Raw genomic sequence first — 54448 nt, forward strand, 5'->3', positions numbered from 1 at the left:
GCTCTGCGCGCCGGATGCGAGCGGAGCGAGCAGGCCTGCAAGCAACAGGACTGCGACAACAGACTGCTTCATGGTGTGTTCCCTCAGAAGGTGACGTACGCGGTGGAAGCGTGGCGGTGGCCAGGTGACGGTCGCCTGAGCGCCCGGCGGGGGCGCTCACTCTTGTGCAGGCGGCGTGAAGGCCATGTGCTCGGGCCAAGCGGGCGGCCCGCGCCAGCAAGTCTGATGACCCGGCATCGCAGACCCTGCGACGCCCCGCAGGCACACTATCGGCAGGGAAGTACGGGCGGAGGCGGGGAAGGGACATGGACAAATTCATCTATCTGATCGCGGGTGCGGCGCTGACATGGCTGTTCTATTTCGTCCAGCGCCGGGTTGAGCGTCGGGGCGCGGTCGAGGCCATCGAGCGCAACCAGAAGCTGCTGGACCTCAAGCAGGGCCTGGACAGCGCCAACACCAACCTGGACGACCTGCGCCAGTTCGAGCATCGCCTGATCGGCAAGGCCGAGACCGCCGCGCGCATCGCCGACAACTACTTCACCAAGGCCGAGGAGGTCGCCCGCCAGAGCGACGATGCCGCCGTGACCCAGTCCGACATGAACGCGCAGGCGGCCGGCGAGTTGCAGCGGGCCGAGGCACGCCTGGCCACGGTGGTCGCGCATTTGCGACGCCAGCTCGACGGCGAATCGCTGGCGGTGTTCGACGAAGCCCACCGCAGCTGGCTCGCCTTCCGCGACCGCTACGCGCGCTTCGTCTCGCAGTCGTACTCGGGCGGATCGATCCGGCCGCTGATCCATGCGGTGACGCTGGAGAGCGTCACCGAACTGTGGATCAACGAGCTGGAAACACAGTTGGCGGACGAATCGGTGTAGCCATGCAGATCACCCCACACGACGTCCTCGCCTTCTGGCAGCAATCCGGCTACGAGCGCTGGTTCGCACGCGATGAGGAATTCGACGCGCGCTGCCGCGAGGAGTGGCTGCCGGCGCACCACCGCGCCGCACGCCGCGAACTGGAGGACTGGATGGAAACGCCGGAGGGCGCGCTGGCGCTGGCGATCCTGCTCGACCAGATCCCGCGCAACGTGTTCCGCGGCAGCGGCCATGCCTACGCCACCGATCCGCTGGCGCGCCACTATGCCGCACGCGCGATCGAGCGCGGCTTCGACCCTCAGGTCGATCCGGCGCTGCGGGTTTTCTTCTACATGCCGTTCGAGCATTCCGAAGCGATCGCCGACCAGGAGCGGTCGGTCGAACTGGCGTCATCGATCGGCGGCGAATCGGGCCAGAACTACCTCGACTACGCCCGCCGCCATCGCGACGTGATCGCGCGCTTCGGCCGCTTCCCGCACCGCAATCGCGAGCTGGGCCGCATCAGTACGGCGGAAGAGCAGGCCTACCTGGATGCAGGTGGCGGCTTCGCCTGAACCACCGGGGGTAGGAGCGAGCTTGCTCGCGATGGCGCGCCGCACATGTCGGACACGGCCATCGCGAGCAAGCTCGCTCCTACCCCGGCAGCAGGAACATCAGTACTTCGACACGCTCGCGTCGATGTCCGCCCACGCGTCGATACCGCCGACGACGTTGTAGACCTCGCGGAATCCCAGGTCGCGGAAATGCTCCGCCGCCTGCTGGCTGCGACCGCCGTGGTGGCACAGGAACGCCAGCGCGGTGTCCTTGGGCAGCGCCTCGAGTGCATCCAGGCCGTTGTCGAAGCTGTCGAAGGCGACCGCGACGCTGGCCAGCTGGCGCTCCGGCGCCGGGCGCACGTCGACCAGGCGCAGCGTGCCTGCGGCCACGCGTGCGGCCACGTCTGCCGGTGCGATCGACTGCACTGCCGGCGGCGCATGCGGGTTCTGCACGACCAGGCCGCGACCGCGCTCGTCGTCGACCCAGTCGATGGTGATGCCGTCGGCGCGACGTGCCTGCAGCCAGTCGGTCTGCACGCGCACGCCGTCGACTTCGACTGCGACCGCATTGGCATCCACCGGCGCCAGCTGCAGGCGCGCGTTGTGGCGCGCGTCGATGTCCAGCTGGACCGCGTAGCCGTCACCAGCATTGGCGATGGCGCCGCGCAGCATCTCGACCGCGGCGGGGGTGATGGTCAGTCGCGGCGGGCTGCGATCGGGCACCGGCAGGCCGAGCACGCCGTGCAGCTCGCCGCTGCCGGCCAGCTGCTCGACGATGTCGCTGCCGCCGATCAGTTCGCCGTCGATGTAGAGCTGCGGAATCGTCGGCCAGTTGCCGTACTGCTTGATGCCCTCGCGGATTTCCGCGTCCGACAGCACGTCGACGTGGGCATAGCCCTGCGGCAGCAGTGCATTCAGCACGCCGACGGCCTTGGCCGAGAAGCCGCACTGCGGTGCCTGCGGCGCGCCCTTCATGAACAGGACGACGCGGTTGGACTGCAGCAGGGTTTCGATGCGCGAACGCAGTGCGGGGTCGAGGGACATTGGGGGGCCTGGCCTTGAAGGGATGTGGTGCATGTGGGGGCGGCGGGAGCGAGAGGCAAGTGCGCGCCTACGCCAGGGCGATGGTCGCTACCATTCAGCGATGACCTCCTTCCATCGCCCGCCCCGCCATCCCCACGCCTGGGCGTGGCTGTTCGCTGCCTCGCAGCTGGCGGTGATCGTGATCTGGTGGCGTTGGGGCTGGCAGTTCGGGCTGGCGGCCGTGCTTGTCAGCCACCTGACCCTGGTCTGGGCGACGCTGCGGCCGCAGTCGCGCCTGCTCAGTCCGGTGCTGACGCGGCTGCCAACGGCCGAGCCGGTGGTCTGGCTGACCATCGACGACGGCCCCTCCGATGACACCCGGGCGATGCTCGACCTGCTCGATGCCCGCAACGCACGGGCGACCTTCTTCCTGGTCGGCGACCGCGCGCAGGCCCGGCCGGAGCTGGTCGGCGAAATCGCCCGTCGCGGCCACGGCATCGGCCAGCACAGCCACACCCACCCGCAGGCGCGCTTCTGGGCGCTGCCGCCGATGGCGATGCGGGCGCAGATCGACGACGCCCAGGCGGCGCTGACGCAGTTGGCCGGCGCACCGCCGCGCTGGTTTCGCGCGGTGGTCGGCATGGCCAACCCGTTCGTTGCCGCGGCCCTCAAGCGGCACGGACTGGCGCGCGTGGCGTGGTCGGCGCGGGGTTTCGACGCGGTGATGCAGGAGCCGGCCGGCGTTGCCGCACGCATCGAACGCGATCTCGCACCCGGCGCGATCGTGCTGCTGCATGAAGGTGCGCGCCATGGACGCAATGTCGAAACGCTGGCGGCGGTGCTCGACCGGCTCGACCATCACGGCTACCGCACCGTGCTGCCGGAACAGCTGGAATCGCAGCGTTCGCCGTAGGAGCGAGCTTGCTCGCGATTGCTGCGACGGTTCGCGAGCAAGCTCGCTCCTACAACACCGATCAGCCGGCGATGATCAGCCAGTTGTTGAACGGCGTGCGACCGCGCAGCGAGGTGAATGTGGCCTCCAATCCGGCATCGGCCAGGCGCGCGCGCACGGCATCGGCATCGGGATAGTTCAACGGCGCGGCATTCATCCAGCCCACGACCTTGGCGAAGACATCGACGAAGCGCGTGACATGGGCGCGATGGCTGCCATCGGCCAGTCCGGTGCGGATCACCAGCTTCGCGCCGGGCGTGAGCATCGCGATGGCCTGGTCGATGGCGTGCATCTGCGCGGCGACCGGCACGAACTGCAGCACGTCGAGCACGGCCACGCTGCCACGATGCGCGGGCATGCCCTGCGCAAGGTCGGCGGTCTCGAACGCCACATCGCCCAGGTCGCAACGCGCCGCGGCCTTGCGTGCGCGCAGAATCTTGTCGACGTCGTTGTCGTAGCCGCGGTAGGGCATGCGCTGGCCATCGGCGCGCAATGCATGCGCGAGCAGGCCCAGTCCGCAGCCCATGTCGAGCAGCGGCGCCTGCGTGCCGCGCAGCGCCTCGCAGACACCGGGGTAGAGCGGATCGGTGCCGAACTTGCTCCAGGCGTAGTAATAGTCGCGGCGACCGTACCAGTGCTCGCGTGGCAGGAAGGCCGACGCCAGCGCGCGTGCCTGCTTGCCCGGCAGCGGTGCCGTCGCAGCGTGCGTGGTCGCGCCGGCGGAACCGCTCATCGCGACAGCAGCTCGCGCGCGGCCGGCAATGCCAGCGTGGTCCATTGCGTGTACATCGCCGCCGACGGGTGCAGGCCATCGTCGGCCAGCATCAGCGTCTCGCCGCCGCGCTCGCGCGACACAGGCGTGATGTCGACGAAGGCCACGCCATGCGCTTCGCACACCACCTGCGCGGCAGCGTTGAACGAGTCGAGTTCGGCGGCAATGGCGGCCGGCGTGGCCTGGGTGGTCTTCACGAACGGGGTCACGCCCCAGTCCGGGATCGACAGCACCAGCACGCGGTCGGCGCGTCCGCGGGCAAAGGCGATCGCACGCTTGAGCAGGGTCTCGAATTCGCTGCGGTACTCGACCGCGCTGCGTCCGCGGTACTGGTTGTTGACGCCGATCAGGAGGCTGACGAAGTCCCATTCGCCCAGCGGTTCGGCGCCATCGATGCCCCACGCCAGCTCGTCGGTGGTCCAGCCGGTGGTGGCGATGATGCGGGGGTCGGCCAGGGCGATGCCGCCCTCGCGCAACGCATGCGCCAGCTGGCGCGGCCAGCGCCCGTCCTCGGGCACGCCTTCACCGATGGTGTAGCTGTCGCCCAGCGCGAGGTACGAAAGGGCGTTGGCGGGGACACTGGCCATGGGATCAGGCCACGGCCGCCTGCGCCTGCCCGGCTTCGCTGCCCGCGTAGCGGTCGAGCAGGCGCTCGATGCGGCGGAACACTTCGCGCAGGTCGTCGGGCTGCGGCAACAGGGTGACGCGGAAATGGTTGCGGTACGGCACGTTGAAACTGGAACCGGGCACCACCAGCACGTCCTCGGTCTCGAGCAGCTCCAGCGCGAAGCGGTGGTCGTCGAAGCCCTGCGCCGCTGCACCAGTGACTGCCGGGAACGCGTACAGCGCACCGGCCGGTTCGACCAATTGCAGATGGCGGCTTGTCGCGACACTTTCGATGACGGCACGGCGCGCTTCGAACAGGCGCCCGCCCGGCGCGCATAGCGGCGCGATGGTGTCCTCGCCATGCAGCGCCGCCTCGATGGCGAACTGACCGGGCACGTTGGCGCACAGGCGCAACGCGCCGAGCAGGTCCATGGCGTGGTGCAGGTTGCCGCTGGCGACCGGGTCGCCCGACAGCACCGCCCAGCCCACGCGCCAGCCGCAGGCGCGGTGGACCTTGCTCAGGCCGCCGAACGACAGGCACGGCAGGTCGCCGGCGATCGGCGCGATCGGGGTGAACTGGTTGCCGTCATAGAGGATGGAGTCGTAGATCTCGTCGCACATCAGCAGCAGCTTGTGGCGCGCGGCGATGGCGACGATCTTCTCGATCAGCTCGCGCGGATACGCGGCGCCGGTCGGGTTGTTGGGATTGATCAGCACGATCGCGCGGGTGCGGCTGGACACCAGCGAGGCGATCTCGTCCGGGTCGGGCAGGAAGCCGTTCTCGGGCAGGCAGCGGTAGTAGACCGGACGGCCGTCGTTGAGGATGGTCGCCGCCGACCACAGCGGGTAGTCGGGCGAGGGCAGCAGCACTTCGTCGCCCGGATTCAGCAAGGCGCGAAGCGACAGGTCGATCAGCTCGCTGACCCCGTTGCCGACGAACACGCGCTCCGGGCTGGCATTGGGCGTGCCGCGCTGCTTGTGGAAGCTGGCGATCGCCTCGCGCGCGGCGGGCAGGCCCTGCTGGTGGGTATAGGGGTCGGTGTCGCTGATGTGGTCGGCGATCGCGCGCTGCAGGTGCTCCGGCGCCCTGAAACCGAATGCGCCCGGATTGCCGATGTTGAGCTTGATCAGCTTGCGCCCCTGGCCCTCGAGTTCGCGGGCTCGCCGGGCCAGTTCGCCGCGGATTTCGTAGCGGACTTCGGACAGGCGTTCGCGGGTCTTCACGGGGGACTGGGACATTGCTGCAGGCAAGATGGGGGTCGGAAAGCCAGACTAGCCGAAACTGGCGCGAACGGCAGCGGAAATGGCCCATATATGGCGGATGTGGTCGCAACTTCGACGGTGTGAGCGGTAACCGCCCGCTGCGCTCGGGATGACCAGGTTCCATACCGATTGGCCGCATGCGCCGGGGATGACGGCTAGAATCCCGGGCATGCACCCACTCGCCGCAATGTCTTGATCCCCGGATTCGACGCCCTGCAGGCCATCGGCTGGCCTTTGAAGGCCAGTTCGCCGGTTCCTGTGGGCATTTCGCCACTCGACCAGACCTGGCTCGACCTGATGGCCGAGCATCCCAAGGCGCGGCCGGCACGGGTCGTCGAGCAGCACCGAAGCGGCTACATCGTCTCCGACGGTCCCGATCACGGCTTCCCGGTCGAGTCCCTGCCCGAATGGCAGCGCCCACCCGGTTACCGCAAGGGCACGGTCACCATCGACCAGCGCCCGGGCGTGGGCGACTGGCTGCTGGTGGAGGGCCGCAAGGCGGTGGCGCTGCTGCCACGGCGCAGCGCGATCAAGCGCGGCGCCGCCGGCGAGCACTACCAGCAACAGCTGATCGCGGCCAACGTCGACACCGTGTTCGTGGTCTGCGGTCTGGATGCCGACTTCAACCCGCGCCGGATCGAGCGCTACCTGCTGCTGGTGCGCGGTGGTGGCGTCGAGCCCGTGGTCGTGTTGACCAAGGCCGATCAGGCCGAAGCGGCCGATGCCGAAGTGCTTCCCGGCGCGATGGCGGCGCTGGTCGAGCTGGCCGCGCAGGGCGTCGCCGTGCGCGCGGTCAACGCCCGTGACGCCGAAAGTGTCGCCGCCCTGGATCCGTGGCTGCAGCCAGGCTGCACCGCGGTGCTGGTCGGCAGCTCCGGTGCCGGCAAGTCGACCCTGACCAACACCCTGCTCGGCAGCGAGCGGATGAAGACCGGCGAAGTGCGCGAAAACGATTCGCGCGGCCGCCACACCACCACCCATCGCGCGCTGATTCCGTTGCCGACCGGCGCCTGCCTGATCGACACGCCTGGCATGCGCGAGCTCAAGCCAACGGGCGAGGAAGACGTCGCCGAGAACTTCAGCGACGTCGAAGCACTGGCCGAGAAGTGCCGCTTCCGCGACTGCAAGCACGCGCGCGAACCCGGCTGTGCGGTCCGCGAGGCGATCGAGGCCGGCAAGCTCGACCCGCAACGCTTTGCCAATTACCTCAAGCTCAGCGACGAAGTCGCCGGCGCCGCCAACCGGCTGGCGCACCGGCGTGCGCAGAAAGCCGAGGAGAAGGTGGCGAACAAGTCGCTCAGCAAGCGGCTTGACGAGAAGTATGGGAAGCACTGACGCCAGCACTGCGCCTGTTCCGTCATTCCCGCGGAGGCGGGAACCCAGCGTCGTCGTCCCTTGTTCGATCAACTTGCAAGTCACTGGGTCCCCGCCTTCGCGGGGATGACGCAACCTGCATGACCGACTTCACGCCCGAAATCGCCCATCACGCAGCGCTCGACGCGCGCATGGTCGCCGCGGCGAAGGATGTGCGGTTGCTGGCCCTGGTCAGCTGGCCAGCAGGCCAGGAGGCCGCCTTCCTGGCGGACTTCGCACGCGGCGTGGTCAAGCTGCCGCAAATCGAGTACCCGAGCCTGGATTTCAGCGCCACGCGCGCCGAGATGGAGGCGATCGCGGCCGCGGCCGACCCGCATCATCCGCTGGGCCAATACCTGATCGATTCGGCGCGCAGCTGGTCGCGGGCCGCGGCACTGTGCGAGTCGCTCGGCACGGCGGCGGTCTGCGAGCACTCGATCGAGCTGTTCGGCCGGCCCGACGAGCCGCTGCCGGGCGACGGCCCGACCACGCGTGAAGCGGCGCAGCACTTCATCTCGATCGCCGACGAGCTCGACCACGAGCTGATGTCGCCGGCCGAGCACGTCACCATCTCTGCCACCGCGTTGCAGTTGCAGTTGCAGCGCGAACTGGACGACTACTTCGACGGACGCGTCATCTCGGTCGAACTCGACCCCGATCTGATCGCCAAGGCTGCCGCCGGCGCCACCCGCATCCGCCTGCGCCATGGCGCCGCCTTCAGCGACTACGACCGCCACCAGTTGCTGCAGCACGAAGCGTTCGTGCATTCGCTGACCGCGCTCAACGGTCGCGAACAACCAGTGCTGCCAAGCCTGGCCCTGTCATCACCGCGCATCACCGCCACCCAGGAAGGCCTGGCGACGTTTGCCGAGCAGATCACCGGCAGCATCGACATCGGCCGCATGAAGCGCATCAGCCTGCGAATCGAAGCGGTGGCGATGGCGCTGTCCGGCGCCGACTTCATCGAAGTGTTTCGCTACTTCCTCGCGGCCGGGCAAACGCCGGAGGACAGCTTTGCCTCGGCGCAGCGTGTGTTCCGCGGCGTTCCAACCACGGGCGGCCATGCCTTCACCAAGGACACCGTGTACCTGCGCGGCCTGGTCGGCGTGCACACGTTCTTCCGGTGGGCACTGCGCGACGGAAAGCTGCAGCTGTGCCGCTGGTTGTTCGCCGGCAAGATGACCCTGACCGACGTGCAGCGCTTCGAGCCGCTGTTCGCCGACGGCGTGATCAAGCCGGCGCGCTGGTTGCCGCATTGGGTGGCGCGTGCCAATGGGCTGGCGGGGATGTTGGCCTTCTCGCTGTTTGCCAACCGGATCCGGCTGGACAAGATCGTGGTGGACGGGAAAGCACCAGAGCTCTGAAGCGTCCCCTCTCCCTCACCGCCTCCGCCAGGCGGCCCGCCACACCGGCAACGCCAGCATCAGCGCCACCAATCCCCAGGTCGCCATCGTGATCGGGCTCGACCACAGGATCTGCAGCTCCCCGTTCGAGATCGACAGCGCCCGCCGCAGGTTCTGCTCCATCAATCCGCCGAGGATGAAGCCCAGCAACACCGGCGACAGCGGGAAGTCGAGCTTGCGCAGGATGTAGCCCAGCACGCCGATCGTCACCATCAGCACCAGGTCGAAGGTCGTCGCATGCACCGCGTACACGCCGATCGACGTGATGATCGCGATCGCCGGCACCAGCGCCCAGTTCGGTACGGCCAGGATGCGGGTGAACACGCGCACCATCGGCACGTTGAGGATGATCAGCATGACGTTGGCGACGAACAGTGACGCGATCAGGCCCCACACCACCTGCGGTTGCTCCTGGAACAGCAACGGACCGGGCGTGATGTTGTAGAGACTCAACGCGCCGATCATCACCGCCGTCGTGCCCGACCCCGGCACGCCGAGTGTCAGCATCGGCACCATCGCGCCACAGGCAGCGCCGCCGATCGCCGTTTCCGGCGCCGCCAGCCCGCGCAGGTCGCCCTGGCCGAACTTGCCGCTGCTGCCGGCCAGGCGTTTCTCGGACATGTACGCCACCGCGCTGGCCAGCGTCGCGCCGGCACCGGGCAACACGCCCATGAAAAAGCCGAGCACGCCGCAACGCAGGTTGACCCAGAACACCGACGCCGCTTCGCGGGCGTTGAACAGCATCCGCCCGGTGGCCTCGACCATGCGGTGGCCGCTGTGGGTCTTCTCCAGCAACAAAAGGATCTCGCTGATGGAGAACAGTCCCAGCACCAGCACCACGAACTGGATGCCGTCGGCGACGTGCAGGCTGTCGAAGGTGAAGCGGTACACGCCGCTGTTGGCATCGATGCCCACGCTCGACAGGAACAGGCCCAGCAGTGCCGCCAGCAACGTCTTCAGCGGCCGCTCGTTGGCCAGGCCGCTGAGGGCGACGATCGCCAGCACCATCAGCACGAAGTACTCGGCCGGCCCGAAAGCGATCGCCCATCGCGCCAGCAGCGGCGCGAACAGCACCATGCCGCAGGTGGCGATGAAGGCACCGATGAACGAACTCCACGCCGACAGCGACAACGCCACGCCAGCCAGGCCCTGGCGCGCCATCGGGTAGCCGTCGAGCGTGGTCATCACCGTCGATGCCTCGCCTGGGATGTTGAGCAGGATCGAGGAGATGCGGCCACCGTACTCGCAGCCCAGGTAGACCGCGGCCAGCAGGATCAGCGCCGACTCCGGCGGCATGCCCAGCGCATAGGCCACCGGAATCAGCAGGGCCACGCCGTTGATGGGGCCGATGCCGGGCAGCAGGCCTACGACGGTGCCGATCAATGTGCCGAGCAGCGCGGTGATCAGGTTGTAGGGAGTCAAGGCCACGCCGAAGCCCTGGCCCAGATGGTTGAGAGTTTCCATGGGGTGTCGTCGTGGCCCGTCAGAAAGGAAGTTGCTCGAGCACGCCCAGCGGCAGCGGCACTTCAAGCAGGCGGTCGAACAGCAGGTACAGGCCCACGCTCAGCAGCGAGCAGGTGATCACGCTGGGCACGGGGCGACCGTCGTACAGCAGGGCGATGAAACTGCCGGCCAGCGCGCTGGCGAGGATGAAGCCGAGCGGTTCGAACAGCCCGGCGTAGGCCAGCAGCAGCGCGATGCACAGCGCCGCCTTGCGCAGCAGCGCGCCCTCCATCCGCGCACCGTCCTCGCCCGGGTCCAGCGACGGCGGTCGCACGATCAGCCACGCCAGGCCTGCCGCCATCAGGCCCAGGCAAAGCAGCGGATACGCGCGCGGACCGACCGGTTCGTACGAGTACTGCGCCTGGTAGTTCCAGCCAATCAGGGCGAAGGCGATGCAGGCCAGCAGCCACGCACCGGCGAACAGCCGCTGCACCAGCGCGCCATGTCGAGTCGTCATGGAAACTCCTGTGCCCGCTGTCAGGGCTTGGCCAGGCCGAACTCGCGCGCGAGCTGGCGGTAGCGACCCACTTCCTGTTTCACGTAGGCATCCAGCTTCGGCCCGGTCAGTGCCAGCGGGAACAGCTCACGCTGCTCGCGCAACTGCGCGAACTCCTTCGAGGCCAGCAGCTTGTCGAACGCCGATTTCCAGTAGGCGTAGTCCTGCGCGCTGACCCTGGGGCCGACGTAGAAGCCGCGGGCGACCTGCCAGACGACGTCGTAGCCCTGCTCCTTCGCCGTCGGGATCGCGGTCATGCCGGGCCGATTGAGGCGCTTGTCCGACAGCACCGCGAGGATGCGCATCTTGCCGGCCTTCACCTGCGGCATCGAGTCGGCGATGTCGGTGCTGCCGACCTGGATGTGCCCGCCCAGCAGCGCGGTGGTGATGTCGCCACCGCCTTCGAGCGCAACGTAGCGCAACTGCTTGGGGCTGATGCCGGCGGCCTTGGCCAGCATCGCGGTCTGCATCCAGTCCTGGCTGCCGACGGAGCCGCCGGAGCCGATGACGACCTTGCCTGGATTCTTCTTCAGCGCGGCCATGAGGTCGCCGAGAGTCCTGTAGGGCGAGTCGGTGCGCACCGCGATGGCGCCGTAACTGGTGCCCACTGCCGCCAGCCATCGCACCGCGTTCTCGTCGTAGCGACCGAACTTGCCCTGGGCGATGTTGAGCAGCGAACCACTGGAGAAGGCGGTGATGACATTGGCGTCGGCCGGGCGCTGCGCAACGATGGTGTTGTAGGCGACCGCGCCGACGCCGCCGGGCATGTAGGTCACGCGCATCGGTCGCGACAGCGCCCTGGAATCGACCAGCGCCGCCTGCGCCAGCTTGCAGGTCAGGTCGAAGCCGCCGCCGGGCGAGGCCGGGGCGATGCACTCGGGACGGGACGGTTCGGCGGCGGCTGGCCCTGCCAGCAACAGCGACAGCACGGCGACGGCGGAAAGCAGCGAGCGGAGCAGGGGCATGGTCGGTCTCGGTTGACGCCAATGGCGATGGCCAGCGCAAGCCGGCCGGGAAGGAGAGGCGGGGATCAGAAGTCGTACTGGAAGCGGCCGGTCACCGCCTTGGTGCGATCGAGCGTCTGCGCGCGCAGGTGGTCGTAGTTCTCGCTGGCGGTCCAGTCGAGCAGGAAGCGAAGGTTCGAACGCAGGTGCCAGTTGACGCCGACGGTGGTCGCGTCCATCTCGATGTCGCTGAAATCACCGCTGCCGTTGCGGTTCTGACGGCCGCGGATCGTGTCGTATCGCAACGCCAGCTGCCATGCACCGTGGCGGCTGTTCGGCTTGACCCGGCCCAGGCGGCCGCCGGCCTTGTCGTACGGCACGGATTCGCCGGTCAGCCACCAGCCGATCAGCCCATAGGCCGAATCGACGCGACCGCTCTGGGCCCCGTCTTCATAGCGCGCATTGCCAACCTCGGCCTGCACGTGCAGCGGGCCGCGCACCGTGGCGAACTCCAGCGAGCTCTTGGTCACGTCGGTGTCGCGGCCGCTGCCGAAGTTGATCAGCGTGGCGCGGCTTTCATCGGAGAGATGGCCCGCGGGGCGCGGACGGATCCGCAGTGCCGGTGCGCCGTCACGGCCGGGATGGTCGTAGTACTCGCGCGCGGCTGACAGGCCCAGGTGCACGACGTCGCCGTCATCGATCCGCGGCGTCCACGTGCCGCGCCCACCGAAGGCCCGGCCTTTCACCTGCCAGGCGTCGATGCTCTCCAGGCTGTAGACGTTGGCGGCCGCGGTGTACGCGCTACCCGATTGCAGCCAGGCGGCGCCCAGTCGATACAGCGGCGCATGCGTCTGGGCAAACAGGCTGCGCTCGAGGAAAGTCCCGTAGTTGGAGCTGATGCGGTCGTCGAGGGTGAAATGCTGCTTGAACTGGCCGACGGTCAGCTTGCCTGCGCCGAATGCCTTGCTTACGTACACGTCCTTGGCTTCGATCGCGCTGGCGTCAAAGTCGTCCTGCAAGTTGGCGAAGTCGGCCTCGACCTTGTAGCCCAGCCCGTAGAACTTGCCAGACAGGTCCACCCAGAGCCTTCGGATCTCACTGCCATCTGGATTGGGATTGCCACGATTGTCGTTATGGAACTCGGCGAAATCCCAGTGCAGGCGTCCACCCAACTCGCCGGTAACATTGCCGTCGCCTGCATTCGCAATGGGCGCGACCAAAATCAGCAATAACAACGTGGGCAGTCTACCCGTGCATGGACGGTTGCGATCCTTTCGCATGGAACGGTTTCTCCTGGTGTCAGCTGCGATTCCGCGCTCGGAATGCGTTGGCGTGACGCAGGCTAGGCATGCGAACCTGTCATTGACCTGTCACGGCGAGCGCCGAAGACGACAGCAGCAGCGTGCAAGGAGGCCCTGTTCAATGCGCATTCTTCTGGTCGAGGACCAGGCCGATCTGGCCAGCATGATCGTCGGCCGCTTGCGCCGCGATGGACACGCGCTCGACTGGCAGCGCGACGGCGCTTGCGCGGCGCGCGTGCTGCGCTACCAGCGTTTCGACCTGATCGTGCTCGACATCGGCTTGCCGCGTGTCAACGGGCTGGAACTACTCGCGGGCCTGCGCGAGCGCAACGATGCGACACCCGTGCTGGTGCTCACCGCCAGTGATGGCGTCGAAGATCGCATCAAGGCACTCGATGCCGGTGCCGATGACCTGCTCGGCAAGCCGTTCGACCTGCGTGAACTCGACGCGCGCTGCCGCGTGCTGCTGCGCCGCAGCCGCGGGCGGGCGTCGGATCGGCTCAGCATCGGTGGGCTGGAATTCGACAACGCCGCACGCAGGGTCACGCTCGACGGTGCGATCGTCGATCTGCCCAACCGCGAGTTCCGCCTGCTCGAGATCCTGATCGGTCGCGTCGGTCGCGTCGTCAGCAAGGGCGAGATCGGCAACGGCCTTTTCGGATTCGACGACGAGGCCGGGCCCAATGCGATCGAGCTCTACGTCGGGCGCCTCCGCCGCAAGCTGGCGGCGGCACGGCTGAGCATCGTCACCGTGCGCGGCGTCGGCTACCGGATCGAGCCCGGCAGCCGTGCGGCATCAGGTCAGCGCAGCGGCGACAGCGCGCCGTCCTTGCCGATCACGTAGTCGGCCGGCGCATCGCTGGGAACCAGCACCACGCGGTCGCCGATCGGCACGCCGTCGTGGCTCGGGATCTGATGGCTGAGGCGGAGGTATATCCAGTGCTGGCCCGGGTCCATTGCACGGATCCGCACGGTCTTGTTGCCGGAAGTGGCCACGGCGCGGGCCAGCGACGGCGAGAAGAGTGACTGCAGCTCGTCGATCTGCTGCGCCTTCTGGGCGTCAGGTCATGGCTGCTTGTTAGTCGGAACGGGTGCGCATAATCTCGCTGGCAATCAGCGGTTGCGCCCAACTACAGCCGGGTGCGTCAGGGGTGCTGCACTCGACTCGCTGATCCATCAACAGTTGGCCGCCAATGTCACGATCCTTCCTCCACACCTTTGCGGATGCGGCGCTTGCGCGTCCGGCTCTGTTCCTGACCGCTCTATGGGCCCTGCTATGTGCGCCGTGGCTCATGGGGATCCGCGTTCTGCCATACGACGCCGCACAGGAGTTCTATCCTGCGGTCGCATTCACCGTGCAGCAGCTGCGTAACCTTGAGGGCCCGTGGTGGAATCCATTGGTGTTCGGAGGCTACCCGCAGTTCGCCGATCCGCAAGCGATGACCTTCCAGCCCACGGTCATCCTGCCGATGCTGCTGTCTCCGTTGCCATCGATGACATGGTTCACGGTGATCGTCGTGTTGCACGTCCTGCTTGCCGGCCTGGGGGCGCTGACTGTGGCCCGCAGCTACCAGTTGCACCCGGCATCTCGCATGTTGTTCGCGCTGGTCGTGATGTTTGGCGGAGTCGCCGCTTCGCGCATGCAGCACGTTCCGATGATCGTGAGCTATGCCTTCCTGCCCTGGTTGTGGTGGAGCATGCGTCGGCTGTCGGCCCGACCCGAAGTCTCGACTGCCGCGTTCGCCGGCCTGTTTGGCGGCCTGTGCGCGTTGCAGATGACCCAGGTTACGTACCTCATCGGCTTGGCGGCGATCAGCTACGGGGTGTACTTGTTTACCCGGATCCCGCCTGCCGAGCGTCTGCGTTTCGCCGGCTACCTGTGCATGGCGGGCGTGCTGGCGGCGGTGATCTCCTTGCCGCAATGGGTGGCGACGCTTTCGTTCCTGCCGGATACGAACCGTGAGCATCTCGCATTGCAGGTTGCCAGGGCGGGCAGCCTGACCTGGCCTGCCTTTGGCACGCTGCTGGGGGCAGACCTGTTATGGGACCAGGGCAAGTACGTTGGCGTCGGTGACCTGACAACGGACTACCTCTATCTGGGGGTGGCACCCCTTGCCGTGTGGCTTGCGTGGGGCGGGTCGATTCTCCCGGAGTTCCGGCGCCAGGCGGGTGGGGCGATGGTCTGCATCGCCGTCGCGATCATCTACGCGCTCGGACTTCGGACGCCGGTGTACGCGTGGCTATATGAGTGGCTGCCCGGCGTCTCGATGTTTCGACGGCCGGTCGATGCGCTGTTTCTGTTTGTTCCGGCTGCCGCCCTGCTGTCGGCGTTGACGCTGGAATCGCGGCTGCGCACGGCGCCATGGCGCGCGAATCGGATCGGCTTTGTCATCCTCGCCGGACTCGTAGCCTATGTGGCCTGGCATGGCATGACTCAGCTCGAAGGCCTGCGCTCGCTGAAGTCGCTGGTCGGCACCGCCATTATTCTTGCCATGACGCTCTACGCGCTGCGCGCGGGACGCAGCATCGGTCCGCTCACGTCGGTGGCGTTGCTGCTCCTTCTGTGCGTCGACCTCGGGATCCACAACGTGCGTAACCGCTATTACGGCGGAAGCTCCGAGGTTCGCAAGCTCTACGATGCCGTGGACCTGCCGCTGGATGGTGTCTCCGCCAGCGCCCCAATCCTCAATCGCGTACATGGATTGGTTCGCACCGGCGTCATTCCCGAGCGGGCCGAGATCCTGGGAGTGGCCGCGATGATCAACACCGTCGGCGTGCATGGCGTCCCCATGACGGCCGGATACAATCCCATGGTGTCTTCGCCCTACGCTGCGGCGTTTGGTGGTGCCTCGAATGTGCAGCGCCCTTCTGATCGCATTTTCACGGAGCTGGCGCCGCGATATGACTCGCCGGCGTTCGACCTGCTCGGCCTTCGTGTCGTAGTTTCGCGCGATCCGCTGGAAGGTGCGCTCGCATCGGACGGCGTCCATTGGAAGCTGCGTCAGTCCGTACTTCCGCGTGTGCTCAACCCGGTCTCGGTGCGGGGGCATTCGGGCACGCTGCCTCCCGCAGGTGCATTCCAGGAAACAGATTTCCGCAAGGATGTCTGGCTGCCTGAATCCGAGCTCGCCGTTGCGTCATGCCCCCGTCATGACGGCGGCGTTGCGACCCTGGAGCCCATCTACTACGGGCCCAATCGTGTCGAGATTGCCTACCATGCCGAGCGCCCGGCCTGGATCGTCCTCAACGAGATCGACGCGCCGGGCTGGTGGGCCGAGGTCAATGGACAAGAAGTGCCCCTGCTACGGGCCAACGCCCTGTTCCGGGGCGTGTGCGTCCCGGTAGGGCCGGGCCACCTCACGTTCCACTTCAGTCCGCTGCGTATGGTGGAGCTGAGATGGCGTGCCAGGCCGGCGCCCAGGTCGCGCGATACGGTCGCTGCGGCCAGCGCAATCGGCACAGCCGACTGAGCGCAGTGGCGCAGTGGATGGCGAGCCGCCCACTGCGGCTCCTTCTGGCCACTTCGCAAGCCCGCGTCATGCGTGGCGCCCCCGCCATACCGTGCCGTTCCTCGGTTTCCGCCGGAAGCGGCTAGAATCTGCGGCCCGCCTGTGGTTTTCCCTCAGATGTCCGACAACTCGCCCGCAAACGACCTCAAGCAAGCCGCGCTGGACTATCACCGCCTGAGCCCGCCCGGCAAGATCAAGGTCAGCGCGACCAAGCCGATGGTCACCCAGCGTGACCTGGCCCTGGCGTATTCGCCGGGCGTGGCCTTCGCCTGCGAGGCGATCGTCGCCGACCCCAACTGCGCCAGCGAACTCACCGCGCGCGGCAACCTGGTGGCGGTGATCAGCAACGGCACCGCGGTGCTGGGCCTGGGCGACATCGGCCCGCTGGCCGGCAAGCCGGTGATGGAAGGCAAGGGCGTGCTGTTCCAGAAGTTCGCCGGCATCGACGTGTTCGACATCGAGATCGACGAGCGCGACCCGGACAAGCTGGTCGACATCATCGCCAGCCTGGAGCCGACCTTCGGCGGCATCAACCTGGAAGACATCAAGGCACCGGAGTGCTTCATCGTCGAGCGCAAGCTGCGCGAGCGGATGAAGATCCCGGTGTTCCACGACGACCAGCACGGCACCGCGATCATCGTCGGCGCCGCGGTGATCAACGCGCTGGAAGTGGTCGGCAAGGACATCGGCAACATCAGGATCGCCACCACCGGCGCCGGTGCGGCGGGCATCGCCTGCCTGGACATGCTGGTCGCGCTGGGCGTGAAGAAAGAGAACATCACCGCGTTCGACCGCGAGGGCGTGATCTACACCGGTCGCGACCACATGGACCCGGACAAGGCCCGCTATGCGCGCGACACGTCGCAGCGCACGCTGGCTGAAATAGTGGAGGGCGCCGACATTTTCCTGGGCCTGTCCGCCGGCGGCATCCTCAAGCCGGAGATGGTGGCCACGATGGCCGACAAGCCCATCATCCTGGCGCTGGCCAATCCCTACCCGGAGATCCTGCCGGAGGATGCCAGGAAGGTCCGCCCGGACTGCATCATCGCCACCGGCCGTTCGGACTACCCGAACCAGGTCAACAACGCGCTGTGCTTCCCCTACATTTTCCGTGGCGCGCTCGACGTCGGCGCGACCGGCATCAATGAGGCGATGAAGCTCGCCTGCGTGCGCGCCATCGCCAAGCTGGCGCGGATGGAATCGTCCGACCTGGGCAGCGCCTATGGCGGTGAGGTGCCGACCTTCGGTGCCGAATACCTGATCCCGCGCCCGTTCGACCCGCGCCTGCTGGTGGTGCTGGCCCCGGCCGTGGCCAAGGCCGCGATGGAGTCGGGCATCGCCAATCGTCCGATCGAGGACATGCGCGCCTACGAGGAAAAGCTCGGCACCTTCATCTACCGCACCGGCCTGGTGATGAAGCCGGTCTACGACCGCGCCCGCAGCGACCGCAAGCGCGTGGTCTACGCCGAAGGCGAGGAAGAGACCGTGCTGCGCGCCGTGCAGACGGTGATCGACGACGGCCTGGCTTACCCGATCCTGATCGGCCGTCCGGACGTGATCGACACGCGCATCCAGCGCCTGGGCCTGCGCATGCGCGCCGACGTCGATTTCGAACTGACCAACATCAACGACGACCCGCGCTTCAACGATTACTGGCAGACCTACCACGCGCTGACCGAGCGTCGTGGCGTCACGCCGGCGGCGGCGAAGAACCTGCTGCGCTCGCGCCCGACGCTGATCGCGGCGCTGATGGTCGAGCGCGGCGAAGCCGACGCGATGATCTGCGGCCTGGTCGGCCGCTTCCACAAGAAGCTGGGCTACATGCGCAGCATCTTCGACTTCGACCCGGGCGTGACCGGCACGGCGGCGATGACCGGCGTGATCAACGACCAGGGCGTGTGGTTCTTCCTCGACACGCACGTGCAGTGCGATCCGACCGCCGAGCAGATCGCCGAGGCGACCCTGCAGGCGAGCTTCCGCCTGAAGCTGTTCGGCATCGAGCCGAAGGTGGCGCTGCTGTCGCACTCCAACTTCGGCAGCCACGACAACGCCTCGGCGGCGAAGATGCGCAAGGTCTACCAGCTGATCAAGCAGCGCCTGCCGAAGCTGGAGATGGACGGCGAGATGCAGGCCGACACCGCGTGGGACGAGGAGCTGCGTCACCGCATCTTCCCGAACACGCTGCTCAAGGGCCGTGCCAACCTGTTCGTGATGCCGAACCTGGATGCGGCCAACATCACCTACAACATGGTGCGGGTGATGACCGAAGGCGTGGCGATCGGGCCGATCCTGATGGGCCTGGACAAGCCGGCGCACATCCTGACGCCGGCGTCGACGCCGCGCCGCGTGGTGAACATGACGGCGATCGCGGCGGTGGACGCGCAGATCCGCGCGTCGCTGGGGCAGGGCGGCTAAGGGCGCCCCTCTCCCTGGCCGCCTTCGCGGCCCGTCCCTCTCCCGCAAGGGGAGAGGGTTTGTGCACTTCCTTCTCCCCTTGTGGGAGAAGGTGCCCCGAAGGGGCGGAAGAGGGGGCGCTCTTGCTCCTAAAGATCCTCCTCCTCATCCCCCCGCAACACCTTCCGCTGCATCGCATCCAGATACGCATCGGCCTCCGCCGCCGACGAGAAGATCTCGTTCAGCGGCACCGCCTTCACCACGTCGAACACCTTCTGGATCTGCGGCTGCGGGTTGAGCACCAGCACCTTGCCCGAATGGCCTGCCAGCGCCTTGCGTGCGCGGAAGATCGAGCGGATCCCGGCCGAGCTGATGTACACCAGCTCGCTCAGGTCGAGCAGCAACGATTGCATGCCGGGCAACAGCGGCTCTAGTTGCCTGTCGAACTCGGCGTAGCTGTCCGTGTCGAGGCGGCCGCCGAGGGCGACGCGCTGCGAACCGTTGCTGGGCGGATCGATGTGGATCTGGAGTTCCATGGGCGACCTCGTGTGGGGGACTTGCCTTGCGACTTCAACTCAGCGGGTGCGCAATACCACATGCAGCACGTTGTAGGGTTCCTCGCGGACATAGCGCACGCTGCGCGCCAGTTCGCGCACCAGGTGCACGCCCAGGCCGCCGATCGGCCGGTCGAGGATGTCGGCGTCCAGTTCCGGTGGCTCCTGGTCGAGCGGGTCGAACGGCTTGCCGTTGTCGCGGAACTCGACATGCAGGCCGTCATCATCGCGGGCAATGTCGACCGCGATGCGGCGCGGCGTGGGCTCGCCGTCCACACCGTGTTCGATCGCGTTGCTGACCACTTCCTCGGCGATCAGGCGCATGTCGTCGCGCAGTTCCCTGGCGATGCCATGCTCGAGCAGCGACTGCTCGATCGAATCGAGCAACAGCCCCAGCTGCGTGCGTTCGCACGGGATCTGCAGGCGCAGTCGCATCAGGCATTCCCCCCGGTGGATGGATCGAAATTCAGTGCCAGCACGGTGATGTCGTCGGACTGTGCGGCGCCGTCGGCGAACCCGTGCGCGGCCGCCACCAGAACCTCGCACAGACCCCGGGCATCGGCACTGGCCGGCAACGCGGCCAGCAGGCGCTCGGTGCCGAAGGCGTTGTGTCCGCCGTCGAGCGCCTCGCTGATGCCGTCCGTGTAGGCCACCAACGCATCGCCGGGCTGCAGCCGGCCGCGCCAGAGCGGGTAGCTGTCGGCGATGTCGACGCCCAGCGGCGGGCCGGTCGGCACGTCGAGGTACTCGCGGCGGCCGTCGGCGTGCACCAGCACCGGGGCTTCGTGACCGGCGCTGGCCAGCACCACGTCGCCGGTGCCGGCATCGATCGCACCGCACAGCACGGTGGCGAACATGCAGGTGTCGTTGCCTTCGACCAGGCGCGCGGCGGCCACGCGCAGCGCCTTGTCCGGCGTGCCGCCGAGGCTGGTGGCGACTTCCAGTACGGTCATCGCCCGCGCCATGAACAACGCCGCCGGCACGCCCTTGTCGGACACATCGCCGATCACGAACCACAGCACGCGCTCGTCGCGGACGAAGAACGTATAGAAGTCGCCGCCGACGGCCTTGGCCGGCTCCAGCAATGCATGCGCCTGCAGGGTATGGCCATCGGCGTGCAGCGTCGGCGCCGGCGGCAGCATCGCCAGCTGGATGTCGCGCGCGATCGACAGCTCGCTCTCGAGCTTCTGCCGGCTGCGCGCCATGCGCTCGATTTCCGCCAGTTGCGACTTGATCGAGCTTCGCGCGCGGTCGTAGGCGCGTGCGAGCAGGCCGACTTCGTCGCGGCGGGTGGTGTGCGGCAAGGGCCAGTCGAACTCGCCGGCGGCGAAGTGGCCGGCCGATGAGGTCAACGCCAGCAGCGGCCGCGTGATCGGTCGCGCGATCAGCCACAGCACCAGCACCAGGACCAGCACCGCGAGCAGGCCACCGGCGATGACCGCCCGCGTCGTGCTGCGCAGTTGCTCCTGCGCGTACTGCTCGGAGACCGAAACCGCGACAGTCCACAGGCTGTCGGGCACCGGCTGCACCAGGCCGATGCGGCGCGTGCCGGTGGTCGGATCGAGGTAGGTGACATCGGCGCTGCGGCGCTCGCGCACGGCGTCGAGCAAGGGCTGCAGCATCCGGCCCTCGACCTGGCTGACTCGGTCGTCCAGTCGCACCTTCAGTTCCAGCGCCGGCGACGGGTGGACGACGTACAGGTGCTCCGGGCTGAGCACCACGCGTTGCACCGGGGAGTCGGATGTCTGCTGCCCGATCAGCGTGCGCAGGCGGCTGACCGGAACGTCGAGGCTGACCATGCCGACCGGTGTCGAAGTGTGGTCGTCCGGATCTCGCCGGATCGGCCGGTTGTAGGTGACGAACGTCTGCTCGCCGGTGGCGGCATTGCGGTAGGGCTCCGACCACCAGGCGCGGCCTTCGCCGATCGTGCGCTTCCACCATGGCTGGTCGTGGTAGTCGTAGCCGCGCGAGCGCATCGGCTGGGTGTAATAGCCCTTGCCCTCGCGGCGCACGTACCAGCTGTAGGCGGCATCACCGGCATCGAGCGCGCCCGGTTCCAGCACCAGCATCGCCCCGGCGATGTCGTCGTCGCCGGCGACGGTGGCGCGGAGCAGGGCATCGAGCGTGCGCGGATCACGGCCGACGCCACGCACCGCCTCACCAAGCGTGTTGGCGCCGACTTCGACCGACTCAAGCGTTGCGTGCAGGCCGAGCGCGGTCTGTTCGGCGAGCGTGCGGATCTCGCGCTCACTCTGCGCGGTGAGCAACTTCGCCGAGCGTGCCTGCACGATGAGCGTTGCCGCCAGCAGCACCGCCACACAGCCGACGCAGATCCACAGCACCAGCCGCGTGCGCAGGCTGCGGTACCAGGGCACCGCGCGGCCGGACGCAGGCAACTCGGCAATGAGCTGGGTCATGGCGGTACCGGATCGGGAGCCCCTTCGCCGCAGCATAGCGCCGGCATGTGATGCCGGTGCTAACGGCCCCAAACCCCCGTCATTCCCGCGAAGGCGGGAATCCATGGACGTCGCCCTTGGCCTGCCAGAACAGTGTCCTTGGATTCCCGCTTTCGCGGGAATGACGGCTACTGGGGACGGTCGCTCCAGCCGATGCCCACCGTCACCCCGCGCCCCGCCCCCGGCTCGAAGTACCGCGCATTGCCCTCGTTGACGATCACCGACCCGGCGAACTCGCGATCGAACACGTTGTCCACGCGCATGAACGCCCGCCACCCCGATGCCGCCGCACGCCACTGCAATCGCAACGCGAACTGCGCATAGCCCGGCGCGTAATCGGTATTGCGGTCGTCGGTGGCGATGCGATCGCTGGCGCGCGCCTCCAGTGCCGCGATGATCCGGCCACTGGCATCGTTCCAGGCCAGCTCCGCATAGCCATCGGCTTGCGGAATGCCTGGGATGCGATTGCCCGCCTCCACCTGCTGCACCTGCTCCACGCCACCGCTGACCACGCGGTAGCTGAAAGGCTCGGTGAATCGTGCCCGCAACCAGTTGACCGTCAGCACGTACGACCATCGCGGGTGCAAGCGCGCCTGGATGCCCACCTCCACGCCTTCGCGACGCGTCAGTCCGGCATTGGCGAAGCTGGCGCGGCCACCGCGGTTGTCGGCCGGCACGATCTCGTCCTCGCCGTCGATGCGATAGCCCGCGATGCTGGCGTCGCCGGAACCGAAACGCCAGCGCGCCCCGACTTCGGCACTGTCGAAGTGCGCCGGTTCCAGGTCGAAGTTCAAACCGGCGCCGCCATCGGGCCGATACGCCAGCTCGGTCACCGTCGGTGTCTCGAAGCCACGGCCGACGCTGGCGAACACTTCGCCATGGCCGAACGCGCGCGCCACGCCGAGCGATGCCGCGGTCTCGCTGTAGTCGAGGCTGCCGCTGTCGTCGCCGTTGCCCGGCGCGATGTAGTGATCGTCGGACGAGAAGTGCAGGCGTGCATGACGCACCGCGCCCAGCACCGTCCAGTCGTCTGCCGGCCGCAGGTCGCCCAGCACGTAGGCCTCGTTGCTGCGGATGCGGTTGTCCTCGTCGCGACGCAGGCGCCCGCGCACGCCGAGCTGCGTGCCGACGAAGTTCTCGTAGCCACGACGCTGCTCGTGCAGCCAGCCGGCCTCGGCGCCCACCGTCAGCGCGCCATGCTCACCGTCCCATCGATGTCCGGCCTCGACACCGGTCGACTGCCGGCCCAGGTCGATGACGCCACCGGCGCTGGTCGGCGCGCGCTGCGCCGCGATCGGGATCGCCAGGAACTGCACAACATCGCGGGTGACGCCATAACCGCCCAGCCAGTATTCGCGCCCCGACGCATACGCATCCTCCCAGCGTGCACCGGCTTGCCCGTTGTCGATGCGCTTGCGTGTATCGAACAGCTCCGCGACCGGATCGGTCCCATGCGGATCGCGCTGCCATTGCGCGCGGGTAAGCCCGAGCGGGTCGTCGGTATAGGGCTGATGCAGCCCGCCCGCGACCAGGCGCAGCCGCTGGCCTTCCCCCGGCACCCACTGCGCGATCGCATCGAGCTGCGCGCGCTCGGCCGAGCTGTGTGGACGGTCGCCATCCGTGGTGAAGTAACTGCCCAAGGCCTTCCAGCGCCACGCATCGTCGTGGCTGGCGCCCTCGATGCCGGTGGCGATCCGGCCACTGGTGTTCGACCCGGCCCAGGCGTCGACATCGACACCATGCCCGCCATCGAGCAGGGTCTCGCCGACGATCGCACCGCCGGCGGCATTACCGTATTGCAGCGCCAGCGGGCCGCGCAGCACCTGGATGCGATCTAGCGCACTCAGCGGAAAGCTCGCCGCCTGGCCCTGGCCATCGAGTGCGGAGGAGGGAATGCCGTCGACGATCAACTTGATCCCGCGGATGCCGAACGTCGACCGCGCCCCGAAGCCGCGGCTCTGAACCTGCAGGTCCTGCGCGTAGTTCTGGCGATCGAGCACGGTGATGCCGGGCGCCCGCACCAGCGCTTCCGACAGCGAGACCTGGCGCTGGCCGGCGCGCAGCGTATCCCCGTCGATGACGGTGACCGAGCCGGGAAAGTCGGACAGTTCATGGCGCGCGCCGAGCACCTCGACCGTATCCAGGGTCGTGGCCGCCGGCGGCGCCTGCTGCGCCATGGCCGGGGGCAAGGCGAGCAGGCAGGCCACGGCGATGGCCGAAGGCTGACGGGGCCAGCGTGACAGCACGCATACGCAGCGGCCGATACCGTGTGCCGAGATGTCGTCCCTGGGGGGTCCAATCATGAAAACCGCAGTCCGCCTGTTGCTGGTCCTGACCATTGTCGCCGTACCTGCCTGGCTCTGGGCGCAGTCGACGCCACCGCCGGCCCCGGCGCCCGCGCCGGCCCCCGTGGCGGTCGCCGCACCGCCGCCGCCGCCGAGCGACCCGTTGCCGATGGACCTGGACGGCGACGGCGTGGTCACCGCGATGGAGCACGCCGCCGGCGCCCGCTCGCTGTTCGAGCACATGGACGCCAACCATGACGAGAAAGTGACTCGCGAGGAGATGCTGAATTTCCAACGCGAGGTGCTGGGCGTGCCGATCGCGCCGCCGGGCAGGTAGCGCTTCTGACCGTCATCCCCGCGAAGGCGGGGACCCAGCGTCTTTCGTGTCCTGCCGGGACAACAACGTCCATGGATCCCCGCCTGCGCGGGGATGACGTGCGAGGGAATAACGAAGCAGTAACGTCTCTTCAGTGCCAGCACCCAAATCGGGCAAAGTCGCTGGGTTCCCGCCTTCGCGGGAATGACGGGCTACTCCCATTCGCGCCCGTAGGGATTTCAGGCTTTCAATCCCACTTTCGTCGCAACGCTGCGGCCCATTGCGGCAGGCTGGTCCACCGGTGTCGCCCTGTTAGAATCCGGACTCTAAACCCCCGCCCCACACGAGGCGCGGCCAATAGGGGCCGCGATACGCATGACTTCTCTCCACGCCGCGATTTCCGACATCCTCCAGAACGACCCCGACCCGACCGAGACCCGCGAGTGGATCGAGTCTGTCCAGGCCGTCATCGAGCGCGAGGGCGCCGAGCGCGCCCACCAGCTGCTCGAAGGCATGGTGGAAGTCACCCGTCGCGCCGGCGCGCACCTGCCGTTCTCGCCGACCACCGAATACATCAACACCATTCCCGCGCACATGGAGGTCAAGAGCCCCGGTGACCACGCGATGGAATGGCGCATCCGTTCGATCATCCGCTGGAACGCGCTGGCGATGGTCGTGCGCGCCAACCGCAAGCCCGGCGACCTCGGCGGCCACATCGCCAGCTTCGCTTCTGCGGCCACGCTTTACGACGTCGGCTTCAACCATTTCTGGCGCGCTCCCAGCGCCGACCACCCGGGCGACGTGATCGGCGTCCAGGGCCACAGCTCGCCGGGCATCTACGCCCGTTCGTTCCTCGAAGGCCGCATCAGCGAGTCGCAGCTCGACCACTTCCGCATGGAAGTCGACGGCCGCGGCATCAGCTCCTACCCGCATCCGTGGCTGATGCCGGATTACTGGCAGGTGCCGACCGTGTCGATGGGCCTGGGCCCGCTGGCCGCCATCTACCAGGCGCGCAACTGGAAGTACCTGGAAGGCCGCGGCCTGATGCCCAAGTCCGACCGCAAGGTCTGGGCGTTCCTCGGCGACGGCGAGACGGACGAACCCGAATCGCTCGGCGCGATCTCGGTTGCCGGCCGCGAAGGCCTAGACAACCTTGTCTTCGTCATCAACTGCAACCTGCAGCGCCTCGACGGCCCGGTGCGCGGCAACGGCAAGATCATCCAGGAACTGGAAGGCCAGTTCCGCGGCGCCGGCTGGAACGTCATCAAGACCATCTGGGGCAGCTACTGGGATCCGCTCCTGGCGCGCGATACCACCGGCAAGCTGCGCCAGCTGATGATGGAAACCGTCGACGGCGAGTACCAGAACTGCAAGGCGTTCGGCGGCAAGTACACGCGCGAGAACTTCTTCAACAAGTACCCCGAGACCGCCCAGCTCGTCGCCAACCTCAGCGACGACGACATCTGGCGCCTCAACCGCGGCGGCCACGATCCGCACAAGGTCTACGCGGCATACCACGAGGCCGTGAACACCAAGGGCATGCCGACCGTGATCCTGGCCAAGACGGTCAAGGGCTACGGCATGGGCGCGGCCGGCGAGTCGCTCAACCCGACCCACCAGACCAAGAAGCTCGACGACGACGCCGTGCGCATGTTCCGCGACCGCTTCAACATCCCGGTGACGGATGCGCAGCTGGCGGACGGCAAGGTGCCGTTCTTCCACCCCGGCGAGAACTCGCCGGAAGTGGAATACATGATGGAGCGCCGCAAGTCGCTCGGCGGCTTCCTGCCGCAGCGCCGCCAGAAGTCGACGCAGTCGCTGGAAGCGCCGAAGCTGGAAGGCTTCGACCGCCTGCTCAAGAGCACCGGCGAGCGCGAGATCAGCACGACGATGGCGTTCGTGCAGGCGCTCAACATCATCCTGCGCGACAAGCAGGTCGGCCCGCGCGTGGTGCCCATCGTCGCCGACGAAGCGCGCACCTTCGGCATGGAAGGCCTGTTCCGCCAGATCGGCATCTACGCCCCGCACGGCCAGAAGTACAAGCCGGTCGACCGCGACCAGCTGATGTACTACCGCGAAGACGCGGCTGGCCAGGTGCTGGAAGAAGGCATCACCGAAGCCGGCGCGTTCGCCAGCTGGATGGCCGCGGCCACCAGCTACAGCACCAACGACCTGCCGATGCTGCCGTTCTACATCTACTACTCGATGTTCGGCTTCCAGCGCATCGGCGACGCCGCCTGGCAGGCGGCCGATATGCGCGCCCGTGGCTTCCTGCTCGGCGCCACCGCCGGTCGCACCACGCTGAACGGTGAGGGCCTGCAGCACGAGGATGGCCACAGCCACCTGCTCGCCGGCGCGATCCCGAACTGCCGCGCGTACGACCCGACCTTCGGCTTCGAAGTGGCGGTGATCGTGCAGCACGGCATGCAGCGCATGCTCACCGAGCAGCAGGACGAGTACTACTACATCACCCTGATGAACGAGAACTACGGCCACCCGGACATGCCGGAAGGCGCCGCGGACGGCATCATCAAGGGCATGTACCTGCTGAAGGACGCCGGCAAGGCGAAGAAGGGCGAACTGCGCGTGCAGCTGATGGGCAGCGGCACGATCCTGCGCGAAGCCATCGCCGCGGCGGAACTGCTAGACAAGGACTTCGGCGTGACCGCCGACATCTGGTCGTGCCCGAGCTTCAACGAACTGCGTCGCGACGGTTTCGATGCCGAGCGTTGGAACCGCATGAACCCGGAAGCAAAGACCCCGCGCAAGCCGTACGTGACCGAGCTGCTGGAAGGCCGCCAGGGCCCGGCGATCGTCGCGACCGACTATGTGCGCGCCTACGCCGACCAGATCCGCGCATTCGTCCCGATGCATTACACGGTGCTGGGTACCGATGGCTTCGGCCGCAGCGACACGCGTGCCAACCTGCGTCGCCACTTCGAAGTTGACCGGTACTACATCGCGCACGCCGCGATCGCAGCGCTGGCGGCGGAAGGGAAGATGACGGGGAAGGATGTGGCTCGGGCCATCAAGACTTACAAGATTGATGGTGAGAAGCCGAATCCGATTGGAGTTTGAGTAGATTTCACTGAATGAAGAGCGGCCGACTAGCCGCTCTTTTTCTTTGTGTCATCCAATACTCTGAGTTTTGCATTGTCCGGCGTTATGTAGTAATTCTGAAGTTGCAGAGGGGTCTGCCGCACAAGCCTTGGACCAACAGGTTTGGCGACAAACAAGCTGGGGGGCTTGTGAAAAACTTTCGGATGGGGCGCGTCTATCGATACGCGAAATCTATCGCTCCAGAGCAGGCGGTTGTGGACGATATCCCAAACTTTCACTACATCGTGGCCACGCCAGGAATGGCAACCCTTCAGCTGGAGAGTGGCATCAATGTGCCTGCATCAACGACAGCGGTTGATGGGAAGCGAGTTGGTGTAATTCTGCTGTCCAGTAACGAGAACAAGCGCGGATCAGCAGAAAACCCCTGGCACGACACCATCGAGCCGGACGAAGGATTCGCCCGTTACTTTGGCGACAACAAGACGCCTGATGTTGATCCTGGTTTGGCGAAAGGAAATCGGCGCCTGCTTCAACAATTTGAACTTCACACGTCTCCGGACAGGAAGAAGCGAGAGAGGGCTGCGCCAATTCTGTTGTTTCGGGCCTCAAGGAAGGGCTACAAAGAGTTCGCGGGGCTTGCGGTCATTACTGGGGCAAAACGGGTGACGCAGTACTCTGCGGCAAACGGGGGTTATTTCACCAACTACCTGTTCGATCTCGCAATCCTGTCGCTGACTGCTGAAGACGAGAGTGTTGATATGTCTTGGGTGGCCGATCGTAGAGCGGGCGGTGATCTGATGGCGGCGAACGAACGGGCGCCGTTGGCTTGGAGAGAATGGATTCAGTTCGGGAGTCCCGATCTGGAACGACTGAGGCGCCGGGTCACGCGATACCACGTCGTTCCGAAAAAGGACCAGGTTGCGCCCGCAGACTCCAGCAAGAGGAAGACGCTAGAGGCAATCTATTCGTTCTATGAGGGGAGAAAGCACCGGTTCGAGGCGCTTGCGAGTCTCGTCTGCGAATCGATGGTGCGAGCTACCGGAGCTAGCTATCACAGGGGCTGGCTGACCCGCGGGTCCGGTGACGGCGGACTGGATTTTGTTGGTCGAATAGATCTAGGCGAAGGCATTGCTCGCACAAAGCTCGTGGTGCTTGGGCAAGCCAAGTGCGAGAGAATCGACACTCCAACGGGCGGCGTGCATATCGCTAGAACGGTTGCCCGACTGCGCAGGGGGTGGCTTGGTGCCTATGTCACGACATCGTTCTTTTCCGATGCCGTGCAGCGTGAAATATACGAGGATCAGTATCCGGTGATGCTCGTCAATGGCTCGAGCCTCGCGGATGAAGTCACCAAGCTGCAATTGGCCGCCGGCTACTCCAGTGTCGAACAATTTCTAGATCACGTGAATTCAACCTACGAGAGCCAGGTCAGCAACAGACTGCCAGAAGAGATTCTTTGGGAATAGTTGAAGCGATGCATAGCGACCCCGCAGCGATCGTCCTTAAGTGCATCACCGCTCGCCGGGGTACTTGCTGAACTACTGTTTGGCGCCGAGTCGCTTCAACCGATCCAACGCATCCTTGTTCATCCGACGCGAATACCCCGGCAGCCGTTTGGCCTGCTTCAGCGCGCCATCGCATACGGCCTGCGCCCTTTCGCGCTCGCCCCAGTCGACCAGCGCCTGCGCGTAATACGCCTGCGCTTCGAACCCGCTACTGTAGCCGATCAGCGTCTCGAACTCTTCCTTCGCCTTGTCACGATTGCCTTCGGCAGCAACCGCGCGGGCGTAGACCAGGTGCCCTTGCGCTGAGCGGAAGTCCGGCTTGCGCTTGATCAGGTCGTCCAGCAGTTGGCGCGCTTCGGCGGGCTGGCCGGATTCGAGCAGGGCTTGCCCCAAGCGGACCTGGATGTCCGGGTCGTCGCTGTGGATTCCGCGAAGGGCGCCGCGGTAGTGCTCGATCGCCTCGGCCGGTCGCTTGTCGCCGACCAGGGCGTCCGCCAGGCGCAGGCGGTTGTCGACGGTTGCGGCGATGTCGAAGGCATCCTGGGCCTCGCGCAGTTCGCGGCCGGGATTGAGTAGTCGATCCACGCCGCGAGTGACGGCGCGACCCTGCTGGGTGTAGCGCATCGACGGCAGCCAGATCGCCAGCGCGTACACCAGGCTGCCGAGCAGCGGGAACATGAAAAGAATCATCAGCCAATAGCGATCCTGCCCGCTGCGCACGGCGTGCACGGCAAAGCAGATCGCAATCATGATGTGCAGCCCCATCCCCAGAAACGGCATCCCCATACCCTTGCTGAATCGGCAGGGCATGAGTCTGCCCGAGCTTCGCGGGGGAGGGTAGTGGACGCCTCAAGTTCCCGGCAGCAGCGCCCGAGAATTCGTCCCATCCCCCGCCGCCCAGCCATGCGCTACCCTCCGGCGGTGCCGGCAACCGGCACCACTACAGGGGAAAACATGAAGATCGTTCACAAGGCAGCGCTGGCCTTGGCCGCCTGCTGCGCGGTGGGGACCGCGTTCGCTCAGGAGTTCGTCAACGGCACCTACGGCATCGTCGGTGGCAGTTACAGCATCAAGGTCGAGAAGCAGGGCGATTCGCTGGTGGTGGTCGAGCCGAACAAGACGTCGACCTACTCGCCGCAAGGCGACGGCAGCTACCACTTCTTCAATCCCAACACCAACGCGACGTACGGCCTGCGCGTGGTCGATGGCGACACCATCGAGGCCTTCAAGCCCGGTGTCGACGGCAACGTGCCGACCCAGCTCGACCTCATCAGCGCCGCCAGCGCCGCCGCGATCGCGAGCGATGACGGCGACAGCGACGGGATCGGCTCGATCGCCGAGAAGTACGAGGCGCTGGCCAAGAGCGACCCGACCAACGCACACGTCTGGAGTGCCTGCGCCACGGCGGCCTACTCGCGCAGCACGTCCAACGATGCCGAGTTCGCCGAGTACGTCGGACTGGTCACACAGATGCTCAAGCCGATCATGACCGACGTTTCCGGCACGCCGTGCGCGGATGCGATTCCGGCGAGCCTCTGGTGATCGGCGGCGTCTGAATCGCGCCAGCCAGTGGCGCGATTCAGACGACTACAACGTCGCTCAGAACGTCACCACCAACCCGCTGAAGCTGCCTTGCTGTGCGTTGCCGGGCAGCGGGCGCTCGTCCGTGGTCTCGACCGAGAACTCGGCGCGCCCGCCGTTGGACACGTTGCCGACCATCGCATACCAGAACAGCCGGCTGGTGAAGTTGTAGGTCATCCCTGCACTGAGCAGCAGCGCGTTGCCCTGGCCGCGATTGGCGTCCACCGCGTAACCGGCCGCGGTGAGCTGCAACTTCTTCGTTACGTCGTAGTGGGCGCCCAGCCAGTACTGGTCCACATGGGACGGCAGCCCCGCCGCGGCGTCGGGCGCGTCGAGCCCGTTGTAGCCCGCATAGACCTTGAGCGCGCCGAACGTGCCGACGCCGCCCAGGATGGTTTCCTTCGAATACAGGTAGGGGTTGGAGTAGCCACCGACCTGGTCGCGGGCGACATCGTAGATGCCGCGAACCAGCCAGGTCGGGCTTGACCAGGTCACCGACACGCCGTCCTTGCGCAGTGCCGAGCTCGACCCCTGCTGCTCGCCAAGCGCCGTCTGCACACCGAACTCCAGCCCGCCGAACTTGCGGCTGCGGTACTCGATCATGCTCGGTGCGCCGAACCAGTTGCGGCCGCGCACCAGCGTCGCGGTGCTGATGAACGACTGGTAGTGCGGATCGATGTCCCAGATGTCGTTGGTGATCGACTGGTCGCGACCCACCAGCACCGTGCCCCACGACGGGCTGCTGATGCCGACATAGGCGCGGCGATTGAACAGCGCATCACCATTGGTGGTGCCCTTGGTCGCATCGAAGCCTGATTCGAGCAGGAACACGCCCTTGGCGTCATGCAGGACGCCATCGGTGTAATCGCCGAAGGCGACCTCGCCGCCGATGTCCAGCAGGCTGGTGCCCCACTGGTTGCCGCCTGCACGCAGCAGTGACTTCTCGCTGCCGTCGGGTTGTGCGATGTGGTTGACGTAGTCGACGCCGGCGGCGATGCGGCCGCTGATGGTGATGCCGGTGTCGGCACGGACGTTGACGCAATGGGTGGCGACTACCGCGGCCAGCGCCGCGGCAATGCGAAGGTTTGAACCAGACATATGTCCCTATGTGTTTGGTAGTGGAGACGGTGAAGCAGCCGTTGGCAGTCCTTGCGCTTGGCATCCGGATCGAGGGCAGGGGTGTGGGCCGCTCGCGATCGAAGCTATCGACGCGACCTGTGCCCGGTACATCAGAAACGTCTCAATTGCGGGTCGCGGTCCGGCATCCCGCCCGCGGGATGTTCATTCCCTGAAATCCCCACTTATCTCCGCCCGGGCTGGCTCCAAGTCATCCGGGAGCGGTGGCCATTCGCCATTGCCTATCTCCCACTTCCGGAAAAAAAGAACATGAGCAAGCTTTCAGGCAAGGTCGCCGTTGTTACCGGTGCTTCCAAGGGCATCGGCGCCGCCATCGCCACCGCACTGGCCGCCGAAGGCGCGTCGGTCGTAGTCAATTACGCGTCCAGCCAGGAGGCCGCCGATGCGGTCGTGGCGAAGATCACCGCGGCCGGCGGCAAGGCCGTCGCCGTGCGCGGCGACGTATCCAGCAAGTCCGACGCCGAGGCGATCGTGGATGCGGCGGTTTCAAAGTTCGGTCGGCTCGACATCCTCGTCAACAACTCGGGCGTCTACAACTTCGCGCCGATCGAGGAAGTCACCGAGGCTGACTTCCACCGCCATTTCAACATCAACGTGCTGGGCTTGCTGCTGACTACGCAGGCGGCTGCGAAGCACCTGGGCGAGGGCGGCAGCGTCATCAACATCGGCTCGCTCGTCACCCGCATCACTCCGCCCGGAAGTGCCGTCTACACCGCCACCAAGGGCGCCGTGGACGCGATCACCGGCGTGCTGTCGCTGGAGCTGGGCCCGCGCAAGATCCGCGTCAACTCGATCAACCCCGGCATGGTTGAAACCGAGGGCACGCACGCTGCGGGATTCATCGGATCGGACTTCCACGGCCACGCCGTCGCGCAGACCCCGCTGGGCCGCATCGGCCAGCCCGATGACATCGCGTCGATCGCGGTGTTCCTGGCTTCGGACGCCTCCGGCTGGCTCACCGGCGAGCTGCTGAACGCGGCCGGCGGCATGCGCTGACCGTTCGGCGGGACGCAGGCACCGCGCCTCCGTCCCGCCTGCTGGCGGGGGTCGGCTCGTGCGAATATCGCCGGGCTGACGCGATGCCTGGGGAGGCCGCGCAGCTGGAGGGGCCATAGCGCCCCGCTGGGGGATCTGTTGAGAGCACGCAACGCCTTCGCGTGGATTGCGGTTGCCATTGCCCTTCCGCTTGCCGGGAGCTGCCTTGCCGCGGACCCGGTAGTGACGCCGCCGCCGCCAGTGCCCGCTCCGCCGCCGATTGCGCCTCCGCCATCGGCGCCTGCTTCTGATCCCGCGCAGTCCGTGCGGCTGCCTGCGTACGTACCGCCGTTCAAGCTGAGCAACCAACCGCCGCAACTGCCGGAGGTGGCGCTGTGCCGGCAGCTGACGGGCCTGACCAAGCTGATGCTGACCATCTCGCCGGCAGGAACGGTGATGGACGCGGTCGTCGAGAAGTCCAGCGGTCATCCGTCGCTGGACGGCGCTGCCTACGCGGCGGCCAAGGAGTGGAAGTTCCGGCCGGCATTCGAGTACGGCGTTCCGGTTCACTCCAGGGCGCGCGTCCCGGTGGCCTTTGTCGCTCCGGCGGAATGGCCGCACTGCAGCCAGGGCGTACGCGTCCTGTCCACCTTTACGCAGCTCGGAGCCGAAGGCAGCGACACGGGCGCTGCCATGTTCACGCCGATGTTCGCGCCGAGCGACAAGGTCAGCGCGGTCGTCGAGTACGTGCTGACTTCCCCCGACGCGGTGGGCCAGTCGCTGAGCGTCCGCTGGATCTACCTGGACGATGCCGGTCATCCGGTGGTCCACCACGAACAGACGTCGCCGCTGCAGGAAGGCGGGCGCAAGCGTTTCGTCCTGTCCGGTGCGCAGCCCGGCGGTTGGAAGCCCGGGCGTTACCAGATTGAAGTGCGTCTCAAGGACGACATCCTCGGGCAGGGTGAGTTCGCCGTCCGCTGAGATGCCGCTGGCTAGTGCGACAGCTCCGCCGCCAGCGCGCGCAGCAGTGCCGCGCCGTCTCCACGCCAGGCACTGCCGTGCATGCACGCCAGCGTATGCGGGTTCGCCTGGGCCAGCTTCTCCAGGATCGCGCCGGTGTTGGTCGCGTGCGCGTAGTAGTCCATCTGATGGCGGAAGGCTTCGCTGGGCCCGAGCACGTCGGTTTCGGTCAACGACAGGTGCCCGGTGCCGGGTTGGGTGAACAGGTCGCCGCAGAACATCGTGGCGGTGTGTTCCTCCATCAGGTAGCCGCATTCCCAGCCATGCGGCAGGTGCGGTGCGTCGAACCAGCGCACGCGATGACGGCCAAGCGAGAGCACTTCGCCGTCGACGAGTGCGCGCGGCGGCCGGTCTGCGAGGTCGGTCATCGACACCATCGCCGCGATCGTCCCGCACAGCGGAGCGGCCTGCGGTGCCACCGCCAGCCACTGGTTCATCGAACCGCATTCATCCGCCTCGACATGCGAGAACGCCACATGCCGCAACCGCTCCAGCGGCATCACGCTGGCCACCGCCTCTGACACCATCGGGAACAGCCCGCGCAGGCCCGTGTGGAACAGCAACGGCTCGTCGTCGACGACCAGGTACTGGTTGAACGAGAACGGCGTGTTTCCCGGCAGCGCCACCGGCGTGTTGATCCGGTAGATGTGCTCGGCGATCTCGTGGACGTTGGTCCCTGACTGGCGGTTGGTGATGGTCATGGCGTCTCCGGGGGCGGCCGCGGGCACAATTCGGGCCGACATTCCGGGTCAACGCAAGGACCCGGGCGAGGGGGTCAGCCTGTCATCGGATTCGATGTCGCGGACGAACCACCACCCACTCCACCACCACCAGTGCGGCGAACGCCGAGTACGCCGCGACGAAAGCCCACCACGGCGCTTCGAAGAAGATCAGCCGCGACAGCCAGTGGGCGATGAACGACTCGCGATAGACCGCCTGCCCGGCATGCTCGCGCAGTGCCTGTTCCCAGATCGTCAGCGGGCACAGCGCACCGAGCCACGCCTGTGCGGCGATGAAGACCATCAGCAGCACGTGCGCCAGCCGCCAGCGGAAGCCGCGCACCCATTGCCATCCGCACAGGCCGCCGATCAGCACCGCCACGGCGCCAAGCACCACGAAGGCGACGATGCCGACGTGCAGCATCAGGATGGCGTCGGCCAGCAGTGCGGCGGTGGCGGGGGACAACATGTCCATGACTCGGACTCTACCGGGCGGAAGGGCAGTCGCCGATCGACGCTGCTTGCTTCAAGATGCCGCGGTCGCCGACAGGTCCGCCATCACCCCGTGAACTTCTGGAGTCTCGTCTTCCTGATCGGTGCCGCGCAGGCCGCGCTGCTGGCGCTGGCGCTGTGGCGGCGTCCGGTCAATGTGCAGGCCAACCGCGTGCTGGCGGCGTGGATCGCGGTGATCGGCTTCGATCTGGCGGTGAAGGCGGCGTACTTCCACGGGTCCTCGATCGAGCTGCTCAAGCTGTATCGCTTCGTCGGGTTGTTCCCGTTCCTGTATGGCAGTGCGTTCTACCTCTACGTCCGCACGCTGACCCAGGGCCGCGCGCCGGGTTTGCGCGATGGCGTGCATCTGCTGGGCTTCGTCGCTGCGCTGGCGGTCAACGCGCAGTGGTTCCTGATGGATCGCACGCAGACGCAGGCCTTCCTGGCGGACCTGGCGGCGGGCGGATACTGGCCGGGTGCGCCGTGGCTGGATATCGGACTGTTCGGCTACAGCCTGTCGTATGTGGTGGCGGGGCTGGTGCGCGTGCGCCGCTATCGCCGCGAACTGTTGCAGCGCCGCTCCGATGCCGATCGCATGTCGTTGCACTGGATCGACGCGATGGCGTTGTCGCAGATCGTGATCTGGTGCATCGCCGTGGCGCAGTGGCAGCTGCGGATCCCATGGATCGACTATCCGCTGATCTACGGCGCAGTCGTGGCATGGGTGTTCGTGGTCGGCTACCTGAGCCTGAGCCAGGTCGCCGTTGCGGTGCAGGCGCCAGCGGCGAGTGAGTCCCCTGCCGAGGTTCCGGCCGTCGACGATCCGCGCTTCGCCGAGGTGGAGGCACGCCTGACCCGATTGATGGAACGTGAGCACCTCTACAGCGAGCCGGCCCTGACCATCGGCCAGCTGGCCAGGCGCAGCGGGTACCCGGAGTACCTGGTGTCGGCGGTGATCAACCGGCGCTTCGCCGGCAACTTCTGGGACTACATCAACCGCCAGCGCATCGAAGCCGCGCGCGCCTGCCTGGCCGATGCCGGCGACACGCGCACCATCCTCGACATCGCCTACGCCTGCGGCTTCACCTCGAAGTCGACCTTCAACGCCGCCTTCAAACGCCAGCTGGCGGTGACGCCGAGCGCGTACCGCCAGGCGCAGTCGTCAACCATGGCCGACGCCGACACGCGATAGCGGGCGCGGGGACAGCCACGTCGCGCGGATCGCTGGCCAGTGCAGCCACAGCTCGCCCAGCGCCAGGTTGACCGTCCAGCAACTCCACGCCGCGAAGATATAGACCGGCACGAAAGGCAGGTGCAGGACGCCCTGGCCGATGCCGAGCGTCAGCCGCAGGGTGATGGCCGAGGCGGTGAGGGCGATGCTGCGGATCATCCAGCGCCGGTGCAGGGCGAGGTCGCCGGCGATCGCGTGGCGTATGCCGATGCCGGTCACGCCCATCCACAGGACTGCGAGCAGGGCGAAGGCAATCCCGGACGCGACGCCGCCGGTGGGATGCGTCGACAGCGACAGCCCGCCGAGGCCGCCGATCAGCACGCCCGCGGTGTAGAGCCCACCGCTGAGCCGGTGCAGGCGGGGCACGTAGCGGCGAATGGTCGCGCTCATCTGCAGCGGCGCCAGCAGCAGCGCCAGTCCGGCGCCCATGAAATGCGCCGGAACGTCCAGGCCGGACAGGACGAACTTGGCCGACATGAAGTCCAAGGGGCCGTGGTAGCGATACATGTAAGTGAAGGCGTAGGCCGATATGGCCAGGCATAGCAGCAGGAACAGCAGGGTGAGCGTCCAGCGCAGTGCGCGGGATCCGTAGGTTCCTAAACGTTGCCAACCGCGATTCATTGCCTGCCTCCTGGGTCTGGAGGCCTGAGGTTGGTCGTCTTGACGTGCGCAGTCGTCCGAATCGGGGGAGTCGTACGCCCTGGCGCACCTCAAAAGGCGCTGGGTCCCCGCCTTCGCGGGGATGACGGGTTGTCGGCTACCGCCAATCGCTGCAACGCTGTGGGCCGCCAGTACGGTCCCGTCACATGCTGCAATGCAGCATAATGGGCCCATGCCTGCTTCTCTCCCCCACGCCGCGCCCGCCGCAGCGCCGTCGCCCGTTCTTTCGCCGCGCCAGGTCGCGCTGATCCTGTTCGCCCTGGCCATGGGCGGCTTCGCCATCGGCACCAGCGAGTTCGTGGTGATGGGGCTGATCAACGAGATCGCCCGCAGCATGGGCGTCAGCGAGCCGCAGGTCGGCCACGTGATCAGTGCCTACGCGCTCGGCGTGGTCGTCGGTGCGCCGCTGCTGGCCATCCTGGGATCCAGGCTTTCCCGCCGCAGCCTGCTGCTGGCGCTGATGGGCTTCTATGCCTTCGGCAACCTGGCCAGTGCGATGGCGCCGGACTACCACACGCTGATGCTGGCCCGCTTCGTGGCCGGCCTGCCGCACGGTGCCTACTTCGGCATCGCCGCGCTGGTCGCCGCGCGCATCAGCCGGCCGGAGCAGCGCGGTGCCGCGGTCGGCCGGGTGATGCTGGGCCTGTCGATCGCGCTGCTGGTCGGCAATCCGCTGGCCACCTGGCTCGGCCAGGCGTTCGGCTGGCGCTGGGCGTTCGCGCTGGTGTCGGTGATCGCCCTGGCGACCGTGGCGATGACCATGCGCGTACTGCCGCGCGGCATGAACGCACCGCGCCCGGATGCACTGCGCGAACTGCGCGACTTCAACCGCAAGCCGGTGTGGCTGGCGCTGGGCATCGGCGCGATTGGCTTCGCCGGCATGTTCTGCGTCTTCAGCTACCTCGCCCCGACCCTGGTCAACGTCACCGGCGTACCCGAGACCTTCATCCCGTTCGGCCTGGTCGCCTTCGGCATCGGCGGCATCATCGGCACGGTCGCCGGCGGCTGGCTGTTCGATCGCCTGCAGTTCCGCGCCGCGCCTGTGGTGCTGGTGTGGTCAACGCTGGTGCTGCTGCTGTTCCCGCTGGCCGCGAAGTCGGTGTGGACGGTGCTGCCGGTGGTGGTCGCGGTCGGCACGATGGGCGCGTTGGCGACCATCCTGCAGGCGCATCTGATGGACGTTGCCGCCGAGGCACAGACACTCGCCGCCGCCTCCAACCACTCGGCCTTCAACATGGCAAACGCGCTGGGCCCGTGGCTGGGTGGCATGGCGATCACCGCCGGTTACGGCTGGACCTCGACCGGCGTGGTCGGTGCGGCCATGGCGGTGCTGGGGTTGCTGATCTATGCGTGGGCGCGGCGCGATGCGGCGCAGGGCGAGGTCGCGCTGGCAATGGGCGAGGCGGAGTAGGTCGCCGCCTCACGTCATCCCGGCGAACGCCGGGATCCACATTCAGTGCACCCGCGAACTCATCTCCCGCAGGTACCCGTACCACTGCTCCTGCACGCGAGCGACCGGCCCGATCTCCGCCTCGAACGCCTCGACGCTGCCGCCTTGCGCCAGCAATCGGCGATACCCCTGCGCGTACTGGCCACCGTTATAGTGGAACAGGAAGTGCGACAGGCTCCAGAACTCGATGTAGTACAGGTTCACGCGCTGACCGATCGGCGGGCCGCTGCCATCGATCACCGCGCGCAGCGAAATGATCCGCCCGTGCGCGATGTCGTCGGCCAGATCGCCGCTCAGTGCCAGGCTCGATAGCCACCAGATCGGATAGGCATTGCCATCGATCGTGCCGGGAACGAGCTTGCCGTCCTCCAGCTTGCTCGCGCCGAAGTACGACGCCAGGCCTTCGTCACTCCAGCGGACGCGCGGGAACCCGGCGAGTTCGCGATTGAGCTGGTGCGTGGCTTCATGGAGCATCCAGTGGTACGGGTTGCGCTCGCCAACGCCGTAGTACGCGTGGCAGACCGGAGTCTGGTAGTAGGCTTCGGCCCAGGGGCTGCTGCGATTGTTCGCCTTGAACTCGGCCTGGTCCCGGTACAGCCGGAGCTTCAGCTTCTGGCCGTCCTCGCGCTGAGCGCGAACTTCCGGGAAGAACGCGCTGTACGCCGCCCGCAGTTGTTCAACCGCATGCATCACCTGCCTGGTCTGCGCGGTGTCGGCCGTGGAGGAGATCGCGTAGTGAGTGCTCTGTAGCGTCGGAGCGAACGTGGCCTGCGGCGTCCGTACTACTCCGCCGCCCAGATGGTCTTTGCGCGGCTCGTCCCGTGGCAACCAATGCACAGCGGCTGCGCCCAGCAATACGCCAGTCAGCACCAGGGCGATCCAGCGGCAGATTTTCAGGACAGCGCCGACGCGTGCTCTCTCCCGGCCAACTTGAGTTCCTGCGCGCATTGGATCCCCCGGTCGCAATGGCAACCAGTCTAGGCCAATGCCCCCGGCATGGGATCCGTGCCGCTATCCTTCCCGCCCATGCCCACCTACATCGCCCTGCTTCGCGCCGTGAATGTCGGCGGTACCGGCAAGCTGCCGATGGCCGATCTGCGCGCCATGTGCGAAGCCGCCGGTTTCAGGAACGTGCGTACCTACATCGCCAGCGGCAATGTCGTGTTCGACACGCCGGGCGCTGCGGGCAAGGCCAAGGCGGCGTTGGAGGCAGCGCTGGAAAGCCATGCCGGCAAGCCGGTCGGCGTCGCGATCCGCACCGCGGCGGAGATGGCGCAGGTACTGGCCGACAATCCCTTCCCCGATGCGGCGCCGAATCGCGCGCTGGCCATTTTCCTCGACGCGGCGCCGCCGGCCGACGCGCTGGTCACCGTGCGCCATCTCAGCGACGAGAAAATCGCGCTGGGCAAGCGTGAGATCTACGTGCATTACGGCGATGGCATGGCCGCGTCGAAGCTGGTGATCCCGGCGGCGAAAGCCGGCACGGCACGCAACCTCAATACCGTGGCGAAACTCGCGCAGATGGCCGCGAAGTAACGGCCATCGGATCCATCACCCCGCGCCCGGGCGCACGTGGAATCCCAGCGCGCCGGCAACGGTCCGCAACGCTTCGTCGTCACGCTGCAGGGTCATGAAACCGGCGTGCGTGTCGTGCCCGGTTTCCCAGGTCCACAGGGTGTAGTGGTGTTCGCGCAGGCGGTCGTAGGCGGTGTTGATCAGCGACGGGACCTCGGCGTCGGACAGGAAGTCCTCGTCGGTCGGATCTTCCACGCCCCATTCGATGCGCAGGTTGAAGCGCGAGGCCAGTTCGTCCAGCACCTCGATCAGACCGGCCGGGTCGCTGTCCTCGACGTGGAAGCCCGACTTCCAGTCGATCACGTCGCGGATCAGTTCCACCGGATCCTCGCCTTCGTCGAGCGAATCGCGACAGGCCTGGAACTGCTGCATCGCCGCGTCTTCGTCGCCGGGATTGATCAGCAGCAGGAGTTGCCACGCCACCGCTTCCAGCGCCGCTTCCTCGTCGATGTCGGCGTCCGCGCTGAATGAACGGGCGAAGTTGTCGTCGGGGTCGTATTCGGTGTGGGTGCTCATGGTGCGCTCCGCCGATTGGCCGGACACACAGGATACGGCGATCGCACACATCGCGCTCTGTCCGGTGACGATCGTGCCTCACGTCGGGTTGTCCACCGGCGGGCTATCTTCCGCATCGGCAAGGCCAGAAGCTTGCCGTCTTCACGTGCAATCGACCGGAGGTGGTGGCATGGCATCGATCCGCAGGGAGATCCAGGTCGCGGTCCCGCCGGCGCAGGCCTGGGATGCGCTGCGCGACGTGGGCCGCATTCATGAGCGGCTGGTGCGCGGCTTCGTCACCCAGTGCGAACTCGACGGCGACGTCCGCGCGATCACCTTCGCCAATGGCATGTCGGTGCGCGAGCGCATCATCGATGTCGACGACGCCGAGCGCCGCGTGGTCTGGTCGGCAATGGGTGACCCGTTCGCCCACCACAACGCCTCGGTGCAGGCCTTCGAGTCCGGCGACGGCGGCACGCGCCTGGTCTGGATCGCCGATCTGCTGCCCGATGCGCTGGAAGAGAAGGTTGCCGGTCTGATCGAGCAGGGCCTCGGGGCGATGAAGCAGACGCTCGAAGGCGTCGCCTAGATCGTGCCAACTAGAACCGGTAGGCGAAGTTCACGCCGTACAGCACCGTCGAGTCGACGTCTTCGTCGATGCGAAGGCCGGTGTCGTCTTCGAAATCGTGGCTGCGGTCGAACTCGTAGCCGACGATCGCGTCGAGCTGCCAGTGCGCAGTGATGGCCCACTGTGCCAGCAGCTGCGCGCGCCAGGCCTCGGTGACGTAGAAGAACTCGGCACCGTCGCGCTCGTCGCTGACCACATGCCAGCGGCCGCCGGCCGGGGCGATGTCGAGGCCGAGGTTGACACGGGGATGCACTTTCCAGTCGACGCGCGTGCGCGGCCAGCCAAGTTCGAGCGTGACCGCGTCGCCATCGCGCAACAGTGCCAGCACGGGATAGGCCCGCTCGTCGCCGAACGAATCGTCATAAGCCGCGCCTGCGCGCCAGCCCCATCCGCCGGAGGGAAGGCGTTCGATGCTGGCATTGCCGTACACCGAGAAGTCGTCACTGCCGCCGCGTGAGAACAGGTCCTTGAACACGTTGGAAGATGCCGCCGCGACCGGAGTGACTCCGATCCGGGCATGGGTGGGCGAGGTGCCGGTCCAGGTCATTGGCAGCTCGAGCCGATGCAGGTCGCGGTCACGCGTGGCCAGGCCGCTGTAGTCGTAATGCGTGTAGGTGTAGTCGGCAGCGACGTCGAAGCTGCCGTCGGCAACGTCGAACTTCGGCGTGCGCAGCAGCAGGCCGTCCTCGCGCCCACCCAGTTCCGCGCCGTCGCCAAGATCCGCATCGGCGAGCGTCACGTGGCTCAGCTCGATCACGGCCTGGGCACGTACTGGGCCACAGGCCAGCGCGGACAGCATCCAGAACGACAGGCCGATGTATCGGAACCGGGCCATGCGGGCCTCCGAAACAACAACGTGGTAGTGACAAGAATAACGCTTGCGGCGACCTGCTCCGGCGCACATTCAGACGAATCTGATGGGGTTGCGGCGTCCACTGGGTTCAACTTCTCGTCCAGTCAGATGTGTTGTTGCAGTCATGGGCGAGCGGGAACGTTTCTTCGACGCGCTGTGCGGCTTCAACGGGTTCATGCCGGTGCCGCTGATCAGCAAGCATGTCGACCTGATCCGCGAAATCCGCTTCGACTGGATGCCTACCGCTACCGGCGCCCCCTGCGTCAATCCGGTCACACCGCTGCATCTGGACGAAGACGGATTTGCGTCCTTGCGGCGCATGACCTCATTGCCAGACGAAGGCGAACGTTTGCGGGCTTTCCTGGAGGCTGCGTTCGCGCTGCCGGAATTCATCGAGAAGGCCAGCCTCGCGCCCGGCGACTACTACCTGCCGCGCGACATCGCCGAGTTCCTCGATGCCCCGGGTTCCGGGATGCAAGGCGATTTCTTCCGCCTCATCCCGGAGCACCTGAAGCTGCTCAAGGCCGCCTCCTGGCGCACGCGCCAGGTGTTTTCGCCATTGCCCTACATCGCCCCGCGGCGCCCGTACGGCGACTTCACCGATGTCCCCATGGATGCGGCGCTGGTGCTGGGCTGGCGCAGCAGCTACAGCGACCTCTACACCGAGCCGCTGATGCCGCTGAGCCGGGACGAGCGAGCGCAGCTGGCTGAATTGCACTACCAGACCCTTCCGGCGATCCACGCCTTCGTTCGTTACGCGCAGGTCTGACCACGGGCCGGGGGCGGCCCCCTTGAACTTGATATGATCGACGTCATATAACGCACCATGCGTTATGACGCCGACCACAAGCTTCAGACCCGCCAGCGCGTCCTGAGGGCCGCCGCACGCGCCATCCACAGCGACGGCCCGGCCGGGGTCGGCGTCGCCGGCGTCATGCGCGAGGCCGGCCTGACCCACGGCGGCTTCTACGCCCACTTCCAGTCGAAGGACGAGCTGGTCGCCGCCGCGATCACGCAGATGTTCGAAGACTCCATCGCGCACTGGCGCCGGGCGCACGACGGCAAGGGCGATGCGGACGGTCTGGCCGCCTATTTGCGTGTCTATCTGTCTGCGGCGCATCGTGATGCGCCGGGGCAGGGCTGCCCGATCGCGGCCCTGTCCGGCGAGATACCGCGGCTGGATGTCGCCGCCCGCGACGCATTCAGCGCAGGCTCGCGCCGGTTGCAGGACGCATTGGCGGCCGCGCTTGAACGCCTCGGTCACGACGACGCGCCAGCACTGGCTGCATCGGTGCTGGCCGAGATGGTCGGCACCCTGGCAATGGCCCGTTGCGAAAGCGATCGCGCCCGCTCCGATGCCCTGCTGGCGTCATCGCGCCGACAACTGGGCCAACGCCTCAACCTGGAGATCGATGCATGAGCATGGTCGATGAAATCGGCGCCGGCCTCGACGGCCTGTCGCAGCTGCGCGCGCTGATTGCGTCCGGCCGCAAGCCGGGAATCCTGCACTCGCTGGACTTCGACTTCATCGAGGTCGAGCCCGGGCGAGCGGTGTTCGCCGGCACGCCCGGCGACCACGCCTACAACCCGATCGGCATGGTCCATGGCGGCTACGCCGCGACCCTGCTCGATTCCGCCTGCGGCTGCGCCGTGCATTCGCAGCTGAGCGCACAGCAGGCCTACACCACGCTTGAACTCAAGGTCGCGTATCACAAGGCGGTGACGCGCGATTCCGGCTTGCTGCGCGCCGAAGGCAAGGTCGTCTCGATCGGCCGCCGCGCCGCGTTCGCCGAAGCACGCCTGACCGGTGCCGACGGTCGGCTCTATGCCACTGCCACTTCCACCCTGCTGGTGATCGATCGACCCACCCCTGCTGCGTAGGAGCGAGCTTGCTCGCGATCAGGCCTTTCCGCCGCTGTTATCGCGAGCAAGCTCGCTCCTACGCCCCCCCAACGAGTTGTCCATGTCCCCTGCCCACGACCCCATCGTCATCGTCTCCGCCGTCCGCACGCCGCTGGGACGTTTCCTCGGCGACCTGTCGCCCGTGACCGCGCCGCAACTGGGTGCGCACGCCATTTCCGCGGCGCTCGATCGCGCCGGCCTCGCACCCGAACGCATCGACGAAGTGCTCATGGGCTGCGTACTGCCGGCAGGACAAGGCCAGGCTCCGGCGCGGCAGGCCGCACGCGCGGCCGGCTTGCCCGATGCCGTCGGCGCGACCACCGTCAACAAGGTCTGCGGCTCCGGCATGAAGGCGACGATGATCGCCCACGACCTGCTGCTTGCCGGGTCTGTCGACCTGGTCGTTGCCGGCGGGATGGAATCGATGTCGAACGCACCGTACCTGCTGTCGAAGGCGCGCAGCGGCTATCGCGTCGGCCACGACCGCATCTTCGACCACATGATGCTCGACGGCCTCGAGGACGCTTACGAACCCGGCCGCGCGATGGGCGAGTTCGGCGAAGTCGCCGTCGCCAAGTACGGTTTCAGCCGCGCCGACCAGGATGCGTACGCGGTCGAAACCCTGACCCGCGCCCGCAGCGCGATCGAAAGCGGCGCATTTGCCGCAGAGATCGTTCCGGTGCCCGTGCCGGTCAAAGGCGGCGAGCGCATCGTCGATACAGACGAGCATCCGCTGAAGGTGTCACCGGAAAAGATTCCGTCGCTCAAGCCCGCCTTCGCCAGCGACGGCACCATCACCGCTGCCAGCGCATCGGCCAACGCCGACGGCGCCGCTGCACTGGTGCTGACGCGCAAGTCGCTGGCGCAGCGCGAGGGCTTGCCGATCCTCGCCGAGATCCGCGCCCATGCCACGCACAGCCAGGCGCCGGCCTGGTACACCACCGCGCCGATCCCGGCGATCAGCAAGCTGCTCGACAAGGTCGGCTGGAGCGTCGACGACGTCGACCTGTTCGAGATCAACGAGGCCTTTGCCGTGGTGGCGATGGCCGCGGCACAGGACCTGGGCATCGACCGTGACCGCCTCAACGTCAATGGCGGCGCCTGTGCACTGGGGCATCCCATCGGTGCCACCGGCGCGCGCCTGATCGTCACCCTGCTGCATGCGCTGCAGCGCCGCGGTCTTTCCCGCGGCGTCGCGGCGCTGTGCATCGGCGGCGGCGAAGCCACCGCCATCGCCATCGAACGTCCGCAGTAACCGTCACTCCCCGACGCGACACTCCCGCAACACTCCCCCACAGAGGTGCTCGATGGACATCAAGAATGCCGTTGTATTGGTTACCGGCGCCAACCGCGGTCTCGGCCGCGCGCTGGTCGAGGCGCTCAAGCAGGCCGGCGCCGCCAGGATCTATGCGGCCGCGCGCAATCCCGCCGCGATCGACCAGCAAGGCGTCACCGCGATCGCGCTGGACGTGACATCGCCTGACAGTATCGCCGCGGCTGCCAAGGCCTGTCCTGACGTCAACGTGGTGATCAACAACGCCGGCATCGCCCGCGGTGGCGTGCTGCTGTCGGACACCGGCGAGCAGACGGCGCGCGAGGAAATGGACACCAACTTCTGGGGCCCCTGGCGGGTCACGCAGGCCTTCGCGCCGACGCTGGCGCGCAACGGCGGCGGCGCGCTGGTGAACGTGCTGTCGGTGCTGAGCTGGATCAGCCTGCCGGGCACGGCGACCTACTGCATCTCGAAAGCCGCGGCCTGGTCGCTCACCAACGGCCTGCGCAATGAACTGCGCGGGCAGGGCACGCAGGTGGTCGGCGTCCATTTGGGACTGATGGACACCGACATGACCGCCGGCTTCGACGCACCGAAGATCGCGCCGAAGGACGTCGCCGAGCAGATCGTGCGCGCGCTGCAGGACGGCAGCGTGGAAGTCCTGGCCGACGACACCAGCCGCCAGGTCAAGGGCAGCCTGTCCTCGCCGCAGGCGGCGTACCTGTCGGCCGGCAGCGAATAAGCGGCAACGCGCTGGCTGGAGACCTTCCGTCTCCAGCCAGCTTCAGTTGCGGCCGTAGAAATCCGACCAGCGTCCTATGCGGAACACGAACCGCATGAGGAACGCGAGCGATGCCCAGCAGGCCATCGCGAACGCGGGCACCGCGACGACGGTGCCCATCACGACGTGGACGGCGCTGCCCTGGTACTCGAGCACGTCCAGTCGGCCGAACCGGCCCGGCTGGGCACTCGCATAGGCCACCTGCACGGTCGGGTCGTCCGTGGCGAAGCTGGCGGAGTAGGCCGTCCCGTCGACGCTGAAGGTATAGAGGTCCTGATCCATCCGTGCCGTTGGCAGGAGGCGATCCAGCGCGGTGTCGGCCTTGGCCGGAACCGCGACGGCGACGCCGTGATCTTCGAGGATCGCCCTGGCATGCCGGTACTCGCGCAGAACACCCTGCACCGTATGCACCGACGCCATGAAGAAGATCAGCAGGAACAAGTGGCGCGCGACGGTGGTGACCGCGGCGTATCCGTCTTCTGAAAGTTCGATCCGCGGCATGCGTTCAAGCAGGTCGAGAATCAGGCTGCGCAGCCGACGGGAGTGTCGCTGCGTGGGCTCTCCCCGTCCGTGGGTCATCGAGCGTACGTCCGTGTTTGGCTGCGGCCGATCGTTGCACGGCGGCATTCGCGCGCAGCGACGAAAGCGGCCTGTCGCGGCCATGACCTACGACGATGTCCGCACAATTCCTACCGCTGTCATCCCGGACGCAGCGAGGGATCCGCCCGATCCCCCGCTGCGGCCCGCAAATCCGCTTACGGCAGCGGCAGCGGCGTGCCCTGGTCGGCAATGGCCAGCCAGCGGTGGCCGTCATGGCTGTAGGTCACGCCGGTCAGCGCGCGCTGGCGAAAGCCGATGCGCGGGATCTCGTACATCGTCTCGTACAGGATGAAGGCCGAGTTGCAGCCATCGACCACGCGGTATTTCTCGGTCCAGGTCCACACCGCTTCGCGGCCGGCGAAGTGGCTGGCCAGCGCGGCCATGATCGCGTCGATGCCATAGCGCACCGCGCCGCTGCCGAAGATGGTGACCGCACGATCGTCGTGGACGGCGCGGAAGGTCGCTTCGTCGTAGTCGCGGAAGGATTCCATGTCCATACGCTGGGCCAGTTCGAACTGGCGGGCGCAGCCGCGGGCATTGCCGTGGCCGCCGGCCAGCACGGCCGGTGCCAGCGAAAGGGCCACCAGGGCCAGGACGGCCGAAGCCAGGGGACGCAGGGAACGGGTATTCATCGTCGACCTCTCCATGGGTTGGGGGGAGCGCGGTCGACGATAGGAGCGCAGGCGGACCCATGCGAGAGCCAATAACGGCCATGTCGGCAGGGCCAATAGGCCGCCAGGAGGGCGACGCTGCGTGCCCGTTTTGGAGTCCGGACTCGGCCCCGATCCGCATACTCTCGACCAAGGCATCCAGCCACAGGAGCGCACGCATGACGATTCTCGTGACCGGGAGCGCCGGCCACCTCGGCGAAGCCCTGATGCGCAAACTGCGCGCGGCCGGCCGACCTGCCGTCGGTATCGACATCAAGCCCTCGCCGTTCACCGACCACGTTGGTTCGATCAACGATCGCGACTTCATCCGCCGGCGCATGCCGCACGTGCAGGCGATCATCCATACCGCCACGCTGCACAAGCCGCACGTGGCCACCCACCCGCACCAGGACTTCATCGACACCAACATCAGCGGCACGCTGGTGCTGCTGGAAGAGGCCGTGGCCGCGGGTGTCGCCTCGTTCGTGTTCACCAGCACCACCAGCACCTTCGGCGCGGCGTTGACGCCGGCGCCGGGATTGCCGGCGGCGTGGATCACCGAGGACGTCGCGCCGATCCCGAAGAACATCTACGGCGTGACCAAGCTGTCGGCCGAGCACCTGTGCCAGCTGTTCTTCCGCAAGCGGCGCCTGCCGGTGGTCGTGCTGCGTACTTCGCGCTTCTTCCCTGAGCCCGACGACAGCATCGACATGCGCAGCGGCTATGTCACCGCCAATGCCCAGGCCAACGAACTGCTGTATCGCAGGCTCGACATCGAGGACGCTGTCGACGCGCACCTGCTCGCGGTCGAACGTGCACCCGAGATCGGCTTCGGTCGCTACATCGTCTCGGCGACCACGCCTTTCAGCGAAGCCGACCTGGACGAGCTCCGGCGCGATGCACCCGCCGTGGTCCATCGACTGTTCCCCGAAGCGGCATCGTTGTACGCGGCACGGGGCTGGCGGATGTTCCCGCAACTCGATCGCGTCTACGTGAATTCGCGGGCGCGGTCAGAGCTGGGTTGGGAGCCGGGCTACGACTTCCGCGGCGTGCTCGCGGCGCTGGGCGGCGGCGGCGAGTTCCGCAGCGCGCTGGCCGAAGCGGTCGGCAGCAAGGGTTATCACGACACGGTCTTTGCCGACGGACCGTATCCCGTGAGCGGCTGAGGCCGCACCGCAGGCCTCTCCCGCAATCGGGAGAGGCCCGCGGAGGAACGAATCAACGGCCGCGTTCGATCTTGAACGCACCCACATCCACGCCAAGGTTGATGCCTTCGCCGCCGCCGGCCAATGCCAGCGAGACCGGGCCCTTGGTCAGTACCTGCGCTTCGCCGGACTTGACGATGCCGGCATTGGCGCTGGCCTGGACATAGCGGCCGAGCACGTCGTTGATGCTGTGCACGTCGGTGAAGCGACCCTTGCCGTTGTCGATCTGCCATTTGCCAGCGGTCAGGCCGACGGCCTTGGCGCTGACGTGCACCGGGATCGACTGACCGTTGTCGCAGGTGACGGTGCCCTTGCCGGAGGTCTGCTTGTAGATGAACGACCAGCCGTCGAGCTTGTAGGTGAGCTTGCAGTCGATGTCGGCGGCGCGTGCCGCGGTCGGCGACGCCATGCCGACGACGATCGCGCAAGTGGCGGCGAATGCTGCTAGTGGCTTCGTGCGCATGCAGGACCTCCATGGGGCTGTTCCTGCCTCGAGTCTCCACTGCATGCATGAACGCCGGGGAACCCGCGCTGGCAGCCTTCAGCGCACGGTCGCGGAAGTGCTGGCGGCGTGAATGCCGCACATGAAAAAGGGCGGCACAGGGCCGCCCGTCTTCATTGCCGCAGGAAGCGTCACTTCCTGGGATTGATCGACACCGCCGCCGCTTCGGTGAAGGCGATGCGCAGCATGTCGCCGACCTTCAGCGTCTTCAGCCGCGCCTGGTGCTCGGGCTTCTTGACGTCGAGCGTGACCACGTTGCCGCGCGGACCTTTCACTGTGATCGTGTTGTTGACCGTGTCGATCGCCTCGATCGGCGCCAGCACCGTGACTACCTCCGCCTTGCCATAGCGCGGCTTCTCGCCGGTCTTGGCGACGTCCTGGTTTTCCTTGATGTAGGCGCCCGGCTCGGCGCTGCCGGCCGGCTGGATGTCGATGGTCACCGCGTTGACGTAGTCGATCTGGACCACGTCGCCGACGCGGACCTGGTCGAAGTTGCGCACGGTGTCGTCGGCATGCACTTCGACCTGCTTGCCGTCTTCGCCCTCGATGGTCACCAGGCGCGAGGGCGTGTCGATGTTCACGATCTTGCCGGTGGCTTGCACGCTCATCGCGACCGTCTCGCTCGGACCGGTGTCGGCCGGGGCGGTGGTCGAGCAGGCCGTGGCCAGCGCCAAGGTCAGGGAAAGCGCCAGAACGGAGGGAAGGGTGCGCGACAGGGAGGATGTCTTCACTACGGTCTCCATTGATTGCTTCGACGATGCGATCCGCAGGAACGCTGCCGGACAGCGTGAGGGGACGCCCGTGGCGTGGCGGCGACCGGATGGGCCGGTCGGCGATTGCCGTGCTGGAGGGCGCCCCGATTCAGTCTGCGCAGGGGGAAGTGAAGGCGGGGTATGCCCGCGACCTCTGGATGCCGGGGAGCCGTGCCAGTCCCGGAAAACAAAAAGCCCCGCCGGGGCGGGGCTTCTTGCGCGTGCAGGTGGACCGGCGTATCAGTGGTGCAGCAGCACGTCGGCGATGATGCCGGTGGCCACTGCGATCAGCACGTACTTGCCGTCGTCGCTGCGCACCCAGCGGTGGCCGCGCGGCGGCTCGTGCAGGTGGTAGCGCGGGTAGTCGTCGACGTAGACGCGACGCTCGACGTAGACCACGCCACGGCGGTATTCCTGCTTGTGGTGGCCCTTGTGCTTGCCAGGGTGGTGGTCGTGGTGGTCGTCACGATGGTCACGGTCGTGATCGTCATGGTGGTGGTGGTCGTTGCCGTGCTTGTTCTTGCCATAGGCGGAAGCCGCCACGGGCGCCAGGAACACGAAACCGATAATCAGGACAGACAGCAGACGCTTCATGGGTTCCCCTGTGGATTGCCGTTGCACTTGTGAGTGCCGGTGCGCTGCGATCCTACGTCGGCGTGGGCGGCAGAAAGGCCTTCCATTCACAAACCATGACCGCCGTCGCTGTTTGCAGGCGATTGCCTTCATATGGCCTTTAGGTAAGCGCTTTCACTGCCCGTAAAAGCCGGGGCGGCGGACAGGGCCCAGTCCGCACGCCGCCCCGCTGTCTCCCTGACGAGGAGGCGGCCAGTGTCGGCGGTGGCCGTCGCACCGGACGAGACGGCTGGCCTGAGCCCGGTACTACCCGCACTCTCCCTGGCGCGAACGTCGCGCCTGTCCCTCCCCCGCAAATGGGGGGGCGGGGTTTCAGGCGCCTACGCGCTCGCGTACCGCTTCCATGTCGCGCACCGGGCGCACTTCGATCGAGCCCACGCGGATCCACGGGAACGAGTGGGCGATCTCGAGTGCTTCCTCGATGTCCCTGGCTTCGATCAGGTTGAAGCCGGCGAACACTTCCTTGGCCTCGGCGAAGGGGCCGTCGAAAATCGTCGTGTTGCCGTTGCGCGCGCGCAACGACTTGGCCGTGACGGGCGCCTCCAGCTGCTGCGCATCGAGCAGCGTGCCGCGGGCGCGCAATTCGTCGGCCTTGTGCAGGCAGCCGCGCATCATGCGGTCGAATTCGCCCTCGGGCAGTGCATCCATCAGCTTGGGGTCGGTGTACACCATCAGCAGAAACTTCACTGGGGCCTCCTGGCAGGGGGTTGGATCATAGGAACCGGCATTGTGGCCGATCGTGGTGCGGTCTCATGTGCCAAAGGCGACAGACGAGGTGACAAAGAGCCATTCGCCCGCTCACGGGATGATTCTTCCCCGGATCAGTGACTTATCGCGGCAGCGGTCCCTCCGTACTCTGTACGCACCCCCCGCTGACCGAGCGCCCCCCATGTCGACGCCCGCCAACGCCCGCCCCGCCTTCCTCCGTCTGCTGTCATCGCTGGTGTCGCGCCTGGCTCGCGCGCTGTCCGCTCCGCCTGTGCGCAGCTTCGGAGCGATGGGCTGAGCCGAGCCGATCGCACCGTTGCAGCCGGCTCGGCTAGCAGCGCGCTCGGTTACGATGCGGCGCTGACAGCCGTGCAAAAGGATTCACGCGTGCCCCCGGTCATCGATGTCCGCAACCTCACCAAGACCTACGCGTCGGGTTACCAGGCGCTCAAGGGCATCGACCTGCAGATCCGTCGTGGCGAGATCTTCGCCCTGCTCGGGCCCAACGGCGCCGGCAAGACCACGCTGATCAGCATCATCTGCGGCATCGTCAATGCCAGCTCCGGCACGGTGCTGGCAGACGGCCACGACATCGTGCGCGAGTACCGCCTGGCGCGAAGCAAGATCGGCCTGGTGCCGCAGGAACTGTCGACCGACGCCTTCGAGAGCGTGTGGGCGACGGTGAAGTTCAGCCGCGGCCTGTTCGGCAAGGCGCCCGATCCCGCCTACCTGGAGAAGGTGCTGCGCGACCTCTCGCTGTGGGACAAGAAGGACAGCAAGATCATGGCGCTGTCGGGCGGCATGAAGCGTCGCGTGCTGATTGCGAAGGCTTTGGCGCACGAGCCGCAGATCCTGTTCCTCGATGAACCCACCGCCGGCGTCGACGTCGAGCTGCGCCACGACATGTGGCAGATGGTGCGGCGCCTGCGCGAGAACGGCACCACCGTCATCCTCACCACGCACTACATCGAAGAGGCCGAGGACATGGCCGATCGCATCGGCGTGATCAACCACGGCGAGCTGATCCTGGTCGAGGACAAGGCAACGCTGATGCGCAAGCTCGGCAAGAAGCAGCTGACGCTGCAGTTGCAGTCGCACCTGGAAAAGATCCCCGAGGGCCTGTCGGACTATCCGCTGGAGTTGTCCGAGGACGGCACCACGCTGGTCTACACCTTCGACGTGCAGGCACAGGAAACCGGCATCGCCGCGCTGCTGCGGCGCCTGCACGAACAGGGCATCGACTTCCGCGACCTGCATTCCAGCGAAAGTTCGCTGGAGGAGATCTTCGTCAGCCTGGTGCGCCAGGGCCGGGAGGTGCGGGCATGAACTTCCATGCGATCCGCGCCATCTACCGCTTCGAGATGGCCCGCACCTTCCGCACGCTGATGGAGAGCATCGTCTCGCCGGTGCTGTCGACATCTCTCTATTTCGTCGTGTTCGGCGCTGCGATCGGCGCGCGCATGGGCGAAGTCGACGGCGTGAGCTACGGCGCCTTCATCATTCCGGGCCTGATCATGCTGTCGCTGCTGAGCGAGAGCATCTCCAACGCGTCCTTCGGCATCTACATGCCCAAGTGGGCCGGCACCATCTACGAGCTGCTGTCGGCGCCGGTGTCGGCGTTCGAAATCGTGCTGGGGTACGTCGGTGCGGCGGCGACCAAGTCGCTGATCCTCGGTGCGCTGATCCTGGTGACCGCGCGCTTCTTCGTGCCCTACGAGATCGCCCACCCGTTCTGGATGCTGTGCTTCCTGCTGTTGACCGCGGTGACCTTCAGCCTGTTCGGCTTCATCATCGGCCTGTGGGCGGACAGCTTCCAGCGCCTGCAGATCGTGCCGCTGATGATCATCACCCCGCTGACCTTCCTCGGCGGCGCGTTCTATTCGATCAACATGCTGCCGCCGATCTGGCAGAAGATCGCGCTGTTCAACCCGGTCGTGTACCTGATCAGCGGTTTCCGCTGGAGCTTCTACGGCATCGCCGACGTCAACGTCGGCATCAGCGCGGCGGCGATCCTTGGTTTCCTGACACTGTGCCTGGCGATCGTGTGGTGGATCTTCCGCACCGGATGGAAGCTGAAGAACTAGGTCTTGGGCGACCCGATCTCGCGCCGCAGCCAGCTGTCGATCATGCTCTTCTCGTAGCGCAGGATGTCGTTGTCGTTGACCGGGCTGGCGCCGACCATGAAGCCGGTGTCGCTGATCTTGCGCTCGCCTTCGGCAATCACCCGGCCGTCAGCGTCGGTGTGGCGGAAGTTCACCGTCATCCGCGGCGGATAGTAGTCGCGGATGATGCGTGTGTTGTCGAGGTTCGGGCCGTGCCAGGGCTCATAGGAACCGGCGCGGCGTATGTCGACGATGTCGACGTCCAGGCGCTGCCCCGGAGGCAGGCGCTTCTCGGCGCTCTTGCGCATGTGTTCGGCGAGCTCCTCGACCCAGTTGCCGCGGACGGCTTCCCAGCGATTGCGGCTGTAGCGGATGTCGGTGAACTTGGACGGGTCTTCCCAGCGCACGCTGACCGGGCCCTGTTCGGGCAGGGCGCGCGGCGCATCGGGATCGGTGACGTTGCGTGTCCGCGCGTCGGCGGGCACGCCGGCGCTGACGATCGCCAGCGCAATGGCAATGAGGGCGGGCCGCAGGTTCATGGCAGGCTCCGGGGCGATACCGGTCTTGGTACGTACCGATTGTCTGCCTGCACCCGCGCAACCGCCATGGGCGCCATGGCGGTCGTACAGCGGCGGTTTCTGATTGTCAGATCAGCTCAGGAACCAGGCCTCGATCGTGCCCTTCATCTTCATCGTCATCGGATTGCCGTGGCGGTCGAGCGACTTGCCGACCGGCAGCCGTACCCAGCCTTCGCTGATGCAGTACTCCTCGACATTGGTGCGCTCCACGCCGTTGACTTTGATGCCTACGCCGCGCTCGAGCAGGGCTTCGTTGTAGTGCGGGCTGCGCGGGTCGTTGGAGAGGCGGTCGGGCGGGGTGGTGTCGGTCATGGTCGTCGTGGTCCGTTATGGCTGCTGCCGCGGCGGCAATGCGCCGCGGGACCACAAAGGATACCGGGTAGGAGCGAGCTTGCTCGCGAACCCGACCTGGCCGAACCGATTGAGCCACATCGCGAGCAAGCTCGCTCCCACGGCTACTTGAGGACGTAGCCGGCCAGGCGCCAGGTCCCGTCCTCGTCCTGGCGGAACGAGATCAGCTCGTGCCCGGTGCGGTTGCCCGCGAACTGGGTGTCGAACTCGACATTGGCGTAGGTGCCAGCCGGGAGTTGTTCGGTGCCGGCGGTCGAGTGGCGGCTCACCAGGGTCCAGCGTCGTGCAGTCGTGGCTCCCAAGGGGGTTCGCTGGGCGGTCAGGGAGTCGGTGAACTTCTTGCGGTCGACGCTGCGCTTGGCCACGGTCGAGGCGCCATCCCAGACCTCGCCGGCACGGCCGGCGTCGATCAGTTGCGCCGCCTGGATCGCGGCGGTGGCCAGGCTGTTGGGGTCGATGTCGCGCGCGGATGCTGCTTGTGGGGCCGCTCGC

General features: G+C 67.0%; 57 protein-coding genes (2 of these 57 running past the window's edge). 26 read left to right on the plus strand and 31 right to left on the minus strand.

From position 1 onward, the window contains the following. A protein-coding gene (locus AC3A3Q_RS09750) for a hypothetical protein (protein ID WP_487586067.1) crosses the window boundary here: on the minus strand, positions 1 to 72 show its 5' end (the start). It extends 228 nt beyond the left edge of the window; the window shows 72 of its 300 coding nt (coding positions 1–72); the start codon lies at positions 70 to 72; the stop codon falls past the left edge of the window. A 233-nt stretch (positions 73 to 305) separates the two neighbouring features. Between AC3A3Q_RS09750 and AC3A3Q_RS09755 the strand changes: the two genes are divergently transcribed. Together AC3A3Q_RS09755 and AC3A3Q_RS09760 are read left to right on the plus strand one after the other, a co-directional pair. After that, a complete protein-coding gene (locus tag AC3A3Q_RS09755; protein ID WP_487586068.1) occupies positions 306 to 872 on the plus strand; it encodes a lysozyme inhibitor LprI family protein in 567 nt (188 codons plus the stop codon). Positions 873 to 874: 2 nt separating this feature from the next. Then, the gene (locus tag AC3A3Q_RS09760; RefSeq protein ID WP_487586069.1) at positions 875 to 1426 is read left to right on the plus strand and encodes a DUF924 family protein; all 552 of its coding nucleotides are present in this window, start codon (positions 875 to 877) and stop codon (positions 1424 to 1426) included. A 99-nt stretch (positions 1427 to 1525) separates the two neighbouring features. Here the strand turns inward: AC3A3Q_RS09760 and grxD are convergent, their stop codons facing one another. Beyond that, positions 1526 to 2452 (minus strand): Grx4 family monothiol glutaredoxin, encoded by a 927-nt coding sequence (gene grxD / locus AC3A3Q_RS09765; protein WP_487586070.1) that lies wholly within the window; start codon positions 2450 to 2452, stop codon positions 1526 to 1528. Positions 2453 to 2552: 100 nt separating this feature from the next. On the opposite strand from grxD, the gene AC3A3Q_RS09770 reads away from it, so the two are divergent. Further along, positions 2553 to 3344 carry a polysaccharide deacetylase family protein gene (locus AC3A3Q_RS09770; RefSeq protein WP_487586071.1) on the plus strand — a complete coding sequence of 264 codons (792 nt, stop codon included), beginning with the start codon at positions 2553 to 2555 and terminating at the stop codon, positions 3342 to 3344. 61 nt (positions 3345 to 3405) lie between these two features. On the opposite strand, the gene AC3A3Q_RS09775 is transcribed toward AC3A3Q_RS09770, so the two are convergent. Genes AC3A3Q_RS09775 through AC3A3Q_RS09785 form a run of 3 tightly spaced genes read right to left on the minus strand, consistent with a single transcriptional unit; the run spans position 3406 to position 6000 of the window. Further along, positions 3406 to 4116 carry a class I SAM-dependent methyltransferase gene (locus AC3A3Q_RS09775; protein WP_487586072.1) on the minus strand — a complete coding sequence of 237 codons (711 nt, stop codon included), beginning with the start codon at positions 4114 to 4116 and terminating at the stop codon, positions 3406 to 3408. Beyond that, positions 4113 to 4742, minus strand: a complete 630-nt coding sequence (locus AC3A3Q_RS09780) for an SGNH/GDSL hydrolase family protein (protein WP_487586073.1) — start codon at positions 4740 to 4742, stop codon at positions 4113 to 4115. The genes AC3A3Q_RS09775 and AC3A3Q_RS09780 overlap by 4 nt, the downstream gene beginning before the upstream one ends. A gap of 4 nt (positions 4743 to 4746) precedes the next feature. Continuing rightward, positions 4747 to 6000, minus strand: a complete 1254-nt coding sequence (locus AC3A3Q_RS09785; RefSeq protein ID WP_487586074.1) for an aminotransferase class I/II-fold pyridoxal phosphate-dependent enzyme — start codon at positions 5998 to 6000, stop codon at positions 4747 to 4749. Between the two features lie 216 nt (positions 6001 to 6216). Between AC3A3Q_RS09785 and rsgA the strand changes: the two genes are divergently transcribed. Together rsgA and AC3A3Q_RS09795 are read left to right on the plus strand one after the other, a co-directional pair. Then, positions 6217 to 7359, plus strand: a complete 1143-nt coding sequence (gene rsgA / locus AC3A3Q_RS09790) for a ribosome small subunit-dependent GTPase A (RefSeq protein WP_487586075.1) — start codon at positions 6217 to 6219, stop codon at positions 7357 to 7359. Positions 7360 to 7478: 119 nt separating this feature from the next. Continuing rightward, entirely contained in the window at positions 7479 to 8741 is a 1263-nt protein-coding gene (locus AC3A3Q_RS09795; protein WP_487586076.1) for a flavohemoglobin expression-modulating QEGLA motif protein, read from the plus strand. A 15-nt stretch (positions 8742 to 8756) separates the two neighbouring features. Here the strand turns inward: AC3A3Q_RS09795 and AC3A3Q_RS09800 are convergent, their stop codons facing one another. The 4 genes from AC3A3Q_RS09800 to AC3A3Q_RS09815 form a co-directional block, all read right to left on the minus strand. Next, positions 8757 to 10244 carry a tripartite tricarboxylate transporter permease gene (locus AC3A3Q_RS09800; protein WP_487586077.1) on the minus strand — a complete coding sequence of 496 codons (1488 nt, stop codon included), beginning with the start codon at positions 10242 to 10244 and terminating at the stop codon, positions 8757 to 8759. Positions 10245 to 10263: 19 nt separating this feature from the next. Next, the gene (locus AC3A3Q_RS09805) at positions 10264 to 10740 is read right to left on the minus strand and encodes a tripartite tricarboxylate transporter TctB family protein (protein WP_487586078.1); all 477 of its coding nucleotides are present in this window, start codon (positions 10738 to 10740) and stop codon (positions 10264 to 10266) included. Between the two features lie 20 nt (positions 10741 to 10760). Beyond that, entirely contained in the window at positions 10761 to 11744 is a 984-nt protein-coding gene (locus tag AC3A3Q_RS09810; protein WP_487586079.1) for a Bug family tripartite tricarboxylate transporter substrate binding protein, read from the minus strand. A gap of 65 nt (positions 11745 to 11809) precedes the next feature. Beyond that, positions 11810 to 13003, minus strand: coding sequence for an OprO/OprP family phosphate-selective porin (locus AC3A3Q_RS09815; RefSeq protein WP_487586080.1), 1194 nt, complete (start codon positions 13001 to 13003; stop codon positions 11810 to 11812). A 142-nt stretch (positions 13004 to 13145) separates the two neighbouring features. Between AC3A3Q_RS09815 and AC3A3Q_RS09820 the strand changes: the two genes are divergently transcribed. Continuing rightward, positions 13146 to 13868, plus strand: coding sequence for a response regulator (locus AC3A3Q_RS09820; RefSeq protein WP_487586081.1), 723 nt, complete (start codon positions 13146 to 13148; stop codon positions 13866 to 13868). Here the strand turns inward: AC3A3Q_RS09820 and AC3A3Q_RS09825 are convergent. Further along, the gene (locus tag AC3A3Q_RS09825; protein ID WP_487586082.1) at positions 13826 to 14020 is read right to left on the minus strand and encodes a hypothetical protein; all 195 of its coding nucleotides are present in this window, start codon (positions 14018 to 14020) and stop codon (positions 13826 to 13828) included. The genes AC3A3Q_RS09820 and AC3A3Q_RS09825 overlap by 43 nt on opposite strands. Positions 14021 to 14217: 197 nt before the next feature. Here AC3A3Q_RS09825 and AC3A3Q_RS09830 point away from each other — a divergent pair, with 197 nt between their 5' ends. After that, complete coding sequence (locus AC3A3Q_RS09830) at positions 14218 to 16494, plus strand: hypothetical protein (RefSeq protein WP_487586083.1); 2277 nt, start codon at positions 14218 to 14220, stop codon at positions 16492 to 16494. 156 nt (positions 16495 to 16650) lie between these two features. Further along, complete coding sequence (locus tag AC3A3Q_RS09835) at positions 16651 to 18948, plus strand: NADP-dependent malic enzyme (protein WP_487586084.1); 2298 nt, start codon at positions 16651 to 16653, stop codon at positions 18946 to 18948. Positions 18949 to 19076: 128 nt separating this feature from the next. Here AC3A3Q_RS09835 and AC3A3Q_RS09840 read toward each other — a convergent pair whose 3' ends face one another. From AC3A3Q_RS09840 to AC3A3Q_RS09855, 4 genes are all read right to left on the minus strand, one after another. Then, entirely contained in the window at positions 19077 to 19463 is a 387-nt protein-coding gene (locus tag AC3A3Q_RS09840) for an STAS domain-containing protein (protein ID WP_487586085.1), read from the minus strand. Between the two features lie 39 nt (positions 19464 to 19502). Beyond that, positions 19503 to 19916 carry an ATP-binding protein gene (locus tag AC3A3Q_RS09845; protein WP_487586086.1) on the minus strand — a complete coding sequence of 138 codons (414 nt, stop codon included), beginning with the start codon at positions 19914 to 19916 and terminating at the stop codon, positions 19503 to 19505. Beyond that, complete coding sequence (locus AC3A3Q_RS09850) at positions 19916 to 21898, minus strand: SpoIIE family protein phosphatase (RefSeq protein ID WP_487586087.1); 1983 nt, start codon at positions 21896 to 21898, stop codon at positions 19916 to 19918. The genes AC3A3Q_RS09845 and AC3A3Q_RS09850 overlap by 1 nt, the downstream gene beginning before the upstream one ends. Positions 21899 to 22065: 167 nt before the next feature. Continuing rightward, on the minus strand, positions 22066 to 24240 hold the full coding sequence (locus AC3A3Q_RS09855; RefSeq protein WP_487586088.1) for a TonB-dependent receptor family protein: 2175 nt from the start codon (positions 24238 to 24240) through the stop codon (positions 22066 to 22068). Here AC3A3Q_RS09855 and AC3A3Q_RS09860 point away from each other — a divergent pair. The 3 genes from AC3A3Q_RS09860 to AC3A3Q_RS09870 all read left to right on the plus strand — a co-directional run bounded on the left by AC3A3Q_RS09860 (position 24239) and on the right by AC3A3Q_RS09870 (position 29064). Continuing rightward, positions 24239 to 24559, plus strand: a complete 321-nt coding sequence (locus AC3A3Q_RS09860; protein WP_487586089.1) for a hypothetical protein — start codon at positions 24239 to 24241, stop codon at positions 24557 to 24559. The genes AC3A3Q_RS09855 and AC3A3Q_RS09860 overlap by 2 nt on opposite strands. A 354-nt stretch (positions 24560 to 24913) precedes the next feature. Beyond that, on the plus strand, positions 24914 to 27616 hold the full coding sequence (gene aceE / locus AC3A3Q_RS09865; RefSeq protein ID WP_487586090.1) for a pyruvate dehydrogenase (acetyl-transferring), homodimeric type: 2703 nt from the start codon (positions 24914 to 24916) through the stop codon (positions 27614 to 27616). Positions 27617 to 27630: 14 nt separating this feature from the next. Continuing rightward, positions 27631 to 29064: a restriction endonuclease gene (locus tag AC3A3Q_RS09870; protein WP_487586091.1), complete on the plus strand. Its 1434-nt coding sequence runs from the start codon at positions 27631 to 27633 to the stop codon at positions 29062 to 29064. A gap of 72 nt (positions 29065 to 29136) precedes the next feature. On the opposite strand, the gene AC3A3Q_RS09875 is transcribed toward AC3A3Q_RS09870, so the two are convergent. Further along, entirely contained in the window at positions 29137 to 29853 is a 717-nt protein-coding gene (locus AC3A3Q_RS09875) for a tetratricopeptide repeat protein (RefSeq protein ID WP_487586092.1), read from the minus strand. Between the two features lie 204 nt (positions 29854 to 30057). Between AC3A3Q_RS09875 and AC3A3Q_RS09880 the strand changes: the two genes are divergently transcribed. After that, positions 30058 to 30645 carry a hypothetical protein gene (locus AC3A3Q_RS09880; RefSeq protein WP_487586093.1) on the plus strand — a complete coding sequence of 196 codons (588 nt, stop codon included), beginning with the start codon at positions 30058 to 30060 and terminating at the stop codon, positions 30643 to 30645. 57 nt (positions 30646 to 30702) lie between these two features. Here AC3A3Q_RS09880 and AC3A3Q_RS09885 read toward each other — a convergent pair whose 3' ends face one another. Continuing rightward, complete coding sequence (locus tag AC3A3Q_RS09885) at positions 30703 to 31782, minus strand: porin (RefSeq protein ID WP_487586094.1); 1080 nt, start codon at positions 31780 to 31782, stop codon at positions 30703 to 30705. Between the two features lie 288 nt (positions 31783 to 32070). On the opposite strand from AC3A3Q_RS09885, the gene AC3A3Q_RS09890 reads away from it, so the two are divergent. After that, a complete protein-coding gene (locus tag AC3A3Q_RS09890; RefSeq protein ID WP_487586095.1) occupies positions 32071 to 32817 on the plus strand; it encodes a glucose 1-dehydrogenase in 747 nt (248 codons plus the stop codon). A 303-nt stretch (positions 32818 to 33120) separates the two neighbouring features. After that, a complete protein-coding gene (locus AC3A3Q_RS09895; RefSeq protein WP_487586096.1) occupies positions 33121 to 33777 on the plus strand; it encodes an energy transducer TonB in 657 nt (218 codons plus the stop codon). An 11-nt stretch (positions 33778 to 33788) separates the two neighbouring features. Here AC3A3Q_RS09895 and AC3A3Q_RS09900 read toward each other — a convergent pair whose 3' ends face one another. Both AC3A3Q_RS09900 and AC3A3Q_RS09905 read right to left on the minus strand, forming a co-directional pair. After that, positions 33789 to 34517, minus strand: a complete 729-nt coding sequence (locus tag AC3A3Q_RS09900; protein ID WP_487586097.1) for an oxygen-binding di-iron domain-containing protein — start codon at positions 34515 to 34517, stop codon at positions 33789 to 33791. A gap of 82 nt (positions 34518 to 34599) precedes the next feature. Further along, positions 34600 to 35010 carry a DUF2784 domain-containing protein gene (locus AC3A3Q_RS09905; RefSeq protein WP_487586098.1) on the minus strand — a complete coding sequence of 137 codons (411 nt, stop codon included), beginning with the start codon at positions 35008 to 35010 and terminating at the stop codon, positions 34600 to 34602. Between the two features lie 90 nt (positions 35011 to 35100). Between AC3A3Q_RS09905 and AC3A3Q_RS09910 the strand changes: the two genes are divergently transcribed. After that, positions 35101 to 36219: a helix-turn-helix domain-containing protein gene (locus AC3A3Q_RS09910; RefSeq protein WP_487586099.1), complete on the plus strand. Its 1119-nt coding sequence runs from the start codon at positions 35101 to 35103 to the stop codon at positions 36217 to 36219. On the opposite strand, the gene AC3A3Q_RS09915 is transcribed toward AC3A3Q_RS09910, so the two are convergent. Next, complete coding sequence (locus tag AC3A3Q_RS09915) at positions 36190 to 36879, minus strand: DUF2306 domain-containing protein (protein WP_487586100.1); 690 nt, start codon at positions 36877 to 36879, stop codon at positions 36190 to 36192. The two genes, AC3A3Q_RS09910 and AC3A3Q_RS09915, sit on opposite strands and share 30 nt — an antisense overlap. Before the next feature lie 211 nt (positions 36880 to 37090). Between AC3A3Q_RS09915 and AC3A3Q_RS09920 the strand changes: the two genes are divergently transcribed. Beyond that, complete coding sequence (locus AC3A3Q_RS09920) at positions 37091 to 38329, plus strand: MFS transporter (protein WP_487586101.1); 1239 nt, start codon at positions 37091 to 37093, stop codon at positions 38327 to 38329. Between the two features lie 42 nt (positions 38330 to 38371). Here the strand turns inward: AC3A3Q_RS09920 and AC3A3Q_RS09925 are convergent, their stop codons facing one another. Beyond that, positions 38372 to 39238, minus strand: coding sequence for a DUF1570 domain-containing protein (locus AC3A3Q_RS09925; protein WP_487586102.1), 867 nt, complete (start codon positions 39236 to 39238; stop codon positions 38372 to 38374). 156 nt (positions 39239 to 39394) lie between these two features. On the opposite strand from AC3A3Q_RS09925, the gene AC3A3Q_RS09930 reads away from it, so the two are divergent. Then, the gene (locus AC3A3Q_RS09930; protein ID WP_487586103.1) at positions 39395 to 39904 is read left to right on the plus strand and encodes a DUF1697 domain-containing protein; all 510 of its coding nucleotides are present in this window, start codon (positions 39395 to 39397) and stop codon (positions 39902 to 39904) included. Positions 39905 to 39919: 15 nt separating this feature from the next. On the opposite strand, the gene AC3A3Q_RS09935 is transcribed toward AC3A3Q_RS09930, so the two are convergent. Beyond that, positions 39920 to 40459, minus strand: coding sequence for a DUF6630 family protein (locus AC3A3Q_RS09935; protein ID WP_487586104.1), 540 nt, complete (start codon positions 40457 to 40459; stop codon positions 39920 to 39922). Between the two features lie 169 nt (positions 40460 to 40628). On the opposite strand from AC3A3Q_RS09935, the gene AC3A3Q_RS09940 reads away from it, so the two are divergent. Then, positions 40629 to 41027, plus strand: coding sequence for an SRPBCC family protein (locus tag AC3A3Q_RS09940; RefSeq protein WP_487586105.1), 399 nt, complete (start codon positions 40629 to 40631; stop codon positions 41025 to 41027). Positions 41028 to 41037: 10 nt separating this feature from the next. Here AC3A3Q_RS09940 and AC3A3Q_RS09945 read toward each other — a convergent pair whose 3' ends face one another. After that, positions 41038 to 41901 carry a hypothetical protein gene (locus AC3A3Q_RS09945; RefSeq protein ID WP_487586106.1) on the minus strand — a complete coding sequence of 288 codons (864 nt, stop codon included), beginning with the start codon at positions 41899 to 41901 and terminating at the stop codon, positions 41038 to 41040. Between the two features lie 43 nt (positions 41902 to 41944). On the opposite strand from AC3A3Q_RS09945, the gene AC3A3Q_RS09950 reads away from it, so the two are divergent. The 5 genes from AC3A3Q_RS09950 to AC3A3Q_RS09970 all read left to right on the plus strand — a co-directional run bounded on the left by AC3A3Q_RS09950 (position 41945) and on the right by AC3A3Q_RS09970 (position 45836). Then, positions 41945 to 42688, plus strand: a complete 744-nt coding sequence (locus AC3A3Q_RS09950; protein ID WP_487586107.1) for a hypothetical protein — start codon at positions 41945 to 41947, stop codon at positions 42686 to 42688. 57 nt (positions 42689 to 42745) lie between these two features. Then, positions 42746 to 43339, plus strand: a complete 594-nt coding sequence (locus AC3A3Q_RS09955) for a TetR/AcrR family transcriptional regulator (RefSeq protein ID WP_487586108.1) — start codon at positions 42746 to 42748, stop codon at positions 43337 to 43339. After that, positions 43336 to 43800 (plus strand): PaaI family thioesterase, encoded by a 465-nt coding sequence (locus tag AC3A3Q_RS09960; RefSeq protein ID WP_487586109.1) that lies wholly within the window; start codon positions 43336 to 43338, stop codon positions 43798 to 43800. Before AC3A3Q_RS09955 ends, AC3A3Q_RS09960 begins: the two co-directional genes overlap by 4 nt. Before the next feature lie 82 nt (positions 43801 to 43882). Then, entirely contained in the window at positions 43883 to 45076 is a 1194-nt protein-coding gene (locus tag AC3A3Q_RS09965; protein WP_487586110.1) for an acetyl-CoA C-acyltransferase, read from the plus strand. A 52-nt stretch (positions 45077 to 45128) separates the two neighbouring features. Continuing rightward, entirely contained in the window at positions 45129 to 45836 is a 708-nt protein-coding gene (locus AC3A3Q_RS09970; RefSeq protein WP_487586111.1) for an SDR family oxidoreductase, read from the plus strand. Positions 45837 to 45878: 42 nt separating this feature from the next. Here AC3A3Q_RS09970 and AC3A3Q_RS09975 read toward each other — a convergent pair whose 3' ends face one another. Next, positions 45879 to 46454, minus strand: a complete 576-nt coding sequence (locus AC3A3Q_RS09975) for a hypothetical protein (RefSeq protein ID WP_487586112.1) — start codon at positions 46452 to 46454, stop codon at positions 45879 to 45881. Positions 46455 to 46630: 176 nt separating this feature from the next. After that, positions 46631 to 47107: a hypothetical protein gene (locus AC3A3Q_RS09980; RefSeq protein ID WP_487586113.1), complete on the minus strand. Its 477-nt coding sequence runs from the start codon at positions 47105 to 47107 to the stop codon at positions 46631 to 46633. Between the two features lie 197 nt (positions 47108 to 47304). Here AC3A3Q_RS09980 and AC3A3Q_RS09985 point away from each other — a divergent pair, with 197 nt between their 5' ends. Then, positions 47305 to 48291 (plus strand): NAD-dependent epimerase/dehydratase family protein, encoded by a 987-nt coding sequence (locus tag AC3A3Q_RS09985; RefSeq protein ID WP_487586114.1) that lies wholly within the window; start codon positions 47305 to 47307, stop codon positions 48289 to 48291. 52 nt (positions 48292 to 48343) lie between these two features. On the opposite strand, the gene AC3A3Q_RS09990 is transcribed toward AC3A3Q_RS09985, so the two are convergent. The 4 genes from AC3A3Q_RS09990 to AC3A3Q_RS10005 all read right to left on the minus strand — a co-directional run bounded on the left by AC3A3Q_RS09990 (position 48344) and on the right by AC3A3Q_RS10005 (position 50904). After that, positions 48344 to 48793, minus strand: a complete 450-nt coding sequence (locus AC3A3Q_RS09990) for a hypothetical protein (RefSeq protein ID WP_487586115.1) — start codon at positions 48791 to 48793, stop codon at positions 48344 to 48346. 170 nt (positions 48794 to 48963) lie between these two features. After that, positions 48964 to 49563, minus strand: coding sequence for a hypothetical protein (locus AC3A3Q_RS09995; protein ID WP_487586116.1), 600 nt, complete (start codon positions 49561 to 49563; stop codon positions 48964 to 48966). A gap of 261 nt (positions 49564 to 49824) precedes the next feature. Then, positions 49825 to 50178, minus strand: coding sequence for an RcnB family protein (locus tag AC3A3Q_RS10000; protein WP_487586117.1), 354 nt, complete (start codon positions 50176 to 50178; stop codon positions 49825 to 49827). A gap of 351 nt (positions 50179 to 50529) precedes the next feature. After that, entirely contained in the window at positions 50530 to 50904 is a 375-nt protein-coding gene (locus AC3A3Q_RS10005) for a YciI family protein (protein WP_487586118.1), read from the minus strand. Between the two features lie 408 nt (positions 50905 to 51312). On the opposite strand from AC3A3Q_RS10005, the gene AC3A3Q_RS10010 reads away from it, so the two are divergent. Both AC3A3Q_RS10010 and AC3A3Q_RS10015 read left to right on the plus strand, forming a co-directional pair. Continuing rightward, entirely contained in the window at positions 51313 to 52251 is a 939-nt protein-coding gene (locus AC3A3Q_RS10010; RefSeq protein WP_487586119.1) for an ABC transporter ATP-binding protein, read from the plus strand. After that, positions 52248 to 53009, plus strand: coding sequence for an ABC transporter permease (locus AC3A3Q_RS10015; RefSeq protein ID WP_487586120.1), 762 nt, complete (start codon positions 52248 to 52250; stop codon positions 53007 to 53009). The genes AC3A3Q_RS10010 and AC3A3Q_RS10015 overlap by 4 nt, the downstream gene beginning before the upstream one ends. On the opposite strand, the gene AC3A3Q_RS10020 is transcribed toward AC3A3Q_RS10015, so the two are convergent. The 3 genes from AC3A3Q_RS10020 to AC3A3Q_RS10030 form a co-directional block, all read right to left on the minus strand. After that, positions 53006 to 53566 (minus strand): DUF3016 domain-containing protein, encoded by a 561-nt coding sequence (locus tag AC3A3Q_RS10020; RefSeq protein WP_487586121.1) that lies wholly within the window; start codon positions 53564 to 53566, stop codon positions 53006 to 53008. The genes AC3A3Q_RS10015 and AC3A3Q_RS10020 overlap by 4 nt on opposite strands. 111 nt (positions 53567 to 53677) lie before the next feature. Continuing rightward, positions 53678 to 53917: a DUF3297 family protein gene (locus AC3A3Q_RS10025; protein ID WP_200608986.1), complete on the minus strand. Its 240-nt coding sequence runs from the start codon at positions 53915 to 53917 to the stop codon at positions 53678 to 53680. Between the two features lie 143 nt (positions 53918 to 54060). Continuing rightward, positions 54061 to 54448, minus strand: partial view of a DUF4019 domain-containing protein gene (locus AC3A3Q_RS10030; RefSeq protein ID WP_487586122.1) — the 3' portion only. The gene runs 98 nt beyond the window's last position; 388 of the gene's 486 nt are visible here — the last part of the coding sequence; its start codon lies off the right edge, out of view — the gene reads right to left on this strand; it ends in the stop codon at positions 54061 to 54063.

Source organism: Lysobacter sp. Soil_C_59 (assembly GCF_057656415.1).

Excerpts from the sequence above, each read along its gene's own strand:
- AC3A3Q_RS09755 (WP_487586068.1), top strand. The coding sequence starts at position 306 with ATGGACAAATTCATCTATCTGATCGCGGGTGCGGCGCTGACATGGCTG.
- AC3A3Q_RS09760 (WP_487586069.1), top strand. The coding sequence starts at position 875 with ATGCAGATCACCCCACACGACGTCCTCGCCTTCTGGCAGCAATCCGGC.
- grxD (WP_487586070.1), bottom strand. The coding sequence starts at position 2,452 with ATGTCCCTCGACCCCGCACTGCGTTCGCGCATCGAAACCCTGCTGCAG.
- AC3A3Q_RS09770 (WP_487586071.1), top strand. The coding sequence starts at position 2,553 with ATGACCTCCTTCCATCGCCCGCCCCGCCATCCCCACGCCTGGGCGTGG.
- AC3A3Q_RS09775 (WP_487586072.1), bottom strand. The coding sequence starts at position 4,116 with ATGAGCGGTTCCGCCGGCGCGACCACGCACGCTGCGACGGCACCGCTG.
- AC3A3Q_RS09780 (WP_487586073.1), bottom strand. The coding sequence starts at position 4,742 with ATGGCCAGTGTCCCCGCCAACGCCCTTTCGTACCTCGCGCTGGGCGAC.
- AC3A3Q_RS09785 (WP_487586074.1), bottom strand. The coding sequence starts at position 6,000 with ATGTCCCAGTCCCCCGTGAAGACCCGCGAACGCCTGTCCGAAGTCCGC.
- AC3A3Q_RS09795 (WP_487586076.1), top strand. The coding sequence starts at position 7,479 with ATGACCGACTTCACGCCCGAAATCGCCCATCACGCAGCGCTCGACGCG.
- AC3A3Q_RS09800 (WP_487586077.1), bottom strand. The coding sequence starts at position 10,244 with ATGGAAACTCTCAACCATCTGGGCCAGGGCTTCGGCGTGGCCTTGACT.
- AC3A3Q_RS09805 (WP_487586078.1), bottom strand. The coding sequence starts at position 10,740 with ATGACGACTCGACATGGCGCGCTGGTGCAGCGGCTGTTCGCCGGTGCG.
- AC3A3Q_RS09810 (WP_487586079.1), bottom strand. The coding sequence starts at position 11,744 with ATGCCCCTGCTCCGCTCGCTGCTTTCCGCCGTCGCCGTGCTGTCGCTG.
- AC3A3Q_RS09815 (WP_487586080.1), bottom strand. The coding sequence starts at position 13,003 with ATGCGAAAGGATCGCAACCGTCCATGCACGGGTAGACTGCCCACGTTG.
- AC3A3Q_RS09820 (WP_487586081.1), top strand. The coding sequence starts at position 13,146 with ATGCGCATTCTTCTGGTCGAGGACCAGGCCGATCTGGCCAGCATGATC.
- AC3A3Q_RS09830 (WP_487586083.1), top strand. The coding sequence starts at position 14,218 with ATGTCACGATCCTTCCTCCACACCTTTGCGGATGCGGCGCTTGCGCGT.
- AC3A3Q_RS09835 (WP_487586084.1), top strand. The coding sequence starts at position 16,651 with ATGTCCGACAACTCGCCCGCAAACGACCTCAAGCAAGCCGCGCTGGAC.
- AC3A3Q_RS09840 (WP_487586085.1), bottom strand. The coding sequence starts at position 19,463 with ATGGAACTCCAGATCCACATCGATCCGCCCAGCAACGGTTCGCAGCGC.
- AC3A3Q_RS09845 (WP_487586086.1), bottom strand. The coding sequence starts at position 19,916 with ATGCGACTGCGCCTGCAGATCCCGTGCGAACGCACGCAGCTGGGGCTG.
- AC3A3Q_RS09850 (WP_487586087.1), bottom strand. The coding sequence starts at position 21,898 with ATGACCCAGCTCATTGCCGAGTTGCCTGCGTCCGGCCGCGCGGTGCCC.
- AC3A3Q_RS09860 (WP_487586089.1), top strand. The coding sequence starts at position 24,239 with ATGAAAACCGCAGTCCGCCTGTTGCTGGTCCTGACCATTGTCGCCGTA.
- AC3A3Q_RS09855 (WP_487586088.1), bottom strand. The coding sequence starts at position 24,240 with ATGATTGGACCCCCCAGGGACGACATCTCGGCACACGGTATCGGCCGC.
- aceE (WP_487586090.1), top strand. The coding sequence starts at position 24,914 with ATGACTTCTCTCCACGCCGCGATTTCCGACATCCTCCAGAACGACCCC.
- AC3A3Q_RS09870 (WP_487586091.1), top strand. The coding sequence starts at position 27,631 with ATGAAGAGCGGCCGACTAGCCGCTCTTTTTCTTTGTGTCATCCAATAC.
- AC3A3Q_RS09875 (WP_487586092.1), bottom strand. The coding sequence starts at position 29,853 with ATGATTGCGATCTGCTTTGCCGTGCACGCCGTGCGCAGCGGGCAGGAT.
- AC3A3Q_RS09880 (WP_487586093.1), top strand. The coding sequence starts at position 30,058 with ATGAAGATCGTTCACAAGGCAGCGCTGGCCTTGGCCGCCTGCTGCGCG.
- AC3A3Q_RS09885 (WP_487586094.1), bottom strand. The coding sequence starts at position 31,782 with ATGTCTGGTTCAAACCTTCGCATTGCCGCGGCGCTGGCCGCGGTAGTC.
- AC3A3Q_RS09890 (WP_487586095.1), top strand. The coding sequence starts at position 32,071 with ATGAGCAAGCTTTCAGGCAAGGTCGCCGTTGTTACCGGTGCTTCCAAG.
- AC3A3Q_RS09900 (WP_487586097.1), bottom strand. The coding sequence starts at position 34,517 with ATGACCATCACCAACCGCCAGTCAGGGACCAACGTCCACGAGATCGCC.
- AC3A3Q_RS09905 (WP_487586098.1), bottom strand. The coding sequence starts at position 35,010 with ATGGACATGTTGTCCCCCGCCACCGCCGCACTGCTGGCCGACGCCATC.
- AC3A3Q_RS09915 (WP_487586100.1), bottom strand. The coding sequence starts at position 36,879 with ATGAATCGCGGTTGGCAACGTTTAGGAACCTACGGATCCCGCGCACTG.
- AC3A3Q_RS09920 (WP_487586101.1), top strand. The coding sequence starts at position 37,091 with ATGCCTGCTTCTCTCCCCCACGCCGCGCCCGCCGCAGCGCCGTCGCCC.
- AC3A3Q_RS09930 (WP_487586103.1), top strand. The coding sequence starts at position 39,395 with ATGCCCACCTACATCGCCCTGCTTCGCGCCGTGAATGTCGGCGGTACC.
- AC3A3Q_RS09935 (WP_487586104.1), bottom strand. The coding sequence starts at position 40,459 with ATGAGCACCCACACCGAATACGACCCCGACGACAACTTCGCCCGTTCA.
- AC3A3Q_RS09940 (WP_487586105.1), top strand. The coding sequence starts at position 40,629 with ATGGCATCGATCCGCAGGGAGATCCAGGTCGCGGTCCCGCCGGCGCAG.
- AC3A3Q_RS09945 (WP_487586106.1), bottom strand. The coding sequence starts at position 41,901 with ATGGCCCGGTTCCGATACATCGGCCTGTCGTTCTGGATGCTGTCCGCG.
- AC3A3Q_RS09955 (WP_487586108.1), top strand. The coding sequence starts at position 42,746 with ATGCGTTATGACGCCGACCACAAGCTTCAGACCCGCCAGCGCGTCCTG.
- AC3A3Q_RS09960 (WP_487586109.1), top strand. The coding sequence starts at position 43,336 with ATGAGCATGGTCGATGAAATCGGCGCCGGCCTCGACGGCCTGTCGCAG.
- AC3A3Q_RS09965 (WP_487586110.1), top strand. The coding sequence starts at position 43,883 with ATGTCCCCTGCCCACGACCCCATCGTCATCGTCTCCGCCGTCCGCACG.
- AC3A3Q_RS09970 (WP_487586111.1), top strand. The coding sequence starts at position 45,129 with ATGGACATCAAGAATGCCGTTGTATTGGTTACCGGCGCCAACCGCGGT.
- AC3A3Q_RS09975 (WP_487586112.1), bottom strand. The coding sequence starts at position 46,454 with ATGACCCACGGACGGGGAGAGCCCACGCAGCGACACTCCCGTCGGCTG.
- AC3A3Q_RS09980 (WP_487586113.1), bottom strand. The coding sequence starts at position 47,107 with ATGAATACCCGTTCCCTGCGTCCCCTGGCTTCGGCCGTCCTGGCCCTG.
- AC3A3Q_RS09985 (WP_487586114.1), top strand. The coding sequence starts at position 47,305 with ATGACGATTCTCGTGACCGGGAGCGCCGGCCACCTCGGCGAAGCCCTG.
- AC3A3Q_RS09990 (WP_487586115.1), bottom strand. The coding sequence starts at position 48,793 with ATGCGCACGAAGCCACTAGCAGCATTCGCCGCCACTTGCGCGATCGTC.
- AC3A3Q_RS10000 (WP_487586117.1), bottom strand. The coding sequence starts at position 50,178 with ATGAAGCGTCTGCTGTCTGTCCTGATTATCGGTTTCGTGTTCCTGGCG.
- AC3A3Q_RS10015 (WP_487586120.1), top strand. The coding sequence starts at position 52,248 with ATGAACTTCCATGCGATCCGCGCCATCTACCGCTTCGAGATGGCCCGC.
- AC3A3Q_RS10020 (WP_487586121.1), bottom strand. The coding sequence starts at position 53,566 with ATGAACCTGCGGCCCGCCCTCATTGCCATTGCGCTGGCGATCGTCAGC.
- AC3A3Q_RS10025 (WP_200608986.1), bottom strand. The coding sequence starts at position 53,917 with ATGACCGACACCACCCCGCCCGACCGCCTCTCCAACGACCCGCGCAGC.